The following is a 55096-nucleotide window of genomic DNA, read 5'->3' on the forward strand; positions in this document are numbered from 1 at the left end:
GTGATGCCGACGGTCGCGATGTCTCCGTCGAGGGCGATCCACTCGTGCTCGGACGTGTAGCTGAGGGCGGTGAGGTCGGTCATGCGTTTCTCCGATAGAAGGGAAGGGCGGTGACGGTCGCGGGGATGCGGGTTCCGCGCACGTCGATGGTCAGTGCGGTTCCGTGAGCGGATGCCGCGGGCTCGACGAACGCCATCGCGACGGGGTGGCCGAGGGTGGGGCTGAGGACGCCGCTGGTGATCTCGCCGACGACGTCGTCACCCTGGAGCACCGAATACCCGGCGCGTCCGGCGCGGCGTCCCTCCGAGACGAGGCCCACGAGGACGGGGGCGTCGGCGGGTCCGGACAGCAGGCCGTCCTTTCCGACGAACGCGTCCTTGTCGACCGCGACGACACGGCCGAGACCGGCCTGCGCGGGAACGATGTCGCGCGAGAGCTCGTGGCCGTACAGGGGCATACCGGCTTCGAGTCGCAGGGTGTCGCGAGCGGCGAGTCCGCACGGAACGAGACCGCGGTCCGCACCCGCGGCGAGCGCGGCGTCCCAGAGCGCCCCGGCCTGCGCGGTGGGGATGAGCAGTTCGTAGCCGTCCTCGCCGGTGTATCCCGTGCGGGCGACGAACAGCGGCGCGCCGTCGAAGGTGCCGTCGGTCCAGGCGTAGTAGCCGAGGTCGTCGAGCGCGGTTCCGGTGATCTCGACCCCCGGGGTGGAGCTCAGGATGCCGCGGGCTTCGGGGCCCTGCAGGGCGATGAGGGCGAACCGGTCGGTGACGTCCTCGACGGTGAGGCCGGTCGAGCCGGCGACGAAGGCGAACGAGCGGGGCGCATCGGCGGTCGTCGACGAGGCTGCCGCCGCGTCCGACGCGGGAGCCCAGGTCGCTCGCGCGGTCTCGAACGCCGCGGCCACGGTATCCCGGTTGCCCGCGTTCGCGATGACGAGGAAGTGCTCGTCGCCCGTGCGGTACACGATCACGTCATCGACGATGCCGCCGCTCGCGGCGAGCACGAGCGAGTACTTCGCCTTGCCCACCTTCATCGCGGACAGCCGACCGGCGAGGACGTAGTCGAGGAACCCCGCGGCCCGCGGACCCGCGACGACGAACTCGGCCATGTGCGAGATGTCGAACAGACCCGCGGCCTCGCGCACGGCGCGGTGCTCGGCGAGATCGGAGGTGTAGCGCACGGGCATGTTCCAGCCGCCGAAGTCGGTGAACGAGGCGCCGAGGGCCTCGTGCCGGTCGTGCAGCGGCGAGGAGCGCGGTGGAGCGGGGGTTTCGGTCATGAGTTCTGCCGTTCGCGATGACGGACAGACGCCGGTCGGCGCCTGAAGAACTCCCCCTCTGTCATGGACCTGAGAGTTTCACCCGCACAGTCCCGTGAGGCGGGCGCGAGTTTTCACCGTCGGCGGGTTCGGGGACGTGGCATCCCGAACCTCTTTCCAGAGTGGCCCGATCGACGCGGTACGCGTACCTGAGAGATTGGCGGGGAGGCTTGCTCCTTCGGTGCCCGGCTGCGTTCGCCGGAGCTCTCCCGCATCGATCATGGGGCCGGTGTGGACTTGTGGGGTCAGCCTAGCGGAGCCCCCGCATCGGCACAGCCCTCTCGGGCGGGTCCGCGGACGGACGGTGACGGGTCACCCCCGGGTGCAGCTGCCGGATGCCACGGGCGCCGACAGCGAGCCGAGCTGCGCCATCACCGGCTCGAGCTCCGCGGGCGTCATGGCGTAGCCGACGTCGTCGTCGGTGTCGGAGCGGGCGAAGACGATCCCCGCGACCTCTCCCGCGGTGGTCAGCAGGGGCCCGCCGGAGTTGCCGGGGCGCACGACGGCCGCGAGCGCGTAGATGTCGCGCGGGACGGAGGACGTGTCGTAGATGTCGGGGACGGGCACGGTCCCCTGCGACAGCACCTGGGCGCTGCCGGAGGTGAAGGGCCCGCCGCCCGGGTAGCCCTGCACGACGGCGGGCGAGCCGACGCCGAGGGTGGACACGACCGGCAGGGCCGCGGCATCCAGGTCGTCCACCGAGACCACCGCGATGTCATCGATGGGGTCGAAGTAGACCACGCGGCCCTCGCGAGCGGGCTGGCCGGGCAGTTCGACGACCGGGGTGTCCACACCGGCGACGACGTGCGCGTTGGTCACGACGCGGTCGTCGGCGACGACGAAGCCCGAACCGCTCGAGGTGACGCCGCACGCGTAGGCCGTCCCCGACACGCGGGCGACCGACTGCGCGGCCTGCGTGAGCGCGGGGTCGTCCAGCGCGATCTCGGGCGCGCTCGGGACGGGTCCGATCTGGATGAGCTGGCCCAGGCGTGGGATGCCCTCGGCGAAGACCGACCCGCGCAATTCGGCCAGCGCGCCCCGGACCGGGGCCGGAGTGAGGTCGTCGATGGTGCGCACGACGGTGGAGGACCCCAGCGCGGCCGACACCACGGGAACCCCGGCCGGGGTGAGCGATCCGGCGGCGAACGAGATCGCGAGGGCCGCGGCGGCGACGTTGACGACACCGCCGAGCAGTCGCTCGGGGACGCGGAGCTTGATGCGGTCGGCGCCGCGGCGGAAGAACCCACCCACGGCGCTGCCGAGACCGCTGCCGATCAGCAGCAGCAGGGCCCCGGTCAGGATCATGAGCGGCCCGCGCCACGCGGGGGCCGTGACCCACTGCCCCACGAACGGGGTGGCCCAATACGCGGCGACGGCACCGAGGGCGAGGCCGGCGAAGAAGCCGATCGTGGCGAGGAACCCTCGCGAGAGGCCCACGATGAGCGCGATCGCCAGAAGGGCGATCAGAACGATGTCGATGATCGGCATCCGACCTCCTGAGTCCGTTCCGAGGCTAGAGCGCGCGTCTGGGAGAACCCTTTCGACGCGCGGCGACTCGCCCGGTCGCACAACTCTCCGTCGCGTCGATAAACGCCGATCCTGTCGAGACACGCGGTGCGTCGCCGTGTCTCGGCACAACCGGCGTTTATCGACGCAAGGGCAGCGCTTCGGGTCGGGATGACACTAAGATCGGTCAGGGAGATATGGTCACCATGACACGAACTCAGAGCCCCGAACCCGCCGACGTGCGCGTCGCCGTGTCGACGGTGATCTTCAGCGTGCGCCGCGACGCGCACGACGAGCCCGTGCTCACCCTGCCCCTGGTGCGCCGCACCCGCGACCCGTTCGACGGCAGGTGGGCGCTGCCCGGCGGATGGCTGGATGCCGCCGAGGGCCTGGACGCCGCGGCATCCCGCACCCTGGCCGAGACGACCGGCCTCACCCCCAGCTACCTCGAGCAGCTCTACGCCTTCGGGGCCGTGGACCGCTCCCCCACCCGCGTGGTGTCGATCGTGTACTGGGCGCTGCTGCGCTCGGACGAGGTCGACGCCCAGGTCGCCGCGCACGCCCGCCAGGGCGACGCCCCCGAGAACGTCGAGTGGTTCGACGCGACCGACCTGCCGACCCTCGCCTTCGACCACAACGACATCGTCGAGTACACGCTGTGGCGCCTGCGCAACAAGGTGGGCTACAGCCGCATCGCGCACGGACTGCTGCCGGACGAGTTCACCCTCGCCGACCTGCGCGAGGTGACCGAGTCGATCCTGGGCAAGCGCCTGGACCCGGCCAACTTCCGCCGCCAGATCGACACGAGCGACACGCTCATCCCCACCGACCGCTTCCGCACCGGAAGCCACCGACCCGCCCGCCTCTACCGCTACAACCGCGACGTGGAGCTCGCCGACCGCGGCCCGCTCCCGTCCCGTCACTGATCGGAAACGCCCATGTCCGCCACCCCCCTCACCCTGCAGCCGCGCCCCGCGATCGACCCCAGCGTCGACCACGCGATCCAGGCGATCGTCTCGGGCGCGTCCACCGACGCGACCTGCACCACCGACCTCGCCGTGGGCCCCTGGGACTTCGACACGCGCCCCGGATACGGGCCGGGCTCGTCGATGGGCGACGTCATCCCCACGGGGGCTCCGCGCCAGGGCGAACTCCCGCGGGACTACCGCGACGCCACCGACGACGAGCTCGACGCCCGCATCCGCGCGGCGAAGCAGACCCTCGGCGACCGCGTCGTGGTGCTCGGGCACTTCTACCAGCGCGAAGAGGTCGTGCGTCACGCCGACTACGTGGGCGACTCGTTCCAGCTCGCCAACGCGGCGAAGGAGCGTCCCGACGCCGAAGCGATCGTGTTCTGCGGGGTGCACTTCATGGCCGAGACCGCCGACCTGCTGTCGCGCCCCGACCAAGCAGTCATCCTGCCGAACCTCGCCGCGGGCTGTTCGATGGCCGACATGGCCGACATCGACCAGGTCGAGGAATGCTGGGAGCAGCTCGAAGAGGTGCTCGGAGACCTCGGGACCCCGGATGCCGAGGGCCTGGTCCCCGTCATCCCGGTGACGTACATGAACTCCAGCGCCGCCATCAAGGGCTTCGTCGGCCGGCACGGCGGGATCGTGTGCACCTCCTCCAACGCGCGGACGGTGCTGGAGTGGGCCTTCGCCCGCGGACGCCGCGTGCTGTTCTTCCCCGATCAGCACCTCGGCCGCAACACCGCCAAGGCCATGGGCGTCCCCCTCGAGCGGATGCCGATGTGGAACCCGCGCAAGGCCCTCGGCGGCTCCGACGCGCAGACGATCCGCGACAGCCGCGTGATCCTGTGGCACGGTTTCTGCTCGGTCCACCGCCGCTTCAGCGTCGACCAGATCGACAAGGCCCGCGCCGAGCACCCGGGCGTACGCGTGATCGTGCACCCCGAGTGCCCGATGGAGGTCGTGGACGCCGCCGACGAGGCGGGGTCGACCGACATCATCCGCACGGCCATCGCCGCGGCGACCGAACCTACGACTTTCGCGATCGGCACCGAGATCAACCTCGTCCAGCGCCTGGCCGCGCAGTACCCGCAGCACGAGATCTTCTGCCTCGACCCCGTCGTCTGCCCCTGCTCGACGATGTACCGCATCCACCCGGGCTATCTCGCGTGGGTGCTGGAGTCGCTCGTCGCGGGCGAGGTCGTCAACCGCATCACCGTGCCGTCCGACGTCGCCGAGCCCGCGACGGTCGCCCTGGAGCGCATGCTCGCGGCCAAGCCGAACGGTGCCGTGAAATGACGACCGTCGTCGTGGTGGGCAGCGGTATCGCCGGTCTCACGGCGGCGCTGCACGCGTTCGAAGCCGGATGCCGCGTCACCGTCGTGACGAAGGGCGCCCTTCCCGACACCAACACACGCTGGGCGCAGGGCGGCATCGCCGCCGTGACCGACCCGTCCGACACGGTCGCCTCGCACGCCGCCGACACCGTCACCGCCGGCGCGGGCTTGAACGACCCCGGCGCGGTGGACGTGCTCGTCGGCGAGGGACCGGCGCGTATCGCGGAGCTTATGGCGCGGGGTGTCGCCTTCGACCGCACCCCCGACGGGGATCTCTCGCGCGGACTCGAAGCCGCCCATGCGGTGGCGCGCGTGCTGCACGCCGGGGGCGACGCCACCGGATCAGCCATCCAGACCGCCCTGGGCGAGGCGGTGCGTCGCACCGGCATCACCGTCCGCGCGCACGCCCTGCTCCGCGATCTCGTCATGCTCGACGGACGGGTCGCCGGCGTCGAACTCTCCGACGGCGAGCGCCTCGCGGCCGACGCGGTCATCCTCGCCACGGGCGGAGCCGGCCAGCTCTACGCGCACACCACCAACCCGCTCGGCGCGACCGGTGACGGCATCGCCGCCGCGATCCGCGCGGGCGCCGCCGTGGCGGACCTCGAGTTCGTGCAGTTCCACCCCACCGCCCTCGCGGTCGGCTCCGCGTTCCTGGTGTCCGAGGCCGTGCGCGGCGAGGGGGCGACCCTCATCGACGACAGCGGTCGCCGGTTCGCCTTCGACGTCCACCCCGACGGCGAGCTCGCCCCGCGCGACGTCGTGGCCCGGGCGAACGCGCGCGCCATGGCCGCGCAGCACGGACACCCTGTCCGTCTGGATGCCACCGCCCTCGGCGCCGCGTTCCTGGCCCGGCGCTTCCCCACGATCGACGCCGCCGTGCGCGCGCGCGGGCTCGACTGGGCGCGCGAGCCGATCCCCGTGACCCCCGCGGCGCACTACCTGATGGGCGGCGTGGTCACCGACCTCGACGGACGCACCACGGTGCCCGGCCTGTTCGCGGTGGGCGAGACCGCCCGCACCGGCGTGCACGGCGCCAACCGCCTGGCATCCAATTCGCTCCTCGAGGGCGCCGTGTTCGGCGCTCGCGCGGGCGACGCGGTGGGGCGCGGCGCGGCAGTGGCAGCGCAGGCGGACGCGGCGGCACCTCTCGCCGACGCCCCCGGAGCCGATGCCCCCGGAGCCGTCGCTCCTCCGTTCACGCGCGCGGCGCTGCAGCACCTGATGTGGGCCGACGCGGGGCTCATCCGCGACGCCGCCGGTCTGGACCGCGCCGCCGGCGTCCTCGCCGCGTGGCGCGCAACGGTGGACCCGCTCGGCATCGAAGACGCCAATCTGCTGCTGGTCGCCTCGTACGTCGTCGACGCGGCGCGTCGGCGCACGGCCTCGGTGGGCGCGCATTTCCGCTCCGACGCGGCGGCCCCCGTCTCACCCGACGCCGCTCCCGCGGCATCCCTCGCATCCCCGGAGGCCCTCGCATGCTGACCCGCGCCGCCATCGACCGTGTCGTCGCCGCCGCCCTCGACGAGGACGCCCCGTGGGGCGACCTCACCAGCGAGACGCTGATCCCCGAGAACGCCACGGCCCGCGCCGAGCTCGTCGCGCGCACGGACGGCGTCTTCAGCGGGGCGGCGGTGTTCGCCGCCGCCTTCACCCTCACCGACCCGTCGATCGTCGTCGAGCAGCTCGTCGCCGACGGCGGCCGCTTCACCCCGGGTGAGACCCTCGCCGTGGTCACCGGCCCCGCGCGCGCGGTGCTGACGGCCGAGCGGATCGGTCTCAACTTCGTGCAGCGCATGTCGGGGATCGCGACGCTGACGAGCCGCTACGTCGCCGAGGTCGCCCACACCGGCGCGCGCATCGTGGACACGCGCAAGACCACGCCGGGCCTGCGGGCGATCGAGCGCCAGGCGGTGCGCGACGGCGGCGGCCACAACCACCGCTTCTCGTTGTCGGACGCCGTGATGGCCAAAGACAACCACCTCGCCGTCCTCACCGCCAACGGGCACTCGATCACGCAGGCGCTCGAGAGCGCCATCGCGCGGCTCCCCCACACGACGCACGTCGAGGTCGAAGTCGACCGCCTCGAACAGATCGACGCGGTCCTCGCCGCGGGCGTGGGCACGATCATGCTCGACAACTTCTCGCTCGACGACCTGCGTCACGGTGTCGCCCGCATCGCCGGAGCCGCGCAGGTCGAGGCCTCGGGCGGCGTCACCCTGGACACCGTCCGTGCGATCGCCGAGACCGGCGTCGACGTCATCTCGGTCGGGGCGCTGACGCACTCGGCATCCGCCCTCGACCTCGGGCTCGACATCCGCATCGAGACGGCGTGAGCCTCTACCTCGACAACGCCGCGACGACCCCCGTGCGCCCCGAGGTGCTCGAGGCGATGGCGCCGTACCTGACGCGCGTGTTCGGCAACCCCTCCAGCCACCACGAAGTGGGCGAGGCCGCGGCATCCGCCCTCGACGACGCCCGCGCGCGCATCGCCTCGCTTCTCGGCATGCGCGTGGGCGACGTGATCTTCACCTCGGGGGGCACCGAGTCCAACAACGCCGCGATCAAGGGGATCGTGCTCGGAGGGCGCGCGCGACACCTCGTCACCACCGCGATCGAGCACGAGTCGGTGCTGGCCTCGGCCGACTACCTCGAACGCCTGCACGGGGTCGCGGTCACGCACGCGCCCGTCGACGCGACGGGGACGCTGACGCCGGATGCACTCGCGGCCTGTCTGCGCGAAGACACCGCGCTCGTGTCGATCGGCTACGCCAACAACGAGATCGGCACGATCCAGGATGCCGCGGCCCTCGCCAACGTCGCCCACGGCCGCGGCGTGCCCCTGCACCTCGACGCGGTGCAGGCCGCCGGGTGGCTGCCCCTGTCGGGGACGGGAGCGGATGCCGTGACCATCGCCGGACACAAGGTCGGCGCCCCCAAGGGCACCGGCATCCTCGCCGTGCGCGGACGCCTGCCGTTCGAGCCGCTGCTGCACGGCGGCGGGCAGGAGCGCGGCCGCCGCTCGGGCACCCCCGACGTCGCCGGGGCGGTCGCGATCGCCACGGCCCTGACCCTCGCCGAAGCCGAGCGCGCCGAGGCCGCCGCGCGGGTGGGGGCGCTGTCGGCCGCCTTCGTCGCCCGGGTGCTCGCACGCGTGCCGGGCGCGCGCCTGACCGGTCATCCCGACCGCCGGCTCCCCGGGACGGCGAGCTTCGTCTTCCCCGGCACGAACGGCGAGACCGTGCTGCTCGAGCTGGAGCGGCGCGGGGTGGTCTCATCGAGCGGATCGGCGTGCGCGGCGGGCAGCGACGAGGCCTCGCACGTCCTGCTCGCGGTCGGGATGAATCCCGACGAGGCGCGCACCGCGGTGCGTTTCACCCTGCCGAGGACGTGCACGGCATCCCTCGATCCGGTGGCGGATGCCGTCGTCGACGCCGTGACCGCCGTAGGATCGCGCGGGTGAGCACCGCAGACGTCACCGTCATCGTCCCCGGTTTCGACGTCGCCGCGTACGCCGCCGAGGCACTCGACTCGCTCCGCCGGCAGACGCACCGCCGGTGGACGGCCGTGCTCGTCGACGATGCGTCCACCGACGACACCGCCCGCCTGTTCGCCGCGGCCGAAGCGGACGACCCGCGCTTCCGCCTGGTGCGCCACGACACGCGGCGCGGCCTCGGCGCTGCGCGCAACACCGGCCTCGCCCTCGTCGACACGCCCTACACGGCGTTCCTCGACGCCGACGACGTCCTGCGCCCCGACGCCCTCTCGCGCTTGGCCGACACGCTCGACCGCACCGGCAGCGCCTTCGTCGTGGGCGCCTACGTCCGACTGCGACCGGATGCCGACGGCCCCGGGTACACCGCCGGCGACGTGCAGCCATGGGTCGCCGCCGCCACCGATCCCGCCCGCGAGGCGACCACGCTCGCGGCGCACCCCGCGGCATCCGGGAACATCGTCGCGTGGTCGAAGATGAGCCGGACGGACTTCTGGCGGGACCACGCGCTGCGCTTTCCCGAGGGCCGCTACTACGAGGACCAGGTCGTCGCGCAGCGCATGTACACCCTCGCCCGGCACTTCGACGTGATCCCCGACGTGCTCGTCGAGTGGCGTCAGCGCCGCGACGGCGGCTCGATCACGCAGCGCCTCGCCGAGGTCGACGTGCTGCGCGACTATCTCGACGCGCTCGGCGAGGGCATCGCGCTGCTGCGCGAGGCCGGGGCGGATGCCGCCGTGGCCGCACGCGGGCGGCTGATCCGGACGCTCGACCTGCCGCCGCTGCGGCGGATCGCCGAGACGCACCCCGATCCGGCATACCGCATCGCCCTGGAAGCGTTCGTGGCGACGCTCCCCGCCTGAGCGAGCGGGCGCGGGGCGTCGAGCGCGGTGCGGGGGCGTCGGGGGCGCCCCGGGCCCGTGCCCCACGCCCCGCGCCCCGTGCACGAGGGCAGGTCCGCGCCCCGACACGCCGCGCCACACCCCCGATCCCACGGCGTGTCACGCACATTCCCCGCTGTCGTGCACACAAGACCCCAACGGACGGCAGGTCTGGTGGCCCACGCCCTACCCCGGCGCCGCACGCCGCTGCCGCACGCCGCACTCCCGCTCTCCTCGGCGCACGCCCGTGCCGCACGGCGGGCGCCGTGCCGCGCCGCGAGCACAACGGCAGGCCCCCGCCCCGACACGCCGCCCCATACCCCCGACCGCGCGGCGTGTCACTGAAGACCCCCGCCGTTGTGCACGCGGGCCCCGGGCGCGGCCAACCCGGCGAAGCCAAACCCGGCGAAGCCAAACCCAGCGAAGTCAAACCGAGCGAAGCCAAACCGAGCGCGGCCAAACCCGGCGAGGCGAAACCCAGCGCGACGCCCGCGGCGCGGCCGGGGACCGGCACGAGCACGGCAGAGCCGGGGTTTACGCGGGCGCCTCGTCGGCGCGCCGTGCGGGCAGGGCCTCGGGGCGCAGACCGGCGCGATCGAGCTGCTCGTCGGCCAGCACGAACGACGCGGCCAGCTGCTCGGCGGCGAGGCTGGAGTAGAGCCCGCCGCGCGCGAGCAGTTCGCTGTGCGTGCCCGACTCGACGATCCGGCCGGCGTCGACCACGTGGATCCGGTCAGCGCCGATCACGGTCGACAGGCGGTGCGCGATCGACAGGGTGGTCCGTCCGTGAGAGGCGGTCTCGAGGGCCTCTTGGACGATCCGCTCCGACACGGTGTCCAGCGCGCTCGTCGCCTCGTCGAGAAGAAGGACCGGCGGATCCTTCAGCAGCACCCGCGCGATGGCGATCCGCTGCTTCTCACCGCCGGACAGACGGTAACCGCGTTCGCCGACGACCGTGTCGTACCCGTTCTCGAACCCGGCGATGACGTGGTGGATGTTCGCCGCGCGGCATGCGGCCTCGATCTCGGCGTCGGTCGCGTCCGGGCGGGCGTACCGCAGGTTCTCGCGCACGGTGGCGTGGAAGAGATAGGTCTCCTGCGACACGATGCCGATCTCGTCGACGATCGACGCCCGGTCGAGGGCGCGCACATCGACGCCCGAGAACATCACCGCCCCGCCGGTCGCCTCGTACATGCGCGGCGTCAGGTAGAGGATCGTCGTCTTGCCCGCACCCGACGGTCCGACGAAGGCCACATGCTGCCCCGGCTCGACGGTGAAGGAGACTCCGTCGAGGGTCGGCCGCGCCTGCTCGGGGGCGTCGGGGTAGCGGAAGCGCACATCGCGGAACTCGATCCGCCCGAGCGGCCCGGGCGCTGCGGCGACGGGGAGCGCGTCGGGAGCATCGACGATCGCGGGGCGCAGATCGAGGTACTCGAAGATGCGGGCGAACAGCGCCGACGACGTCTGCACGTCGAGGGCCACGCGCATGAGTCCCATCAGCGGCATGAGCAGTCGCGCCTGCACGGTGGTGAACGCCACGATCGTCCCCGCCGTGATGGCCCCCGCGCCCCCGCCGATGAGGTAGCCCGAGACGAGATAGATGACCGCCGGGACGCTCGACATGATCACCTGCACCACCGCGAAGAAGCCCTGGCCGCTCATGGCCCGTCGCACCTGGAGCCGCACCTGGTTGTCGTTCTCGGCGTCGAAGCGGGCGGACTCGGTGCGCTGGCGGTTGAAGGACTTCGAGAGCAGGATGCCGGACACGCTCAGCGTCTCTTGCGTGATCGCCGACAGCTCCGACAGCGACTCCTGCGTCTCGCCCGCGATGCGGGCGCGCACCTGCCCCACGCGTCGCTGCACGAAGATCAGGAACGGCATGAGGGCGACGGCGATGAGGGTCAACCGCCAGTCGATGAGGACCATCGCCACCAGCGACGCGACCACCGTCACCGCGTTTCCGAGGATGCTGGTGACCGTGTTGGTCAGCACCCCCGACACTCCGCCGACGTCGTTCTGCAGCCGAGACTGGATGACGCCCGTCTTGGTGCGCGTGAAGAAACCGAGCTCCATCGCCTGCAGGTGATCGAAGAGCCGGGTGCGCAGATCACCCGTGACGCGGTTCCCGACCGTGGCCGTCAGCCACGTCTGCCCGACATTGAGACCGGCCGACACCAGGAACAGGCCGATCATGACGCTCACGAGCATCGCCAGCAGCTCGAGGTCGGGGCTCGAGCCGTCGGTGGGGAAGAGCGCGTCGTCGAAGATGCGCTGCACGAGGAGCGGTGGAATGACGGCGACTGCCGCCCCGATGACCACCAGCAGGGCTGTGAAGGCGATCCGCCAGCGATAGGGCCGGAACAGCTCGGCGACCCGATGCCAGAGGTCGGGCACACGCGGCGCTTGCGCGTTGCGTCGTCGCTGCATGTCGGCATCCACACCGCGGAACAGACTCCCGCCACCACCGTGCATGCTCATGCGGGTCAGCCTACGTCCGCCCACCGACACCGGCGTCGACCCGGCGATGTCGCAGGCCCCCGCTACGCTCGGACCGGCTCGGAGTTTCTCATCTCGATGATGGAATACCCCGGGAATGCGCACCGTTGTCTCCCTCGCAGTCGCCTCCGCGGCACCACCGAAGCCCCCCGCACGATAAGGACCTCGTCATGGCCGCCACCGGCACCATCCCCGTCGCTCGACCGAGCACCCCGTCCGCTCCCCCGGCGTCGTCGCACCGCCCCGGCCCCGTCATCGCGCTGCTCGTCGTGGCCGCGTTCGTCGTCATTTTGAACGAGACCACCATGTCGGTCGCCCTGCCGGCGATCATGGCGGACTTCGGAGTGACGGCCGCCACCGGTCAGTGGCTCACGTCGGCGTTCCTGCTGACGATGGCCGTCGTCATCCCCCTCACGGGCTTCCTGCTCGAGAGATTCCCCATCCGCGTCGTCTTCTTCGCCGCGATGGGCGTCTTCGCGGTGGGCACCCTCATCGCCGCGATCGCCCCGGCGTTCGGGGTCCTGCTCGCGGGCCGCATCATCCAGGCGATGGGCACCGGCGTGATGATGCCCCTGCTCTTCACGACCGTGCTCAACCTGGTCCCCGCCAACAAGCGCGGCCGCGTCATGGGTGTGGTCACCATCGTCATCGCCGTGGCGCCGGCCGTCGGCCCGACGGTGTCCGGACTCATCCTCTCGGTCCTCAGCTGGCACGCGATCTTCTGGCTCATCCTGCCGATCGCGCTCGTGTCCATCGCTCTCGGCGCGCGCTGGGTCCGCAACGTCACCGAGACCCGCCCCGACGCACGCTTCGACAAGCTGTCCGTGGTGCTGTCGGCGCTCGGGTTCGGCGGCCTCGTGTTCGGTCTCAGCGCGATCGGCGAGTCGGCCTCGGGCCACGCGTCGGTGCCGGTGTGGATCCCCCTCGCCGTCGGCGCCGTGTTCGTCACCGCGTTCGTGCTCCGTCAGGTGCGCCTGCAGCGCGCGGACTCCGCCCTGCTCGACCTGCGCGTGTTCCGCAGCACGTCGTTCCGCCTCGCGGTCCCCCTGGTCGCGATCGTGATGGCGGCGCTCTTCGGCTCGTTGATCCTGCTGCCGATCTTCCTGCAGCAGGCGCTCGGCCTCAGCAGCCTCACCGTCGGCCTCATGCTGCTGCCGGGCGGTGTGCTGATGGGCGTGATGGCGCCGATCGTCGGGCGCCTGTTCGACCGCTTCGGGCCGACGCCCCTGGTCATCCCGGGCATGGTGATCGCCGCCGGCGTGCTGTGGACCATGGCGCTGACGTTCGGCCAGAGCACGCCCGTCTGGTGGATCGTGACGGTCTACCTCGCCCTCAACCTCGGGCTGGGCCTCGTCTTCACCCCGCTGATGACTTCGGCGCTCGGTTCGCTCCCCCGTCGGCTCTACTCGCACGGCAGCGCCGTGGTCGGCACCGCCCAGCAGGTCGCCGGCGCCGCGGGAACGGCGGGGTTCGTCGCCATCATGACGGTGTTCTCGAGTGCCGCCGCCAGCGGCGGCGCAGATCCGGCGGCCGCGATCGCCGAGGGTGTCCACGCTTCGTTCCTCGTCGGAGCCGTCATCGCGACGGCAGCGGTCGTCCTCGCGTGCTTCGTGCGCAAGCTCGAGGAGTCCGAAGAAGGCAGTGCGCCCGTCGCGGCGCACTGAGGTGCCGCGTGGGGTGAGCGCGAGGCCCGCGCTCATCCCACGCGAGGCCCGCGCCCGTCCCGGCGCGACGCCGGAGGATGCACGTGCCCCGCACCCTTCGTGCGGGCCCTATCGCACTTGCGCCGGGGGTCGACGCCCGGTCAGAGCGAACAGCTCCCGCCGCCGCAGCATTGCGACGCGGGGCGGCTGTCGTCGTCGGCGTCGACGGCGGGCGTGTTCAGCAGGGGGATGAGGGGCGTGGTGGCCGCCTCGGCGTCGGTCGTGGGGTGTCCGGACATGCGGACCATGCTACGCCCGCGGGCGCGGGCGGGGGCCGGAGAGCGCGCGGGCGGAAGCCGGAGCGGGCGCGGGCGGGGGCCGGAGAGCGCGCGGGCGGAAGCCGGAGCGGGCGCGGGCGGGGCCGGAGAGCGCGCGGCGTCGCGCCCCGGCGCCGCGCGGCCACGCCGCCGACACGCGATAACCCCGGGGCACGGCATCCGCAACCCCCGATCGTGACGAGGGCCGCGTTCCTAGCGTGGAGTGGACCCACCCCCAACGAAGAGAGGCGTACTCATGACCGATCTCAGCGGCAAGCGCATCGCGTTCCTGGCCACCGATGGTTTCGAAGACAGTGAACTCACCAGCCCGTGGGAAGCCGTGACCTCCGCCGGCGCCGAGGCCGTTCTGGTCTCGCCGTCCGAGGGCAGCATCACCGGCGAGAACGGGCACGAGCAGAAGGTCGACCTCGACGTGTCCGGCGCCTCGGCCGGTGACTTCGACGCTCTCGTGCTGCCCGGCGGCGTGCAGAACGCCGACGACATCCGCATCGTGAAGGATGCCGTGTCGTTCGCGCGCGACTTCTTCGACCAGCACAAGCCGGTCGCCGTCATCTGCCACGGAGGGTGGATCCTGACCGAGGCCGACGTGCTCAAGGGCCGCACCCTGACGAGCTACCCGACGTTGCAGACCGATCTGCGCAACGCCGGCGCCACCTGGGTCGACGAAGAGGTCCACGTCGACCAGGGTCTCGTCTCGAGCCGCAACCCCGACGACCTGCCCGCGTTCAACGCGAAGCTCGTCGAAGAGGTCTCCGAGGGCGCGCACTCCGGCCAGACCGCCTGAGCGTCCTCTCGAGAGGCCCCGGACCGCGGTCCGGGGCCTCTCGCGTGCGATCGGGCCGTCCTCACCGGCGTGTTGTGCACGACCTCGGCCGCGCCGTGGGCCGATCGACGGAGGATGTGCGCATCGTCGAACCTCGGCGCCGGATGTGCAGAACCGGCGCCTCAGCCGCCCTGGCACGACGGGCACCACTGCCCACCGCCCTTGGTGCCGGGAATGTCCTCGACCACCCCGCCGCATCCCGGGCATGGCTCGCCCGTTCGGCCGTGCACCCGCATCGCGGCGACCTTCGCCTCCTTCTGCTGGGCGATGGGCACGCCGCGGCGTGCGCGGACGGCGTCGCCCAGCACCTCGTGCAATGCGGTCCACAGCCGCGTGACCTCGTCTTCGGAGAGCGCGGCCGCGTGCGCGACGGGATTCAGCCGCGCGGCGAACAGGATCTCGTCCGAGTAGGCGTTGCCGATCCCGGCGAGGCTCTCCTGCTCCTGCAGCAGCGCCTTGAGCTGCTTGCGGCGCGTGCCGAGCGCCGCGGCCAGCATCTCGCGCGAGAACACCGGGTCGGCGGCATCCGGTCCCAGCTTGGCGACCGCGGCCACCTCGTCCGGTTCGTCGACCACGTGCAGCTGCACCGACAGCCAGTCGCCGGCATCCGTGATGCCCAGGACGCCGCGGTCGAACTCGATCCGAGCGATCACCGCCGCCGTCGCGGCCGCCGCCCCCTGGCCCGGGTCGCCGTCCTCGTCCCAGGTCGCCCATCCGGCCCGACCGAAGCCGACCGAGAGGTGCGCCCCGTCGAGGTCGAGGTCGAGGTGCTTGCCGAACCTGTGCACCGCCGTCAGCGCACGCCCGCGCACCGTATCGAGCGGACGCGCGCGGGTCTTCAGGGCGCGGCCCTCGACGAGTTCGACGCCGGTGACCCTCTGCCCGGTCAGGCGCTCGCGCAAGAAGTGCGCGAGCGCTTCGACCTCGGGTGCCTCGGGCATGGAACGGGTGTCAGGCGCCGGTCTCGGGCGATGGCGTCGACGATTCCGTGCCGCCCGCGGGCTCACGGCGTGCCGTCTCGGCGAACGCTTCGGCGACGGCGCGCCCCTGGATGATCTGCGTCAGGTCGACGCCGGTGGCCGCCTTGACGGCTTCGAAGGACGAGCGCAGACCCGTCGCGGACTCGGTCGCGAGGTGGCCGCTGGCGCCCTGTCCGCCCAGCACCGTGACATTGCCGACACGGTCGTACCCCTTGGCGAACTCGGCCATCATCGGCACGAGCGCCTCGAGCGCGCGCTGTGCGAGCAGCGCCTCCTGGTTCTGCGACAGCGCCTCGGCTTCGGCGCGGATCGCCTCGGCGCGGGCCTGACCCGCCAGGCGCACCGACTCCGCGTCGGCCTCGGCCCGCACGCGCACGGCCGATGCCTCTTGCTCGGCGATCTGGGCACGCGCCTGGGCGGCCTTGATCTGCGCGTACGAGTCGGCGTCGGCGTTCTTCTGACGCTGATACAGGTCGGCATCGGCGACGCGGTTGACCTCGGACTCCAGGCGCGCCTGGGTGTTCTGGGCCTCTTGCTCGAGCACCGCCTGCCGACGCTCGGCCCGGGCCAGGGCCTCGGCCTGCTCTGCCTCGGCGTTGGCCCGACCGACCTCGGCCTTGGCCGCGGCGCTGTTCTTGTCGAGCTTGGTCTGCTCGATGAGGTTGGCCTCGTCGGTGGCGATCTGGCGGGCGCGGATCTCGCGCACCGCGTTGATGCGGGCGACCTCGGCCTCGCGCTTGACGCGTTCGACCTCGGTGGCGCCGAGGGCGGCGATATAGCCGTTGCCGTCGGTGACGCCCTGGATCTGGAACGAATCGAGGATGAGGCCCTGCGACGACAGATCGAACTTGATGCCCTCGGCGATCTGGTCCGACAGGCGCTGCCGGTCGCGCATGAGCTCCTCGACCGTCAGCGTCGCCACCACGCCGCGCAGTGCGCCCTCGAGCTGCTCGGTGGTGAACTGCTCGATGGCTTTGTCCTGCGAGGCGAAGCGCTCCGCCGCACGGCGCACCGATTCGGGGTCGGATCCGATCTTGACCAGGGCCACTCCGCTGACGTTGACCGTGACGCCGTTGGACGACTGCGCGGTGGGCTCCATCTTGATCTGACGCGCCCGCAGCGAGATCATCTCGCCGCGCTGAGTGAGCGGGTTGACGATCGCGCCGCCGCCGGTGATGACCGTGATGCGCGAGGACTCTCCGTCCGCCCCCTTCTGCCGCTTACCGACGATCACCAGCGCTTCGTCCGCCTTGGCGACGCGATACCACCCGCGCACGACCAGCGCGAGGACCAGGATCACGACGACGGCGACGACCACGACGATGACGGCGATCAAGCCGACGGCTCCGAGAGCGGCGAGTTCCATGCTTCTCCTTCGACGGGTGCCGCTCGCGCGGCACGGGGAATTCCTCCCAACCTATCCGGCGCCCCGCGGGCGGTGTCCAGCCGTTCCACGCACGATCACCGGTCCCGCCGGGGTGGGGAGGAGCGTACCGTTGAGGGTGAGGCGGCCCGAACCGCCGAAGAAGGGTCCCCCATGAAGATCGTCTCGTCGCAGGATTGGCGCGACGCCATCCGCTTCGACGCCCCTGTGCTCGTCGCCGACGTCGTGCCCGGCGAGGCCACGCGCTGCGTGGCCTGCGGTGCCGACGGCCCGCTGTACGAGCGCACCGAACTGTGGGCGGTGAAGCACCGCCACCCCAAGCACCACGGCGGCTTCGTCCGCTTCTACTGCGAGCTGCACAAGCCGGCCGCTCCCCCGCCCCCGCCGGCCCCGACCATCGAGCAGCGTCGAGCGCGTGCCGTCACCCCCAAACCCGAACGCCGCAGCACGAGCCCCAAACCGACGCCGATCACCGATCGCCCGACGCGGGCGATGTGCCCCGACTGCTTCGTCGAGGTCTCGGCAGGCGGGGACTGCGGCATGTGCGGCGCACAGGTCGTCTGAGGTCGCCCGAGAGACGAACCGCCCCGGATGCGTCCGGGGCGGTTCGTCGTCTCACCGGGCCGTGATCGTCCAGCCGGCCTGGTGCGAGGCCCCCGGGTCCAGAGAGACCACGCCGGTGTCGAAGTCGTAGGCGTCGTCGTTGAAGGCGTCGGGGGCGCAGGTCATCGGCTCCACCGCGAGTCCGGCGCGATGTCCGGGCGTCCCGGGGCCGGCGGGCAGGTCGGCCGTGTGGATCTGCACCCATGCGCACTCCGCACCCCAGCTCATGGCCACCCCCGTCCCGGCGGGGTCGGTGACGGTCACGGTCGCACGGGCGTCGGCATCCCGGACCAGGCCCGTGTACGCGTGATCGATCTCGACCTCGCCGAGCACGCGCTGATCGCGGAAGTCGAAGCGCTCGGCGTCGGAGGCGACGGATGCCAGCCCCACCGGCGACAGACGGTCGGGCGTCACCTCGAGCACCGTCTCGGCGGGCAGCGTCAGGCTCCACTCGTCGAGCGCGCCGGGGCCGGCGACCAGGTACGGGTGCGGGCCGGTCCCCCACGGCGCGGGCGTGTCGGACAGGTTGGTCGCCCGGACCGTCTGCGTGAGGCCGTCGGCATCCAGTCGGAACGTGGTCGAGACGACGAGCCACCACGGGTACCCGGCCTGCGCCGTCACGGTCGCGACCAGGGTGACCTCGTCGTCCGAGACCTCGCCGACGTTCCAGTCGATCCACGACAGCAGCCCGTGCAAGGCGTGCCCGCGCTCCGGTTCGGTGAGGGCGAGCCGGTGTTCGATCCCGTCGAAGCGGTGGATGCCGTCGACGATGCGGTTGGGCCACGGGGCGAGCGTCGTGCCGCGGTACGCCGGCCGCAGCTCGTCCGCGGCGAAGGGGACGACGAGGTCCCGGCCCTCGAAGGTCAGGGAGCGCAGAGAGGCGCCGACGCTCGCGATGGCGGCTTCGTAGCCGTGGGCGCGGAGGACGACGGGGGTGCCCGAGACGAGCGTGGGGGTCTCGGTGGGAACGGCAGCGGTCATGTCGTCATTATCGCGGGTGCCGGCGCACCGCTTCGGCCGTGTCGGCAAGCAGAACGACGAATGCCCCGACCCTGGGGATCGGGGCATTCGGGGAGGGCGACTTACTTGAAGGCGTCCTTGACGTTCTCGCCAGCCTGCTTGGTGTGGGCCTTGGTCTGATCGGCCTGTCCCTCTGCTTCGAGGCGCTCGTTGTTCGTCGCCTTGCCCGCAGCTTCCTTCGCCTTGCCAGCGATGTTCTCAGCGGCGTTCTTGATCTTGTCGTCGAGTCCCATGGTCGGCTCCTCCCGTGTGGTCTTCGGGTATCTCCCGATTGGCGACCACGTTAGGTCGGGAGCTTCAGGATGCCGGGGGGCTTGAAATTGCGCTCGTGGTGAGGCACCCGCAGGGGTTAGGTTCGAATCATGCGCGGGGGGAACGCTGTGATGTGCCATGCCGGGGCGACGCCGTGACGGCCCCGGACACGCTCGGCGATTTTGCGGATCTGCTCAACGACGCCCCCGGGGCACCCCGCTCGGACGGCCGGGCGGGACGCATCGCCCTGCTGGTGTTCCTCGGCGTCGTGCTGGCGACGCTGGCCGCCGCCGGCGGATACGTGTGGTGGGCGTCGGCCGCGTCGCTTCCGGCTCCGACCGTCGTGGCGCAGGCGCCGGGCGTCGCTCCCGGACCGGCCGCGGCGGTGTCGATGCCCGGCACGGGCCAATCCGTCCTCGCCGTCTCGGGCGGCGAGGGGTTCTTGAACACCGACGGCAACGGCGTGCTCGCCGCAAGCGGCGACGGATCGGCCCTGCCCATGGCGAGCATCACGAAGCTCATCACGGCTCTCGTCGTCCTCGACGCCCACCCGCTCGACAGCGCCACCGACCCCGGTCCGACGATCGCGTTCACCGAGGCCGACACCGACCTCTACGACCAGTTCTACGTGCGCGGGGCGGTCATCTCGCGCATGCCGGACGGGCTGCGGCTGTCGTTGCACGACTCCCTCGCGACGATGCTCTTGCCGTCGTCGGCGAACTACGCCGTCGCGGTCGCCCGGTGGGGCTTCGGATCCGAGGACGCGTTCGTGCGGGCCGCGCGCTCGTGGTTGAGCGCGAACGGACTCGAGAACACCCGCATCGTGGATGCCACGGGCATCGACGACCGCAACACCAGCACCGCCGGCGATCTGTTGACGCTCGGCCGCTTGGCCGCCGCGAACCCGACGATCGCGGCCCTGGCCGACACGCGCTCGGTCCGCGTCGACGGGGCGGGAACCGTGACGAACACGAACGGTCTGCTCGGAACGCTCGGGATCTCGGGCCTGAAGACCGGCAACCTCGGCGACGGCACCTTCAACCTGCTGTTCACCTCGACGCTCGACGTCGGTATCGGCTCCCCCCTGCAGATCGTGGGTGTGCGCCTGGGCGGTGAGACCCACGACAGCACGGATGCCGACGTCGTCCGCATGCTGCAGACGCTGAAGGACGGGTTCCACGATCTCCCCGTCGGCACCGTCGGCGACGAGATCGGAGAGATCACGACCGCGTGGGGCTCGCAGGCCGCACTGGTGCTGAGCCGGGGCGCGACGTTGCGGACGTGGTCGGACACGCCCGTGTCGGTCGTGCTCGACACCTCGCCGCCGCAGACGTACACCGAGGGCGAGGTCGTGGGGCGCCTGACGTGGACCGCCGGCGAGCGGTCGGCCACCTCCGACGTGAAGATCTCGGGCGCAATCGACGAGCCGAGCCTGTGGTGGCGGCTGACCCACCCGGGCGAGCTGGGCTGACCCCGATCGCCCGCACCGGTCACACGGCCGGCAGATCGGCGTGGGCGACGACGGATCGCTGCGTGTCGCGCAGCTCGAGGCGGACGGTCTCGGAGCGCGGCACCGCCGCGTTCATCCGGCAGACGATCGGCACCTCCGACCCCAGAACCTCGCCCGCCGGGAACTCGGTGCCGTCGACGCCCACGAAGACGAGCTCGTAGGTCGCGCCCACGTTCAAGCCCGTCGCTTCGAGGTAGGCCTCGGTCCCCCAGGTGTGTGCGACGAGCTGCGCGTCCACGTCGATCCCGGCATCGTCGTCCGTGACCGCGAGGGGCTCGAGAGCCCCCAGGGTGCCGGGAGGCCCCACGGGAGCCGAGGGCTGCACGAGGGCGGGGCCGTTCACGCCGATCACCAGTCCCCCGACGAGGCACGCCGCGGCCACGGTCGGCAGGAGCCACCGCCGTCTTCTCGGGCGCGCCGCCGGCTCGATCGCACGGGGGACCCCCGTGGCCGCCTCCGAGTCGGCACGGGCGATGGATGCCGCGATCCTCGCCTCGAGGTCGGAGTCGTCGCGCGGCGGGGTCCAGGCCAGATCCCCCTGGCGCAGCCGCGCGGTGATCCCGCGCAGACCCTCGTACTCCTCGGCGCGACGGGGGTCGCGCCGGAGCTCATCGAACTCGGCGGTCTCTGCGGGCGAGAGCTCTCCGGCGAGGGCTGCGGCGCAGAGCTCGGCCCAGCGGTCATCGGGAGTTCGCATCGGGCTCCTCCATTTCTTCGAGGTGCGTACGGAGGGCGCGCAGCGCGTGGAACGTGCGGGTGCGCCAGGTCGAGACGGGGATGCCCGTGGCATCCGAGAGGTCCTGGTAGGAACGACCGTGCAGATGCACCGAGACGACCGCCGTGCGGTGGGCTTCGCTCAGGTGCGACAGCGCCTCGAGCATCTGCAGACGCTCGAGCGGATCGATCGCGTCGGAGGTGCGACTGTGCAGTTCGGCGTCGTCGCCGATGAGCGGGAGCCGGGCGCGAGCGCGCAGCGCGTCGACGATGACATTGCGGGCGATGGCGAACAGCCACGTGCGCTCGGACGCGTGCCCGGGGTCGAACCGCTCGCGCGAGCGCCACGCGCGCAGGAACGTCTCCTGGACGCAGTCCTCGGCGAGCGGGCGGTCGCGCAAGGCGTTGACGGTGTAGCCGAGCAATGCGCTGCCGTGGTCGCGGAAGGCGCGGTGCACGTCGAACTCCGGCGGACGTCGAGACGACACGGGCATACGCGTCTCCTCGCGGTCTGCGGCGATCCGGTTCATCGATGCCGTCCTCTCCGAGGCTAACGCGCATCGTCTGCGCCGCCTCAGGAGGGGATACGACCGCCCCCGCCGGATCGTTCATCGACATTCTCGCGATCCGATGAACGCGGGAGGGCGCGTCGACGTACACCCCCGCAACCGGACCACGACGGTCCCGATCGAAAGGCATGACGATGACGAAGACGTACACCCGCCCACTGACGATCGGCGCCGTGGCGGGCGTCGCCCTGCTGGCCTTCGCGGCACCCGCTCACGCCGAGACCGAGGTCGCCGAACCGAGCGAGTTCACGAGCGCGTTCACGGTCATGGCGACCCCCGACCAGGTGATCAACAACGACGGCGTCGCCACCCCCGGCCAGAGCGGCGCGACGGGCACGTTCACCTTCCGCATCAACTCGGAGCAGGAGATCATCTGCTACGACATCCGCCTCGAGGGCGTATCGGGCGACTACCAGAGCCCGGCCAAGACGGCGACGCACATCCACGAGGCCGCGGTCGGCAAGCCCGGCCCGCCGCGCATCGCGTTCCCGAACCCCGCCCCGGTGGGTGACGGACCGCGCACGTCCTCCGGCTGCCTGCAGGGGCCCTTCACCACGGGGGTCCAGGCCAACGGTGCCGACACCGGCGACGGGTTCTCGCTCGCGCAGATCGAGGCCAACCCCGCCGGGTTCACCGGTGACTCCCACACCACCACCTCGCCCGCGGGCGTCGTGCGCGGCCAGCTCTCCGCCATCCCGGTGGGTGGCGTCGACACCGGCGCCGGCGGCTCGGCCGATGCCGGCGTCCACCCCGGTGCCGTCGCGGCGGCGATCGGCGGTATCGGTGCGCTGGCCGCGGGGGCGGTCCTGCTCCGCCGCCGTCAGTCGGTCGACGCCCGATGACGACCGGCGCGCGGCGCGCTCTCGGCGGCGGGGGTGCGTCGCGCGCCGCGGGCGGTCTCGCGCTCGCGGCGGTGTTGGTGTGCGGCGGCTGCGCGAGCGCACCCGTCGCGGCGCCGCCCGCGGTGAGCGCGAGTCCGTCGGCATCCACTCCTCCCCCTCCGTCCCTGCCGTCACCGCCCGCCGCGACGGTGACCACTCCCACCCGTGTCGTCATCCCGGCCATGGATCTCGACGAACCGCTGATCGACCTGGGGCTGGCTGCGGACGGATCGATGGAGGTCCCCGAGGACTACGCCGAGGTGGGGTGGTTCACCGGGGGCGGGCGCCCTGGGGGGACGGGGCCCACGGTGATCGCCGCGCACGTGGACTCGCCCACGGGCCCCGCCGTCTTCCAGCGCCTGCGGGAGGTGCAGGCGGGTGATGTCGTGGAGGTGCACGGTGCGGACGGCTCGGTGCACACCTACCGGGTCGTCGAGACCGCGGATTATCCGAAGGCGCAGTTCCCCACCGCCCGGGTGTTCGGGGCGACGGCGCGCGACGAACTGCGCGTCATCACCTGCGGCGGGGTGTTCGACCGCGATGCGGGGTCGTACCTCGACAATCGGGTGGTCTTCGCGGAACGCGTGTGACCGCGGGGCCGGACTCGCGTCCCTTCGGGCAGCGAGGGCCCTCCCCCGCGCTCCGAGCGACGCGAGCGTGCGAAGGTACGGCGTCGACCGGTGCGGCGGGCGTCCCGTGACGCTCAGCCCTCGGTGGCGGTGACGTTCGCGAGGCGCAGGCTCGTCAGTTGTTGAAGCGGAACTCCACCACGTCGCCGTCCTGCATGACGTATTCCTTGCCCTCGAGGCGGGCCTTGCCCTTCGCACGGGCCTCGGCCACCGAGCCGAGCTCGATCAGATCGGCGAACGAGATGACCTCGGCCTTGATGAAGCCCTTCTCGAAGTCGGTGTGGATGACACCGGCGGCCTGCGGCGCCTTCGCGCCCTGCGGAATCGTCCACGCGCGCGCCTCCTTGGGCCCCGCGGTGAGGTAGGTCTGCAGACCCAGCGTGTCGAAGCCGATGCGTGCGAGTTGGTCGAGGCCCGACTCGTCCTGACCGGTGGATGCCAGCAGCTCGGCGGCATCTTTGGGATCGAGGTCGATCAGCTCGGACTCGATCTTGGCATCCAAGAAGACGGCCTTCGCGGGAGCCACCAGGGCCGCGAGCTCGTCCTTCTTGGCCTGGTCGGTGAGGACGGCCTCGTCGACGTTGAAGACGAAGATGAAGGGCTTGGCGGTCAGCAGGCCGAGTTCGCGGATCGGCGTGAGGTCCAGACCGGAGCCCGACAGCAGCACGCCGCGCTGCAGGGCATCCTGCGCGGCCGTGGCCGCATCGAGCACCGAGGGGTCGAGCTTCTTGCCCTTGACCTCTTTCTCGTACCGCGTGATCGCCTTCTCGAGCGTCTGCAGGTCGGCGAGCTGCAGTTCGGCGTTGATGGTCTCCATGTCGCTGGCCGGATTCACCTGGCCGTCGACGTGGACCACGTCGTCGTCGGCGAAACCGCGGACGACCTGGGCGATGGCATCCGCCTCTCGGATGTTCGCGAGGAACTGGTTGCCCAGGCCCTCTCCCTCGCTCGCGCCGCGCACGATGCCGGCGATGTCGACGAAGGACACCGCCGCGGGCACCAGACGCTCGCTCTGGAAGACGTCGGCGAGCTGCTGCAGCCGGGCATCGGGAAGGTTCACGACCCCGACGTTGGGCTCGATCGTGGCGAACGGGTAGTTCGCGGCGAGCACCGAGTTCTTGGTCAGGGCGTTGAAGAGGGTGGACTTTCCCACGTTGGGAAGGCCGACGATTCCGATGGTAAGAGCCACGGGAGTCCAGGTTACCCGGCTGACGAGTCGCGAACGGCGTCAGGGGCGCCGCGCCCGGAACGCATGGGTGATGTACGGGAGCGCGACGGGGTCTCCGTCGGCCAATCCGGGGACGGATGCCACGACCCCGTCCACCGCGGCGTCGATACGGGCACGCTCCTCGGCGCTCGCCGTGATGACGTCGCTGCGCGAGAACACCAGGTCGCGCAACTGGGGCAGCGTGATCGAGCGCTCCCACCGCCAGGCGCGGTGTTCCAGGGCGTCGAAGGGGGCGGCCACCCGGGGCCCGGTGGTGTGCAGCAGCACCTCGGCGTTCGAGCCGCCCATGGCCGCGGTCAGGCGACGCACCCAGTCCACCTCGTCGTCGCGGATGTTCCACACCAGCCCCAGGGCGCCGCCGCTGCGCAGCGTCCGGGCCACCTCGAGGGAAGCCGCCTCCACGTCGACCCAGTGCCACGCCTGCCCCATCACGACGGCGTCCAGCCCGGCGTCCGGCAGCGGCAGCGCCTCGGCCCGGCCGACGAACGTGGGCACGCCCCGCACCGTTGCCCGCAGGGCGGCGAGCATGTCGGCATCCGGATCCACGGCCACGACGTCGGCGCCGAGCTCGACGACCGTGCGGGTGAGCTTGCCCGTTCCGGCCCCTACGTCGGCCACGCGCAGCGCGCGCCCCTGCTCGCGCACGGGCTCGAGCAGCCACGACACCGCCTCGGCCGGATACCCGGGACGCCCGGATTCGTAGGCCGCGGCGGCCTGCCCGAACGACGTCGACTTGTGCCCATCGGTCATGCCCCCGACCCTACGCCGCCCCTCCGACACGCTCCTCGCCGTCCCCGCTCCCCCGCACCTTTCCGCCGCTCCGCCCCACCCCACCGACACATCCCCGCGGGCGAGCACCCCACCACCGCCCGACCACCCCGCACCTTTCCGCCGCTCCGCCCCACCCCACCGACACATCCCCGCGGGCGAGCACCCCACCACCGCCCGACCACCCCGCACCTTCACGTCGCCCCGCCCCACCCCACCGGCACATCCCCGCGGGCGAACGACCCACAGCCGACGGATGCCACCACCTCGGCGCGCCTCGCGACGACACGCCGAGCGAGAGGTGAGGGTGAAGACGTGGCCCTGGACTTCACCGCGATCGATTTCGAAACGGCGAACTCCAGTGGTGCGTCCGCCTGCGCCGTCGGCCTCGCCCGGGTTCGCGACGGCCGAGTGGTCGCGACCGCGTCGTGGCTCATCAAACCCCCGCCGGGTCATGACCACTTCGCGCCGATCAACGTCGGCATCCACGGCATCCAGCCGCATCACGTCGTCGACGCGCCGTCCTGGAGCGTCCAGCTCGACCGGCTCACCGCCTTCGCGGGATCCGACGTGCTGGTGGCGCACAACGCGGGATTCGACATGTCGGTCCTGCGGCGCGCGTGCGCGGCCACCGGCGACGAGTGCCCCCCGTACCGCTACCTCTGCAGCGTGCAGATGTCGCGCAAGACCTACGCCCTCGCGTCCTACCGCCTGCCGCTCGTGGCCGCCGAAGCAGGATGCTCGCCGTTCGCCCACCACGACGCCCTCGCCGACGCGGTCGCCTGCGCCGAGATCACCATCGACTGCGCCCGCCGTGCCGGCGTCGACGACGTGCAGGCCCTCGCGGCGCACCTGGGCGTGCGCATCTCTCAGATCGCCGCAGAGACGACAGAGCGCGCCGTCGCCTGAGCTCTCCGGCCCGTCTTTCCGGCGATGTCGGAGGTCTAGGGAAAGCTGATGCCATGGATGCCGTCACCCTCGTCCTCGTGATCCTCGCCCTGGCGCTCGGCGTCGCCGGCGGGTGGTTCGTCGCGACTGCTCGGGTCGCCGCCCGCGCGGCGATCGACCAGCAGGCCCTCGGGGCCCGGGCGGCGGCGGCCGAGACGGCGCGCGCGGGGCTCGAGGCCCAGCTCGCGCACCAGGCGACGCTCTACCGCGAGCTCGTCGGGCAGTCGCGCGCCGATCAGGCGGCGCGCGAGGAGCGCGAGCGTCGCGAGCAGACGGTGCTGCGCGCCCTCGACCCGGTGCGCGAGACGCTCGACGCCATGCAGCGCAAGGTCGACGGACTCGAGCGCGACCGCGTCGAGCAGTACTCCGCCCTCGGTGAGCAGTTGCGCCTGTCGCGCGAGGCCGACGACGCTCTGCGCGCGACGACCGAATCCCTCGCGTCGGCGATGCGATCCGGCGCCACGCGGGGTGTCTGGGGAGAGACCCAGTTGCGCCGGGTGGTCGAGGCCGCGGGCCTCACGCGCCACGTCGATTTCGACCTGCAGACCGCGATCTCGAGCGACGCCGGCGCCGGTCGCCCCGACATGGTGGTGCGCCTTCCCGGGGGCAAGGCTCTGGCGGTGGATGCCAAGGTCCCCCTCGACGCGTACCTCCAGGCCAGTGCGATCGCGGTGACCGCGCACGGCGACGAGGGCTCCCGTCGTGCCGCGCTGATGACGAAGCACGCGCGCGCCGTACGCGCCCACGTCGACGCCCTGGCGAAGAAGGCGTACTGGGCCGGCCTCACGACCAGTCCCGAGTTCGTCGTGTGCTTCCTGCCCAGTGAGTCGCTTCTGGCCTCCGCACTCGATGAAGATCCCTCGCTGCTCGACTACGCGTTCACCCGCCGGGTCGCGCTGGCCTCCCCCGTCAACCTCTGGGCCGTGCTGAAGACGGTGGCCTTCACCTGGACCCAGCAGGACGTCTCCGACGAGGCACGAACGCTCTTCACGCTCGGCACCGAACTGTACGAACGTGTCGGTGTGCTGGCCGGCCACGCCAACGAGCTGCGGCGAGCGATCGAGAAGACCGTCGACAGCTACAACCGGTTCGCCGGTTCGCTCGAGACGCGGGTGCTCGTCACGGCGCGGAAGTTCCCGGGCATCGATGAGACCAAATTGGATGCCGTCGCCGCCCCGCCCCCGATCGAGGCCTCGCCCCGCCGCTGGACGGCGTCCGAGATGATCGACCTCGACGCCGCGCCCGACCCCCTCCCGACCGTCGACGGCCCTTCCCGCCCGATCGCCGCTCGCGCGGATCTCGATCCGGTCCGAGAACGCCTCGGCATCGCCGAGCCAGACTGAGCCCCACCCGCACCGCGCAACGCCTCGGCATCATCGAGCACGACTGAACGGAGCCCACCCGCACCGCGCAGCGCTTCGGACCTCCGTCAACGGATCGCCCGAGGCCGGACGACACAACTCGTAAGCCCGTTTCGGGGCATCCGGCTCAGCGTCGTCGGAACTCAGGCCCCGCCGGGAACCCAGCTCAGAAGGCTGACCACGGCTGCCGAGACGCCGACGAAGGCACCCACCATCCACCAGGCGCTGACTTCGTGACCCTCGTCCCGCCGGACGCGCAGCAGCACGTCGGGGCGGCGCGCTGGGTCGACGGCGCTGGCGATGACCGCCTGAGCACCTGTCTGAGGTGCGGTCTGATTCGTCGGAGCTGTAGCCATGGACGATCCCCCTTCGGGTCTCGGAAGAACACAGCGTCGCCGTTGACACTTCTGACGATTCTGCCAGACGGTGTCGGCCGACCCGGTCACGCTTGCGTCACGACACGCCCGGCAGGACCTCCACGCCCGCGTGTGGCGCGCCCGGTTTCCTCCACGAGACTGCATCTGGCTGACAAGTCGGCGACATCCTGCAACCGAGATGTCAGCCACGTGCAGTCTCACCGGGCCTTCGCACGCCCACGCGCACGCGCACGCCCACGCCCACGCCCACGCGCACGCCCACGCCCACGCGCACGCCCACGCCCACGCCCACGCGAACGCCCACGCGCACGCCCACGCGCACAGCGCACGCCGCGCATCGCGCACGCCGCCCCCCGCGCCGTCCCCCGCCCCGACCGGCGCTCAGCCGGCGCGACCCGTCACAGCCACTTCGACGTCAGGTGCTCCGACGAGATCCGGCGCAGCGTGCCGGAGGCACCGCGCAGCACCACGCTCTCGGTGTAGATGAAGTCGCCGTCGCGACGGACGCCCTGGACCAGCTGCCCGTCGGTCACGCCCGTGGCGACGAAGATCGTGTTCTTGCCCGTGACCAGGTCGTCGGCTTCGTACACCGTGCCGTCGACGAGGAGTCCGGCATCCAGACCCTTCTGCTTCTCGTCGTCGGTGCGGGGCGCCAGCACGCCCTGGATGTGACCGCCCAGCGCCTTGATGGCGCAGGCCGTCACGATGCCCTCGGGGCTGCCGCCGATGCCGACGCACATGTCGGTGCGGGCGTTGTGACGCGCGGCGTTGATGCCACCGGCGACGTCGCCGTCGCTCATCAAGCGCGTGCCGGCTCCGGCTTCGCGGATGTCGGCGATGAGCTGCTCGTGGCGCGGGCGGTTCAGCACCGACACGACGATCTCGTCCACGGGCTTGCCGAGCGCCTTGGCGAGCAGGCGGATGTTCTCGCCGATCGGGAGCCGGATGTCGACGACCCCCACCCCCGCGGGCCCTGTGACGAGCTTGTCCATGTAGAACACCGAGGACGCGTCGAGCATGGTGCCGTGGTCCGAGACGGCGATGACCGAGAGGGCGTTCTGACGACCGGCGGCGGTCAACGAGGTGCCGTCGATGGGATCGACCGCGACATCGCATCGGGGCCCGCGACCGCTTCCGACGCGCTCCCCGTTGTAGAGCATGGGGGCGTTGTCCTTCTCGCCCTCGCCGATGACGATCGTGCCGTCGAAGTCGACGGTGCTGAAGAACGCGCGCATCGCGTCGACGGCCGCTCCGTCGGCGGCCTCTTTGTCACCTCGGCCGATGAAGGGCACGGCACGGATGGATGCCGCTTCCGTCGCCCTCACCAACTCCAGAGCCAGGTTGCGGTCGGGGTGCAAAGGGCTCATGTCGGCAGTCAGGCTCACCATGGGGCCACTGTATCCAGCGGCACGGCGACAATCGCGGGTTTTGAGCGCATGTGCAACGAAGGAATGCGCGTTCTTAACGCCACAGCAGAACGACCCGGTTCCTGTCGGGCCCGCGCCGTCACGATCCGGCGGCTTCGCTAGAGTGACGGTTGTCCCGACACCGACCAAGGAGCAGCTCCATGCCCGTCGCCACCCCTGAGCAGTACGCCGAGATGCTGGACCGCGCCAAGGCCGGCAGCTTCGCGTACCCCGCCATCAACGTCTCGAGCTCGCAGACCATCAACTCGGTGCTCCAGGGCCTCACCGAGGCCGGTTCCGACGGCATCCTGCAGGTCACCACCGGAGGTGCCGACTACTTCGCGGGCCACACCGTCAAGGCCCGGGCGACCGGTGCCCTCGCGTTCGCGAAGTACGTCACCGAGGTCGCCAAGAACTACCCGGTCACCGTCGCCCTGCACACCGACCACTGCCCGAAGGACGCGCTGCCCGATTTCGTGATCCCCCTGCTCGAGGCCTCCGAAGAAGAGGTCAAGGCGGGCCGCAACCCGATCTTCCAGTCGCACATGTGGGACGGCTCGGCCGTGCCGCTCGACGAGAACATCGACATCGCCGCAGAGCTGCTCCCCCGCCTGAACAACATCCACGCCATCCTCGAGATCGAGGTCGGCGTGGTCGGCGGCGAAGAGGACGGCGTCCAGCACGAGGGCTCGAACGAGGCCCTGTACACCACCGTCGCCGACGTGACCAAGGCCGTCGAGCGCCTCGGCCTGGGCGAGAACGGCCGCTACATCTCGGCCCTCACCTTCGGCAACGTCCACGGGGTCTACAAGCCCGGCGGCGTCAAGCTCCGACCCGAGCTCCTCGGCGAGATCCAGGAGGGCATCGCGGCGAAGTTCGGCACCGGTCCCAAGCCCCTCGACCTCGTCTTCCACGGCGGCAGCGGCTCGACCGACGAAGAGATCGCCCTCGCCGTCTCGAACGGTATCGTCAAGATGAACATCGACACCGACACCCAGTACGCCTTCACGCGCTCGATCGCGGGCTACATGTTCTCGAACTACGAGGGCGTGCTCAAGCTCGACGGCGAGGTCGGCAACAAGAAGCAGTACGACCCCCGCGCCTGGGGCAAGGTCGCCGAGTCGGCCATGGCCGTGCGCGTCGTCGAGGCCACCAAGCAGCTCGGCTCGTACGGTCAGTCGCAGAGCTGACGACCCGTATCATCCGCGAACGCCCCGGCCCGCGCCGGGGCGTTCGTGTTCCCGGATGCCACGGGCCCGCCACTCAGCTGCGGTACATCTCCACGACCGTCTGCGCCCCGGCGGGTGACGAGAGCACCTCGACGGCGTCCCCGGCCCGCACGTCCCCCGCGCGACGGACGCGCAGGTAGGCCCCCAGGCGTCCCTCGTCCGAGAAGCGCTTCACCCAGCCGCGCGCAGCGGCACCGCCCACCCACCGCGCGAACGTCGCGCACGGCGTCCGTGGCATCGTGACCTCGACCTCGACGGTGTCGCCGATGCGCCACACCTCGCCGATGCGGGCGGCATTGACGTCGAGGCCCTCGACGCGCAGGTTCTCTCCGAACCACCCCGGCGGGAGCTCTCGGCCGAGCTGCTGCTCCCAGAACGCGGCGTCCTCGGCGGCGTAGGCGTAGACGGCCTTGTCGCGACCGCCGTGGTGCTTCCGGCTCGCCTGCACGTCGGCGCGCACACCCAACTGCCCGATGCGGACGAGACCGTCCACCGGACGCTTGTCGATCGCGGTCACGCCGACGGAACCGGCATCCGGGTGAAGGGTGTGGACGGCGCAGACGGCGACGAGACGGGGCATCCGACGATGCTACGGTGTCGCGGCGAGCGCCGTCACGGCGTGTCGAAGGATCGACGCATCACCACGCGGTCCCCCTCGAGCGTGCGGATCTCGACGGCGCCGATGTCGGCCGCGGCGAGGTCGGTTCCGGCGCTGAGCTCGGTCGTCGATCCGGGGCCGGCCCGCCACGTCGACAACACGCTGGTGGATCCGGCGTCGTCGGTCACCGCCAGGGCGTACGGCCAGCCGCCGGGAGGGGCGTCCAGCACCTCTCCCGTGTACTGGCAGACCAGGTCGATGCGGGTTCCCCAGGGCACCGAGGTGAGCTTGACCGACGCTTCGAGCGGGGCTCCCGCGACGTCGTCCAGGGCGTACACCGCCGAGGGCGTCTGCACGGCGTTCGTCACGGCGATGGCCCCGGGGACGGCGATGGCCACGAGAGCGACCGACGCCGCGAGCACCCAGATGGTTCGTCGTCGCGCGCGCCGACGCCGACCGGCGGCCACGACCCGCTCGCGCAGAGCCCTGTCGGGCGCGGGCGGCTCGGCGGGGGCGGTCGGCTCACCGACCGTACGCGCGCGTTCCGCGGACAGGCGCGACAGCAACCCGGCGGTGGGCGCCAGCTCGGCGACGTCCGACCGGCACGCGTCGCAGTCGGCGAGGTGCCGCTCGAACTCCGCGCGATCGGCGGCCGAGAGCGCCCCGAGGACGTAGGCGCCGTCCCAGCTCGACAGTCGTCCGTGATCGTCGTTCACCGGGTCACCCCTCTCTCCTGCAGCGCGAGCCGCAGCGCCCGCACCGCGTAGTGCAGTCGCGACTTGACGGTCCCGGACGGGATGCCGAGCTCCTCCGCGGTCTGCGCCACGCTCCGGCCGCCGTAGTAGGCGCTGACGATCACCGCGCGGTGGTCGACGGTGAGCGTGGCGAGTGCCTCTTCGACGAGCAGGGCGTCGAACAGGGCGTCGGTGTCGTCGCGGACGCGTTCGGGGAGTTCGTCGACGGGGAGCTCGTGGCGGCGCCGTGCGCTGCGCGCCTCGTCGATGACGATGTTGCGCGCGACGGTGTACATCCACGACCGCAGCGACGCCGGGTCGTCGCTCATCACGCGCGGGGTCCGCCACGCGCGCAGCAGCGTCTCCTGCACCACGTCGTCGGCGCCGGCGTGGTCGCCGGTCAGACTCACGACGTAGCGCCAGACGGGGGTCGCGTGGGCGTCGTAGAGCGCCGTCAGCTGCGCGTGTTCGTCTCGCACCGCGGCATCCCCTCTCCCTCGTTCACAGGGGACACGGGATGCCGGGCCCCGCGGTTCAGTTCGGGACGACCGCGAGCAGCCCCGACATGAACTGCGGGTCTGCTGTCAGGGCGATGGTGACGCACACGGCGGCGATGGCCGCCGTCGCGGCGAAGCCGACGAGCGGGACCCAGAACGCCACCCGTCCGCGGCCGAGCCGTCGCCAGGTGAGCAGGGCCGTCACGAGCCACCCGACGCCGTAGGCCAGCGCCGCTGCCGCGCCCCACACGTAACCGGCGGACAGGTTGGTGTACGAGGCCTCGGAGCCCAGGATGCGCGCGGCGGATTCGGCGTAGTTCGGGAAGTCGAGCAGCTGCACGATGGTCGACACGGACGACACGAGGCCGTAGACCAGCAGACCGAACGTGAGGATGCGGTCCCACCGCGGTCCGCGCACACGGGCAGAGGCCGTGCCGGCCGCCGGAGCCGGCGTCGGCTCGACGGACGGCTGGGGGGCGACCCCGGCGTCCAGCGCCTCGGTCACCTCGGGTCGCTGGATGCGGGCCCGCTGCTCCTCGGGCGAGGCGTACTCGCCGTACTGCGGGCGCGGGCGGCCGACGGGCGTCGCGTCGTCGCTCATGCGCGACCCCGTCCGCCGAGGGCGCGGCTGTCGCGCTTGCCCGCGGCATCCTGGCGCAGTTCTTTGGGGAGCGAGAAGATGAGGTCCTCTTCGGCGGTGCGCACCTCTTCGACGTCGCGGTAGCCCGCGCCGGCGAGTTCTTCGAGCACCTCGGTCACGAGCACCTCGGGCACCGAGGCGCCGCTGGTCACGCCGACCGTCTCGACACCCTCGAGCCACTCCTGCTTGACCTCGTCGACGTAGTCCACCCGGTAGGCGGCCTTGGCGCCGTGCTCGAGCGCCACCTCGACCAGGCGCACGCTGTTGGAGGAGTTCGCCGAGCCGACGACGATCACGAGGTCGGCGCCGACGGCGACCTTCTTGATCGCGACCTGACGGTTCTGGGTGGCGTAGCAGATGTCGTCGGAGGGCGGGTCCTGCAGCTCGGGGAAGCGCTCGCGCAGACGGCGGACGGTCTCCATCGTCTCGTCGACCGAGAGGGTGGTCTGCGACAGCCACACGACCTTCGACGGATCGCGCACCTCGATGGTGTCGGCGTGCTCGGGGGAATTGACCACCGTGACGTGCTCGGGAGCCTCGCCGGCGGTGCCCTCGACCTCTTCGTGGCCCTCGTGGCCGATCAGCAGGATCTCGAAGTCGTCGCGCGCGAAGCGCACCGCCTCACGGTGCACCTTGGTCACCAGCGGGCAGGTCGCGTCGATCGCCTGCAGGCCCCGGTCGGAGGCCGCGGACACCACGGCGGGAGACACCCCGTGCGCGCTGAAGACGACGTGAGCCCCGGGCGGGACCTCGTCGACCTCTTCGACGAAGATCGCGCCCTTCTTCTCGAGCTCGGTCACGACGTGGATGTTGTGCACGATCTGCTTGCGTACGTAGACGGGCGCACCGTAACGCTCCAACGCCTTCTCCACGGCGATGACCGCTCGGTCCACTCCCGCGCAGTAACCGCGCGGGGCGGCCAGCAGCACCTTCTTGCGGCCATCGACGGGGATATCCTGGAGCCGTCCGCGACGACCCGGGATGCGGGGAACGGGCAGGTGGACGGCAGGTGAGCTCACTCCTCGATTCTACCGGGGCGGCCCTGGACACCGGCCGAACCCCCGCCGCGCTCCCCCGACTCCCCTTCGCCCACCCCGACCCCTCCGCGCGACACTCGCGTGCACCCGAACGAGAGACATGACCTCCTTCCAGCCCGAGACCATCCCCGGTCAGGCGCCGCCCGCCGACTCGGTGCACCCTCGCGATTCGCGCACCGACGCCCCGACTTCGGTCTCGCGCCTGAACGACACGATCCGCGGCTTCATCGAGAGATGGGGCTCGGTGTGGGTCGAGGGCGAGATCACCTCGTTCAACAGGCGCGGCGGCAACGTCTTCGGCCGGTTGAAGGACCTCGGCACCGAATCCACGGTGGCCTTCCGCATCTGGTCGAGCACGCTGGCGCGCCTTCCGAAAGACCTGAAAGTCGGCGATCACGTCGTCGCCTGCGTCAAGGCCGACTACTTCCCCCGCACGGGCGACTTCTCGTTCGCGATCTCGGCGATGCGCCACGTGGGACTGGGCGAGCAGCTCGAGCGACTCGAGCGGCTGCGCGTGCAGTTGCGGTCGGAGGGGCTCTTCGACCCCGTCCGCAAGAAGAAGCTGCCCTTCCTCCCCCACTGCATCGGTCTCATCACGGGCGAGAACTCCGACGCCGAGAAGGACGTGCACCGCAACGCCGAGCTGCGCTGGCCGCGGGTGCGCTTCCGCACGCAGCACGCGGCCGTGCAGGGCGACCGGTGCGTCCCCGAGACCATCGCCGCGCTGAAGATCCTGGATGCCGACCCCGACGTCGACGTCATCGTCGTCGCGCGCGGCGGCGGCGACCCGCAGACGCTTCTCGGGTTCAGCGACGAGCGGCTGCTGCGGGCGGTGGCAGCGGCGTCCACCCCGATCGTCAGCGCGATCGGGCACGAGAACGACCGCCCTCTGCTCGACGAGGTGGCCGATGTGCGCGCCTCCACCCCCACCGACGCCGCGAAACGCGTCGTGCCCGACGTGAGCGAGCAGCGGGCGCTGGTGTCCCAACTGCGGGCGCGGCTGACCGGGCGGCTCACCCAGCGCGTCGTGCACGACATCGCGCAGCTCGAGCAGCTCCGTTCCCGCCCGGCGTTGCGCACTCCCCACAGCATGCTGACCGCACGCGCGCAGGAGCTGTGGATGCTGTCGAACCGGGGCCGCGACATCGTCGACCGCCGCCTCGAGAGCGAACGGCGTCGCACGCGCGAGCTCGGCGCCGGGCTGCGCGCCCTGTCGCCGCTGGCCACCCTCGCCCGCGGGTACGCGATCGTCCAGTCCGACGAGGGAGCGGTGCTGCGCGACGCCGCGGATGCCCCCGCGGGCTCGGCGCTCCGGGTCACGCTCGAGCAGGGCACCCTCGCCGCCACCTCCGAGGGGGCGATCACCGACGTCGTCCCGCACGGTCGCACGCCTTCTCCCCCGCCCGGTCCGCTCGATGACGAGGCAACGGGCGGCGGCGCGCCCACCGACGCCGCCTAGAATGGATGCCATGACCGCGACGACCCCCGGCCCTGCCGTCGACGTCGCCTCCCTGTCGTTCGAGCAGGCCCGCGACGAGCTCGTCCGCGTCGTCGCCGAGCTCGAACAGGGCGCACCGACGCTCGAAGAGTCGCTCGCCCTGTGGGAGCGCGGCGAGAAGCTCTACGCCCGCTGCGAAGAATGGCTCCTCGGCGCCAAGCGCCGCCTGGATGCCGCCCGCGGCGATGGAGACGACGTCTGATGGCCCGCGTCGTCGCCCACCTCGGGCGCCCCGAGACCCCGCAAGAGACCGCCGACCGCAAGGCCGAGGCATCCAAGCGGTACCGGTCGAGCAAGACCTTCCGCAACCTCATCGCCGCCCTGCTCGCGACGGTCGGCGTGGTGCTCGTCGTGATCGCCGCCGTTCCGCGCGGCGAGCCGGTCCCCCAGCCGCAGCCCGACGTCCCCGCCCTGGCCGCAGAACTCGGCCAGGACCGCGGCCGTCCGGTGCTGGCCCCGGCGCTCGGCGAGGGATGGCGCGTCAATCAGGCGAGCACCGAGGGTGTCGGCGGCGTCGAGGCCTGGACCATGGTCTACGTGCGGTCGGGCGAGCCCGGGTTCCTGCGGGTCGCGCAGGGCTTCGACACCGACGAGGCATGGGTCGCTCAGGTGCTGGACGGCACCCGCAGCACCGAGACGACCGAGATCGACGGCATCACCTGGAACGTGTACCGCCCGTCCAACCCCTCGGGCACGGGGAACATCGACTACGCCCTCGCCACCCCGGCAGGCCCCGACCACGTCCTCGTCTACGGCGACGCGGCCCCCGAGACCGCGGCCCTGGCGGCCGCGTCCGTCACCTCGCAGATCGAGCAACTGAGAGAGGTCCCGTGAGCGAGCGCATGACCCCCCGTCAGGTGTGGCAGCAGATGGTCGAGGGCAACCGGCGCTTCATCGCCGGAGAGCCCGCGCACCCCCGTCAGGACGTCGAGCGTCGCGCCGAACTCGCCAGCTCCCAGCACCCCACCGCCGCGCTGTTCGGCTGCTCCGATTCGCGCCTGGCCGCCGAGATCATCTTCGACGAGGGCCTCGGCGATCTCTTCGTCGTGCGCAACGCCGGCCAGGTCGTGTCCGATTCGGTGCTGGGCAGCCTCGAATACGCCGTGGGCGTGCTCGAGGTGCCGCTCATCGTCGTCCTCGCCCACGACGCGTGCGGCGCGGTCGGCGCCGCGATCGACAGCACCGGCCCCGACGCCCCGAACCTCCCCGCCTACATCTGGCGTCAGATCGCGCCCATCGTGCCGGCGGTGCGCCGTGTGCAGCGCGAGAACGCGGTCGACGGCCACTCGCCCGCACGAGTCGACCCCGAACTCGTGGGTCGCGAGCACCTGCGGCACACCGTCGGCGAGCTGCTGCGCGCGTCCGAGCTCATCAGCGAAGCCGTGGCCGAGGGACGCACCGCCGTCGTGGGCGCCAACTACCGTCTCGACGAGGGAGAAGCCTTCCCCGTCGTCATCGTGGGCGACGTGGACGATCCGCGCGTCTCGCACAACGGAACGAAACAACCTGGAGGAACGACGACGTGACCGACATCGAGTACCGCATCGAACACGACACCATGGGTGAGGTGCGGGTGCCCAAGGACGCCCTCTACGCGGCGCAGACCCAGCGCGCGGTCGAGAACTTCCCGATCTCGGGCACCGGGCTGGAGTCGACGCAGATCGCCGCCCTCGCGCGCATCAAGAAGGCCGCCGCCCTGGCCAACAAAGAGCTCGGCACGCTCGACGGCGCGATCGCCGACGCCATCGCGCAGGCCGCCGACGAGGTCGTCACCGGCACCCACGACGCGCACTTCCCCGTCGACACCTACCAGACCGGTAGCGGCACCTCGTCGAACATGAACATGAACGAGGTGCTGGCGACGCTGGCCACCGGCATCCTCGGCTCGACGGTCCACCCCAACGATCACGTCAACGCCTCGCAGTCGTCGAACGACGTCTTCCCCACCTCGGTGCACATCGCGGTGACCCAGGCCCTCATCACCGACCTCATCCCCGCGCTCGAGCACCTCTCGGTGGCGCTCGAGGCCAAGGCGGACGCCTGGAAGGGCATCGTGAAGTCGGGTCGCACCCACCTCATGGATGCCACCCCCGTCACCCTCGGTCAGGAATTCGGCGGCTACGCCCGCCAGATGCGCCTCGGCATCGAGCGCGTGCAGGCCGTCCTTCCCCGCGTGGGCGAGGTCCCTCTCGGCGGCACCGCCGTGGGCACGGGCATCAACACCCCGCTCGGCTTCCCGCAGAAGGTCATCGAGCTGCTCGCCGCCGAGACCGAGCTGCCCATCACCGAGGCGAAGGACCACTTCGAGGCCCAGGCCAACCGCGACGGTCTCGTCGAGGCATCCGGAGCCCTCCGCACCATCGCGGTGTCGCTGACGAAGATCAACAACGACATCCGCTGGATGGGTTCGGGACCCAACACGGGCCTCGGCGAACTGCACATCCCCGACCTGCAGCCCGGCTCCTCGATCATGCCGGGCAAGGTGAATCCGGTCGTCCCCGAGGCGGCGCTGATGGTGTGCGCCCGCGTCATCGGCAACGACGCCACCGTCGCGTGGGCCGGCGCGTCGGGGTCGTTCGAGCTCAACGTCGCGATCCCCGTCATGGGAACGGCGCTGCTGGAGTCGATCCGCCTGCTGTCCAACGCGATGCGCGTCCTCGCCGACAAGACGATCGACGGGCTCGAGGCCAATGTCGCCCGCGCCGAGGCGTTCGCGGGGATGTCGCCCTCGATCGTCACGCCCCTCAACAAGGTCATCGGCTACGAGGCCGCGGCCAAGATCGCCAAGCACTCCGTCGCCAAGGGCATCACCGTGCGCGAAGCCGTCATCGATCTCGGCTACGTCGAGCGCGGTGAGATCACCGAAGAGGTGCTCGACGCCAAGCTCGACCTGCTGTCGATGACGCACGCGGGCTGACACCCCCTGGCCGGACACGATGCCGAGGCGCGCCATAATCGGAGCATGAGCCGCACGCCGAGACCCGTCTCGACGCGCGTGCGACTGCTCGGCGCGATCCTCGGCGTCGTGCTTCTCGGCATGATCCTGGCCGGGGGCGTGACCTTCCTCGTGCAGAGCGACCGCGTGATCGCCAACGCCGAGCGTCAACTCGACGGCTTCGTCTCGACCGTGTCCGAGAGCGATGAGAATGCCGTCGAGCTCGTCGACGCGGCCGTGCCCGGTCGTACCGACGGCACCCTCGCCCTCGACGGCGCGCGGGTGCTCGCGGTGACGCCGTCGCCGCCCGGTCTCGATCTCGCGGACGACGCCCGCCTCGTCGACGCCCTGGCCGCCGTCATCGGCGAGGGCCGGTCCAGCGGGCGCCTCGACAGCGTCCACGGCCCCCTCCTGTTCGCCGCGGTCCCGGCCCCCGGTGGGACGGTCGTCCAGATGATCTCGATCGATCAGCGGATGGAGCTGGTCCGCCTGTCGACGGTGACCTACGCCGCGACCGCGCTGGGCGTGCTCGTGCTGGTGGGGGTGGCGGGCTGGTTCGTGACGGGCCGCCTGTTCTCCCCGCTGCGCCGCCTGCGCGACACCACCGACGCCATCACCATCGACGACCTCGGCGCGCGCCTGCGCGCGCACGGCAACGACGAGATCTCCGACCTCACCACCTCGGTGAACTCGATGCTCGACCGTCTCGCGATGTCGGTGGACGCGCAGCGGCAATTGCTCGACGACGTGCGTCACGAGTTGAAGACCCCCATCACGATCGTCCGCGGACACCTCGAGATGATGAACCCCGCCGATCCGCAGGATGTGGCCGACACCCGCGAGCTGGGCATCGCCGAGCTCGACCGTCTCTCGCGCCTCGTCGAGGACATCGACGCCCTCGCCGACGTCGAGACGGGCGCCCTCTCCGCCGCGGTCATCGACGTGGGCTCGCTCACCGATCGCGTGGTGGAGCTCGCGGGCGCCATCCCCGGACACACGTGGAGCGTCGAGAGCCGGGCGCGCGTGCGCATCCGCGGCGACGCCGACCGCCTCGTGCAGGCGTGGCTGCAGCTGGCCGACAATGCAGCCAAGTACACCCCCGACGGCAGCCCGATCGAGATCGGCAGTACGTCCGACGACACGACCGCCCATCTGTGGGTACGCGACCACGGTCCCGGCATCCCCCCGGCCGCACGGCACCGCGTGTTCCGGCGTTTCGACCGCCTGTCCACACGCCGCGGGGTCGAGGGGTCGGGACTGGGCCTGTCGATCGTGGATGCCATCGCCAAGGCGCACGACGGTCACTGCTCCGTGGGTGAGACACCCGGCGGTGGGGCCACGGTCACGCTGCACCTTCCCGTCACCGGCGCTGCGTCCGCCGGGGACCTCCCGACACCGGTGCGCGCCGGGGACGTCGTCATGCAGAGAGAGGCCACCGGATGACCCGCATCCTCATCGCCGAAGACGAGGACCGCATCTCGTCCTTCGTCGCGAAGGGCCTCGAGTCCGCCGGCTACCAGACCCTGGTGATCGACGACGGCGCCGAGGCGCTGGATCGCGCCCTCTCGGGCGATGTCGACCTGCTCCTGCTCGACGTCGGGCTGCCCTCTCTCGACGGCTTCGAGGTGCTGCGGAGTCTGCGCGGTCAGGGCTCGACACTGCCGGTCATCATGCTGACGGCCCGGACCAGCACGCGCGACACGGTGGACGGCCTCGACGCCGGGGCGAACGATTACGTCGCCAAGCCCTTCAAGTTCGACGAACTGCTCGCGCGCGTGCGCTCGCGGCTGCGCGAACCGGTCGCCATGAACTCGCGGACGATCGCCCACGCCGACGTCTCGCTCGACATCCTCGCGCGTCGCGCGACGGTCGGCAGTCGCGAGGTCGATCTGAGCGCGCGGGAGTTCGCCCTGGCCGAGGAGTTCATCCGGCATGCGGGGCAAGTCCTCAGCCGCGAGCAGTTGCTGAGCCGGGTCTGGGGAATGGACTTCGACCCCTCGTCCAACGTGGTCGACGTGTACGTGCGGTACTTGCGTGCGAAGCTCGGCCCCGCTCATATCGCCACCGTGCGCGGCGCCGGGTACCGCTGGGAATAGGGCGCAGACCCCGAAAACCCCCGGCGGGGGAACCGGGGGTCTGGGGAGAGGCGTCCGGTGGTCTTCCGACTCACCCGAAGAGCGGTGACCTGCGCGTGACGTTCTCGTTGTGTTTCCTTGGGGGAACCGCCGAGGCGGTGGCGAGGTCTCCCTCGCCGACAGGACGATTCTGGCAACCCTTCGTGAGACCCCGGGGAGCCGAAGATGAGAAAGCTCTCACCTGAGTCCCACCTGCGACGGGACCCGGTCTCACCATGGACCACGACAGGGCCGGGATGCCACGGCATCCCGGCCCTGTCGTGTCTGCGTCAGGAGAGCTCGCCGGCCTCCAGAAGGTCGGTGACGAGGGCGGCGATGGCGGAGCGCTCCGAACGCGTCAGGGTGACGTGCCCGAACAGGCCGTGACCCTTCAGCGTCTCGATGACCGAGGCGACGCCGTCGTGTCGCCCGACGCGCAGGTTGTCCCGCTGCCCGACATCGTGAGTGAGCACGACACGCGAGTTCTGTCCGATGCGGCTCAGCACCGTCAGCAGGACGTTGCGTTCCAGGGACTGCGCCTCGTCGACGATGACGAACGCGTCGTGCAGCGAGCGCCCGCGGATGTGCGTGAGCGGCAGCACCTCGAGCAGCCCCCGCGCGAGCACCTCCTCGAGGACGTTGCCCGACACGACCGAACCGAGGGTGTCGAACACCGCCTGGCCCCACGGCCCCATCTTCTCGGCCTGGTCGCCCGGCAGGTAGCCGAGCTCCTGCCCGCCGACGGCGAACAGCGGCCGGAAGACGATGATCTTCTTCTGCTGCTGCCGCTCGAGCACCGCCTCCAGCGCCGCGCACAGCGCCAGCGCCGACTTGCCGGTCCCGGCGCGCCCACCGAGCGAGACGATGCCCACCTCGGGGTCGAGCAGCAGATCCAGGGCGATGCGCTGTTCGGCCGACCGGCCGTGCAGCCCGAAGGCGTCGCGGTCTCCGCGCACCAACCGGTACTCGCCCTTGCCCGTGACGCGTCCCAGCGCCGAACCTCGCTCGGAATGGATGACGAGCCCGGTGTTGATCGGCAGGCCCCGGACGGCCTCGCTGACGCCCACCTCGGTCTCGTAGAGGTCGGAGATCTCGTCGCCCGAGAGGTCGATCGAGGCGATACCGGTCCAGCCGGAGTCCATCGCCTGCTCGGCGAGGTACTCCTCGGTGGCCAGCCCCAGCGATGCCGCCTTGACGCGCATGGGCAGATCCTTCGACACCACGGTGACCTCGGCGCCGTCGCGGGCGATGTTCATCGCGACCGCGAGGATGCGGCTGTCGTTTCCGCCGGTGCGCATGCCCGAGGGCAGCACCTGGGGGTCGGTGTTGTTCAGCTCGACGCGGAGCGTGCCGTCGTCGCCGACCGGAACGGGGAAGTCGAGGCGGCCGTGCTCGATACGGAGTTCATCGAGGTGACGGAGGGCCTGGCGGGCGAAGTACCCGATCTCGGGGTCGTGCCGTTTGCCCTCGAGCTCCATGATCACCACGACGGGGATCACCACGGAGTTCTCCGCGAAACGGAAGAACGCCCGCGGATCGCTCAACAGGACGGAGGTGTCCAGGACATATGTGCGCAGGGCCTGCTCGGCGTCTGCTGCGGACTCGGTGCTTTCGACGACGTGACGCTGGTCGTACGGTGCTCGTGCAGTCACAACCCACTCCCGATCCGGGTGGAACACCCGGTTGTCACGAGTCGACCTGTGGGTCACGAGTCGCGATCCGAAGGTCGACTCGACCGGACTCCGTGTCCGATGTGATCACCGTACGACGCCGCGGGGACCAGTCGGGTCGTTAACACGCCGCGAATGTGACGAGTTGGTGAACACCGGTTTGACGCGGTTCTGCCGCCGGAGATCGTTTAGTCCCGGATGCCGTCCCCCCGGCGCTACTGCCCGAAGCGCCGGTCGCGCGTGGCGAAGTCGCGGATCGCGCGGAGGAAGTCCACCTCGCGCAGGTCCGGACCGAGCGCCTCCACGAAGTAGAACTCGGAGTGGGCGGACTGCCACAGCAGGAAGTCGCTCAGGCGTTGCTCCCCCGAGGTGCGGATCACGAGATCGGGGTCGGCCTGGCCACCGGTGTACAGGTGCTCGCCGATCTGCTCGGGGGTGAGACTCGCGGCGAGTTCTTCCAGGGACCCGCCCGATTCGTCGTGCTGGGCGATGATCGAGCGAACGGCATCCACGATCTCGCTGCGCCCGCCGTACCCGACGGCGAGGTTGACGTGCAGGCCTTTGTGTCCGCGGGTGCGCTCGGTGGCCTCGTGCAGGACGTCGGCGAGCTCGGGGGGGAGACCCTCGACGCGGCCGACGTGCTTGACCCGCCAGTCGGGCTCGCGCGAGAGTTCTCCGGCGAGCTCGGCGATGATCTCGAGCAGATCCTGCAGCTCCTGACTGTCGCGCTTGCGCAGGTTGTCGTGCGACAGCAGGTAGAGCGACACGACCTCGATCCCCAGATCGTCGCACCAGCGCAGGAACTCGTGCATCTTCGCCGCACCCGCACGGTGGCCGTGGGCGGCGCTGTCGAAGCCGAGCTGACGAGCCCAGCGGCGGTTGCCGTCGATCATCATCGCGACGTGGTGCGGGACGTTCGCGGGGATCTGGCGCCGCAGTCGCGAGATGTAGAGACGGTAGAGCGGTCCACGCCCCTCGTTCTTCCACATCCGCGCCACCCGCCTACGCTACCGCGTCGCGCCCCGCACGACACGGCGGGAAGGGGCGATCCTTGCTGGGGGAAGGGTGAGCGTCGCCGCATGTTCCGCCCGGAGCATGGGTGCGGACGTAGGGTCGGAACCGTGACCCCCACCGCGCCGGCCGACGGCCCCGAGATGCCGCAGCTCCCCCTGCTCGAGGCGGGCGCCGTGGGCGCGCAGGCCGAGCTCAAGCCCACGTGGCGGGGATGGATCCACGCCGGCACGTTCCCCGTCGCGATCGCCGCGGGCATCGTCCTGATCGCCCTGGCCCAGGGAGCACCCGCCAAGTGGGCGGGAGCGGTGTTCATGGCCACCTCGATGCTGCTGTTCGGCAACTCGGCGCTGTATCACCGGTTCCACTGGAAGCCCAAGACCCTCGCGGTGCTCAAGCGCATCGACCACGCGAACATCCTGCTGCTGATCGCCGGTACCTACACGCCCCTCGCGGTCCTCGCGCTGCCCACGCCCCAGACCGTGCTGCTGCTGTCGATCGTGTGGGGCGGTGCGCTGCTCGGCATCCTGTTCCGCGTCTTCTGGATCAACGCCCCGCGCTGGCTCTACGTCGCGCTGTACCTCGCCCTGGGGTGGGCGGCGGTGATGTACCTCGGCGACCTGCTCGCGGCGAACGTCGCGATGATGGTGCTCGTGGTCATCGGCGGTCTGCTCTACACCGCGGGGGCGATCGTCTACGCGATCAAGAAGCCCAACCCGTGGCCGGGGCACTTCGGCTTCCACGAGATCTTCCACGTGTGCACGGTGCTGGCGTTCCTCTGCCACTGGACCGCGTGCCTGCTCATCTCCCTCGCGCCGGCGTACCACGGCGGCTGACCGGGCGCCACGTCACGCGCGAGCCGCCAGGAGTCGTCGCTTCCGCGCCGCCTGAGGCGACGTTCGCTGGCGATTCGTGCGGGGGAAGAACCTCGGATGCCGGCGCCGCTCAGCGGCGCGGAGCGACCGGGTCGGCGTCCCCGTCGTCGCGCCGCGCCGCGATGGCCCGCTCCTCGGCATCCAGCTCCGCGTTGACCTCTTCGCGATAGCGTCCCCGCCGGATGCGACGGAGCATGTCCCACACGAGCAGGAACACCGCCAGGGCGATGAAGGCGATCGCGGCGAAGCCGAGAGGGCCGGGGGTGACGATCGATTCGTCGGGGGTGACGACCGGGGAGGGTGTGGTCGCGAGCGCGACGATCACGGGGAGCATGGAGTCCTTCTTCCGGGCGGAAGCGCGTAGCCTGGAAGTCCAGCCTAAAGCCCGGAGACACCATGACGACCCACGCCCAGCTCGACGACCGCTACGGGCGGACACGCTCCCCGCGGCGCCGCATCGCGGGGTGGACGGTCGTCGCGGTCCTCGCCCTCGGCGCGATCGGCTTCCTGGCGTGGACGACGGTGTCGAGCACCCTCAACGCCGTGACGGCGACCGACACGGGCTTCACCGTGATCGACGACCGCAGCGTGTCGACGACGTTCCAGATCACCGCGCCGGTCGGGCAGCCCGTCGCCTGCGCGATCGAAGCGCGCGATGAGGAGCACGGCACCGTCGGCTGGAGGGTCGTGCAGTACCCTGCATCCGAGGAGCACACCCGCGCCTTCACCGAGCAGATCCCGACGCTGTCGCTGGCGACGACCGGTTTTGTCAACGCTTGCTGGGTCCCGTAGACTCCCAGGTCACGACGCGCCCCGGCTCGATGCCGGGGCGTTCGACATATCCCCCGCCGACGGCCTCGCACCGCACCGCCGTCAGCGCCTCGACGAAGGAGTAACCGTGTCCAACGACGCTCAGGTGACGTTCCTCACGCAAGACGCCTACGACCGCCTGGCAAACGAGCTCGAGCACCTCTCGACCACCGGTCGAGAAGAGATCGCCAAGCGCATCGAGGCTGCGCGCGAAGAGGGCGACCTCAAAGAGAACGGCGGCTACCACGCGGCGAAGGATGAGCAGGGCAAGCAGGAGGCCCGCATCCGCACGCTCCAGCAGCTGCTGAAGGACGCCAAGGTGGGCGAGGCCCCCGAGAGCCACGGCGTGGTCGAGTCGGGCACCGTCGTCACCGCGATCGTGGCCGGCGGAGAAGAGAGGTTCCTCCTGGGCAACCGCGAGATCGCGGCCAACTCCGAGCTCGACGTCTACAGCGAGGCATCCCCTCTCGGTGCCGCCATCATGGGCCTGAAAGAGGGCGACAAGGGCTCGTACACGGCCCCCAACGGCAAGGACATCTCGGTCGAGATCGTGAAGGTCGAGACCTACTCGGGCCAGTAAGCGCCCCGCGTCCGCGAGCCGCTCCCCCGCGACGGGGTGGGCGGCTCGCGGCGTTTCCGGCGGCCGACGCCGTCGCAACCTCCGCGATGTGCACATCCTCCGCTCGATTGCCCGCGGTCCCACGGAGGTTGCGCGCATCGCGGAGGTTCTGCACGCGGCGGAACGTCAGTCCGGAACCACCGTCGCCACGAAGCCCGCGTCCTCGAGCGTCGCGATGACCAGGGCGCGATGCTCCGCACCCCGGGTCTCGACGCTCAACTGCAGGATGACCTCGCTGATCTGCAGGCCCTGCCCGTGCCGGGTGTGCAGCACCTCGATGACGTTCGCGCCCACCTGGGCCAGCAGTTCCGAGACGCGCGCGAGCTGGCCGGGGCGATCGGGCAGCGGGATCCGCAGCGACATGTAGCGACCGGATGCCGACAGCCCGTGCGCCACGACGCGCTGGAGCAGCAGGGGGTCGATGTTGCCGCCCGAGAGGATCGTCACGGTCGGTCCGCTGGCCTTCACCTTGCCGGCGAGGATGGCGGCGACGCCGACGGCACCCGCGGGCTCGACGACCTGCTTCGCGCGCTCGAGGAGTACGAGGAGGGCGCGGGCGATGTCGTCCTCGGTCACGGTGACGACCTCGTCGACGTACTGACGGATCAGCTCGAAGGGCAGGTCACCGGGCCGCGCGACGGCGATGCCGTCCGCGATGGTCGGCGTGGTCTCGACCTGCAGGGGGTATCCCGCGGCCAGCGATGACGGGTACGCCGCCGAATTGTGCGCCTGCACGCCGATGACGCGCACCCGCCGCCCCTCTGCGGCCGCGCGGGCCTTGACGGCGGCCGCGACCCCCGCGGCCAGTCCTCCCCCGCCGATGCCGACGATGACGGTCTCGAGGTCGGGCATGTCCTCGACGAGCTCGAGGCCCAGGGTGCCCTGCCCCACGACGATGTCGCGGTGGTCGAACGGGTGGATCAGCACCGCGCCGGTGCGCTCGGCGAACTCCGCGGCCAGTCGCAGCGGGGTCTCGACGGTGGCGCCCTCGAGGATGACGTCCGCACCGTATCCGCGCGTGGCGAGCAGTTTGGGCACGGGCACGCCCAGCGGCATGAAGATCGTGGCCGACATGCCCAGCTGCTGGGCGGCGAGGGCGACGCCCTGCGCGTGGTTGCCGGCGGACGCTGCCACCACGCCGCGCGCACGCTCCTCGGCGGTCAGCCGCGAGAGGCGGTACGTCGCCCCGCGGATCTTGAACGAGCCGGTGCGCTGCAGGTTCTCGAGCTTGAGGTTGACCGGCACCCCGAGCAGGTCGGTCAGGTGCAGCGACTCGTCGAGGGGCGTGCGCGTGATGATGCCGCGCAGAGCCTGCGCGGCATCCTCGAACTCGGCCAGAGTGGGTGTGTCGTTCATGATCCCCTTCCGCGCTCGCGCGGGACGGTCTGCCAGATGAGATCTCGGGATGCCAGGACCTCGCCCTCGTGCTGCCACGCCTTCGAGCTGAGGTACACGGCGACGACGTTGACGAAGGCGGCCAACGGGACGGCGAACAACGCGCCGGCGATCCCCCCGACCATCGCCCCTCCCGCGACGACCAGGACGACCGCGAGCGGGTGCACCTTGACCGCCGAACCCATGAGGATGGGCTGCAGCACGTGGCTCTCGATCTGCTGCACCGCGAGCACCACGATCAGCATGAACAGGGCGATCAGGGGGCCGTTGTAGACCAGGGCGATGAAGACCGCGAGGGCGCCGGTGGCGACGGCGCCGACGAACGGGATGAACGCACCGAGGAACACCAGGACCCCGATCGGGATCGACAACGGTACGCCGAGCAGGAACGCACCGAGACCGATGCCGACCGCGTCGATCGTGGCGACCAGCAATTGGGTGCGCGCGTAGCTCTTGACGGTGCGCCACCCGGCGCGTCCGGCCCCGTCGACGGCCGGCCGGGCCACCCGGGGGAACAGACGGGTCGTCCAGCGCCAGATGCCGCCGCCGTCGGCGAGCAGGCACAGCAGGATGAACAGGGTCAGCAGCACGCCGGTGGCGACGTGTCCGATGGTGGTGCCGATCGCGAGCGCCCCGGTCCACAGCACCTCCGCCTGCTGCTGCAGGAATGCGCCCGCCTGACGCAGGCCGTCGTCGATCTGCTGCGCACTGAGGTGAAGGGGGCCGCTGATGAGGTAGTCCCGCAACTGCGACACGGCATCCACGGTCCGCTCGCGAACGGAGCCGAACTCTCGTGTGATCTGCCACACCGCCAGCCAGACGAGACCCGAGATCACCGTGATCGTCGTGAGGACGGTGATCACGATCGCGAGCCACTTGGGCCAGCGGTGGCGGACGAGGAATGAGAAGCCGGGCCACACCAGCGCGGTCACGAGGATGGCGACGAGAAGCGGGATGACCAGCAGCTTCAGCTGGATGACGAGGAACACCACGACCGCGAGAGCCGCAGCGATCACCAGCAGGCGCCATGCGTAGGCCGTTGCCTGCCGCAGAGCCGGGGGGACGGGCGGCTGCAGATCGCTCGAGACGGTGCGCCGTTTCAGGGCGTCGAGGAACGATCCGCGAGGTTCGGGATCGGGACCGCTCATCCCGTCAGCCTACCGTCGCGGTCCCCCCGGTTTCGCCGGGCGTGTCGGTGGTCGCCGCTAGCGTGGCATCCATGACCCTGACGCTTCGTCGCGCCGATGCGCGACGCATCGCCCTCGCCGCGCAGGGCTTCGCCCGATCGCGCCCCACCCGCGTGGGAACGCGGCAGATCACGTCGTCCCTGCAGCGCATGCGCCTCCTCCAGATCGACTCGGTCAACGTCTTCGCCCGCTCGCATTACATGCCGCTGTTCGCGCGGCTCGGTGCGTACGACACCGCGCTGCTGGATGCGCTCGCGTTCGCGCCGCGTCCCCGCTGGGTGGAGTCGTGGGCGCACGTGGCCTCGCTCATCTGCGTCGAGGACTGGCCGTTGCTGCAGTTCCGCCGCGACGAGCTGCGCGCGAAGTACGGGCGCGACGCGTGGGCCGAGGCGAACCAGCCACTCCTGCAGTGGCTCCGCGATGAGCTCGCGGATCGTGGGCCCCTGCGCCCGGCCGAGATCGATCACGACGCGCGCAGCGGGTCTCGCGGGTCGTGGTGGGGCTGGGACGACGTCAAGAACGGCCTGGAGCGTCTCTGGCTGTACGGCGACGTCGCGATCGCCGGGCGCCGGGGATTCGAGCGGCGTTACGCCCTGGCATCCGATGTCCTGCCCTCGTCGGCGCTCGAGACCACCGTGCCCCGAGAGCAGGCGATCGCGGAGCTCGTCCGCAGGGCGGCGCTCGCCTACGGCATCGCCACCGCCGCCGACCTCGCCGACTACTGGCGCATCCGCGATCGCCGCGCGGTTCTGGCCGCCATCGACGGCTTGGTCGATGAGGGCGAACTGATCCCGGCCCAGGTAGAGGGCTGGCTCGTCGCCGGCCGCCCCGCTCGCGCGTGGCTGCACCGCGACGCCGCGCGTCCGCGACGGGTCGATGCCACGGCGCTTCTGACCCCGTTCGACCCCGTCGTGTGGTTCCGCGACCGTGCCGAGCGGTTGTTCGACTTCGACTATCGGATCGAGATCTACACGCCGGCGGCGAAGCGTCGGTTCGGCTACTACTCGCTGCCCGTCCTCGTCGGCGACGACGTGGTCGGGCGCGTGGATCTGAAGAGCGACCGCGCCGCCGGTGCGCTGCGGGTCCAGTCCGCCTGGTGGGAGCCCGGGGCCCCGGCGGATGCCGCTGAGCGCATCGGCGACGAACTACGCGCCGCCGCGACCTGGCAGGGTCTCGATCGCGTGAGCGTATCGCGGTGGGGCGACGCGGCCGACGCGATCGCCGGGGCCCTGCGCGCCGAGCGCCATGAACACCCGGACGGCCGCTCGAACTGACCCGTGGGTTCCGGCATCCCGAAGACGGCGGCGCCCCTCCGCCGAAGCGAAGGGGCGCCGCCAGGTGTCAGAACTGCACGCGTGGGGGTTCCGAGATCGCCGCCCCGTCGACGACCTCGAAGAACTCGCGCTCGTGGAAGCCGAGTCGACGTGCGAACAGGTTGTTGGGGAACACCTTGATCTTCGTGTTCAGCTCTCGCACGCCACCGTTGTAGAAGCGGCGCGACGCCTGGATCTTGTCCTCGGTGTCGACGATCGACGACTGCAGCTGCAGGAAGTTCTGGCTCGCCTGCAGCTGGGGATAGGCCTCAGCGACGGCGAACAGCGACTTCAACGCCTGTTGCATGTGCCCCTCGGCGATGCCGGCTTCGGCGGGGCTCTGCGCCGACAGCGTCTCGGCGCGAGCGCGGGTGACGTTCTCGAACACGGCCTTCTCGTGGGCCGCGTACCCCTTGACCGTCTCGATCAGGTTGGGCAGCAGGTCGGCTCGCCGCTTGAGCTGGACGGTGATGTCGCTCCACGCCTCGTCGACGCGCACGTTCAGGGCGACGAGGGCGTTGTAGGTGGCCCAGAGGTAGATGCCGGCGATCACCAGGACGCCGACGATCACGATGACCGGTACGAGCCACTCCCACATAAGTCCCCACACTTTCGCTCGAGAGGTTGCCCCTCAGTCTAACGGTGGGGTGCCCGGGGGTTTCCGAGGCTGGTCTCGACTCTCAGCGGATGCGGATTCGTCGGCCGACGCGCACGGTGGGCGATGTACCCCCGGTGGGACTCGAACCCACACTGAAGCGATTTTAAGTCGCCTGCCTCTGCCATTGGGCTACGGGGGCCCGTGATCCACCGTATCGCGGGGCGGGGGGCGGGTTCCTTCCGCCCGCGGCTGAGCAGCGCGAAACGGGGATGCCGCACCCGGGCACTTCGACACGACGAGACCCCCGCGCCCGGGGGCGCGGGGGTCTCGCAACGCGACGGATTACTTCGCGGCGACGGGCTCGGCCTTCTTCTCGGCCGGCGCCTCGGCCGCGGGTGCAGCGGGACGGGGACGAGCGGCGAACTCCTCGAACGCGGCGCGCGGCTGCTGCACGGCCTCGAGCGACACGACCTCGCGGCCGTGGACGAAGTTCTGCACCCAGTCGCCGACGACGCGGAACTTGCGCTCCCACGTCGGCATGGCCAGGCCATGGTAGCCGCGGTGGGCGAACCACGCGATGAGGCCGGTCAGCGCGATGTTCCCCGACTGGAACGCCCCGTTGTACAGGCCCAGGCCCGCGACGGCTCCGAGGTTCTTGTGGTTGTACTGCTTCGGCTCCTCGCCGCGCAGGACGGCGACGAGGTTCTTGGCCATGAGCTTGCCCTGGCGCACCGCGTGCTGGGCGTTGGGCACGCAGAAGCCGCCGACTCCCCCACCGGACAGGTCGGGCACGGCCGAAACGTCGCCGGCGGCCCAGGCGCCTTCGACCACCTCTTCGTCGGTGCCGACGCGCAGGTCGGGACGGGTGCGGATGCGACCGCGCTCCTCGACGGGCAGGTCGCTGCCGCGGACCACCGTCGGGTTCGCCATCACGCCGGCGGTCCAGATGATGAGGTCGGTGGGCAGCTGCTCACCGGTCGAGAGCTCGATGACGCCGTCGACGGCGCCCTTGACCTGCGTGTCGAGGTGCACGAACGCACCCTTCTTGGCAAGGTCGGCGAGCACCCATTCGCTGGTCTTCTGCGACACCTCGGGCATGATGCGCCCCATGGCCTCGATGAGGTGGAAGTGGGTGTCGTCGAACGACAGCGTCGGATACTGCTTCAGCAGCGAGGACGCGTAGGCGCGCAGCTCGGCGAAGACCTCGATGCCGGCGAACCCGCCACCGACGACGACGACGGTCAGCAGGCGGTCGCGCTCGGGACCGGCGGGCAGCACCGATGCCTTGTCGAAGTTCGACGTGAGGCGATCGCGGATGGCCACGGCCTCTTCGATCGTCTTGAGGCCGATCGCGTTGTCGGCGATGCCGGGGATCGGGAAGGTGCGAGAGACGGCGCCCGCCGTCACCACGATCTGGTCGTAGCCCTGCTCGACGGTCTGATCGCCGGCGATGGGCGTGATCGTCGCCGTCTTGGTCGCGTGCGAGATGGCCGTGACCTTGCCCGCGATGACGGTGGTGCGCTTGAGGTGGCGGCGCAGGCCGACCACGACGTGGCGGGGCTCGATCTCGCCCGCCGCGACCTCGGGCAGGAAGGGCTGGTACGTCATGTACGGCAGCGGGTCGACGAGCGTGACTTCGGCTTCGCCCCGCCCGAGGAGCTTCTCGAGCTTCCATGCGGTGTAGAAGCCTGCATAGCCCCCACCGACGATGAGGATTCTGGGCACGGTAGTGGTCACGATGGGAGGGACTCCTCGTTTGTGGTGCGGCTCGGCTCGCGGGAGGTGCGCGCCTGTCGGATTCGCCGGGCAGCAGCACTGACGCCGAGCGCAATCATTATAGCGGCCAGCGTTGCGCCCCCGAGCGGCAGCGATCCGTAGAGCACGCTATCGCGCGAGGGCAGCAATGGCGACCCCGGCGCCGGGGCGGCGTCGACCGGCGGGAGCGGCGGGACGACCACCGGGGTGGCGGTGGGTTCGGGCGTCGGCTGCGCGTCCGCCCGGCGATAGAGGCGGATCCACTCGTCGAGGCTGCCCAGCGGGTTCTCGCTGACCACCGGCACCTGCGCCGAGACCGCGCGGGCGGCATCCACCAGTCCGTAGCCGTAGAGCGGGTCGGGGGTCGCGGTCGCCCCGGCGGCGGGCGTGGCCGTGGTGATCAGGCGGTTGAGCACGTTGTCGGCGTCGAGCTCGGGATGCGCGGCCCGCACGAGGGCCGCGATGCCGGCGACGATGGGCGCGGCGCCGCTCGTGCCGTTCCACTGCACGAGTGTGCCGTCGGACGAGACCCCGATGAGCCGCTCGCTCGGCGCCGAGAGCCCGATCGTGATGCCCTGGGTCGAGGCGTCGTTGCTGGCGCGTCCGCTCGGGTCGACACCGCCCACGGCCAGGACGCCGGGGATGGTGGCCGGAGCCCCGACGCGGTCGGTCCCGCTGCCGCGGTTGCCGGCGGCCACCACGACGACGACGTCGCGATCGAAGGCGTACTCGAACGCCGAGTCCCAGCTGGGATCCCAGTCGAGCGTGTTCGTGGTGAGCGACAGGTTGATGACGGTCGCACCGTTGTCGACGGCCCACCTCATCGCCTCGGCGATCTGCTCGGTGAACGGCTTGGACGTCGTCGCGCCGAACCCGACCGAGATCGACAGCAGCTGCGCCTCGGGGGCGACGCCGATCATGCCGCGTCCGTTGCCCGTCCCGCGGGCGGCGGCGAGCGAGGCGACCCAACTGCCGTGGTTCGCGTCGACCGCGCCGACCGGGGTCCGTCCGTCCGGCGCGCCGACGCCCGAGACGTCGATGCCGCCCGCGACCGCTCCGCTGAACTCGGCCGGGCCGCGACCGATGCCCGTGTCGATGACGGCGATCGTCTGGCCGGCGCCGCGCGTGGTCTTCCACGCCTCGCGCACGCCGTACTGGTCGAGCCAGTACTCCCCCGCCCGGATCGAGTCGGTCGGGTCCTCGGGCACGGGGTCGGCGGGAGTCTGGGGAGCAGCCGTCGCGCCGCTCAGCACCGCCATGAGGATGACGGATGCCACGGCTGCGACGACACGCTTCATCCGCCCGCCCCGGGGCTCTCGCAGGCGCAGCGCTGCGGCGACCAGGTGGCACGCTCGAGAGCGCGGTCGCCGATCGGGTTCACGCCCGGGCCGGCGGCGAGCGCGTGCCCCGCCAGCGCGTGCAGGCATTTGACCCGCGTGGGCATGCCGCCGGCCGAGATGCCCGCGATCTCTTCGGGCTCGCCGTACGCGGCGCGATCACGCAGGTAGGCCTCGTGCGCACGCCGATAGGCGGCCTGCAGCTCGTCGTCCGCGGCGAGCTCGTCCGAGAACTCCTTCATGACGTGCCCGGCCTCGAGTACCGACATGGCGGCGGTGGCCGCGGGGTGCGTCAGATAGTAGAAGGTGGGGAACGGGCTGCCGTCGTCGAGCCGCGGCGAGGTCGCCACGACCGTCGGATTGCCGCAGACGCAGCGCGCGGCGATCCCGATCACACCGCGCGGGACGCGGCCGAGCTGCGCCTGGAGTACGGCGAGATCGGCATCGGATGCGGGAGGGAGCGTTGCGGTAGTCATCGTGACCAGGGTACCCGTGACGTCCGACACCGTGCCGAGCACCGTCGGGCGGCTCAGCCGGCGGGCGACGGGTCGCCGGGCGCCGGATCGGGGACACCGATCGTGGGCGTCTCGTGCACCGCGACCTGCGCCGCGCCCGAGGCGGCGACCGAACGCACGAGCTGCGCCATCCAGTCGGTGCGGGTCTGGCCGACATCATCGCTGACGTCTTCCTGCTCCTGGGGAGTCGCCGACGCAGGAAGGTCGTTGTCGATCAAGTAGACGATCTCGCCCGGGAACGTATAGCCGAGCCGCTCACGGGCCTGCGTGCGGATGTACGTCGGATCCGACCAGCGGTCGCGCTGCATCTGCAGGTCGGCCACCTCGGACTGGCTGAGCTCGACGGCGCTGCGCAGCGCCTGGATCTGCTGACGCTGGTCCATGTACGTCCCGACCGTCGGCACGAGCACGAACGTGCCGAGCACGACGAGACCCAGCATGATGACCACGAACCCCGAGATGCGCACGCGGCCGAGCCACTCGCGCACGTCGACCCCGCGGGGTGCGGGGCCGCGGCCGCCCGCCGGCCTCCCGGACGATCGAGCGGGAGGGGAACGGCGCGGCGTCTTCGCGCCGGTGGGGCCGGCGGATGCCGTCGGCCGGCGGGGAGGAAGCGTCGGTCTGTCCACGTCCATCCCCTTTCGTCCAGCCGACGCCGGGCGCCGGACCGGTGGTGAGTCTACGTCGCGGCGCCTGAGGAGACGGCGGGCACGCCGAGGGGTCGACGTCCCCGTCGTCCCGCGACCGCCCGACAGGATGCCCCCGCCCGCACGACGGAGGAGGGGGAGCCTTGCCGGCTCCCCCTCCTCGTCATCGGTCGCTCAGCCCTTGAAGCGGGGGAACGCCGAGCGGCCGGCGAAGACCGCGGCGGTGCCGAGGTCTTCCTCGATGCGCAGCAGCTGGTTGTACTTGGCGACGCGCTCGCTGCGCGCCGGCGCACCGGTCTTGATCTGGCCGGCGTTCACCGCGACGGCGAGGTCGGCGATGGTGGTGTCCTCGGTCTCACCCGAGCGGTGCGACAGCATCGAGGTGTAGCCCGAGCGCGTCGCGAGCGAGATCGCATCGAGGGTCTCGGACAGCGTGCCGATCTGGTTCACCTTCACCAGGAGCGAGTTCGCCACGCCCCGGTCGATGCCCTGCTGCAGGCGCTTCGGGTTGGTGACGAACAGGTCGTCGCCGACGAGCTGCACCTGGGAGCCGATGGCATCCGTCAGCTTCTTCCAGCCGTCCCAGTCGTCCTCGGCGAGGGCGTCCTCGATCGTGACGATGGGGAAGTTGGCGACGAGATCGGCG

Annotated in this window: 57 protein-coding genes, 1 tRNA gene and 1 riboswitch (2 of these 59 cut by a window edge); of the genes, 26 read left to right on the forward strand and 32 right to left on the reverse strand. The window is 71.3% G+C overall.

Going from position 1 to position 55096, the window contains the following annotated elements; genetic code table 11:
* From gcvH to ACIPVB_RS14430, 3 genes are all read right to left on the reverse strand, one after another.
* On the reverse strand, nt 1-83 hold the 5' end (the start) of the coding sequence (gene gcvH / locus ACIPVB_RS14420) for a glycine cleavage system protein GcvH (protein ID WP_400369774.1). It extends 292 nt beyond the left edge of the window; only the first 83 of its 375 coding nucleotides appear in the window; its start codon is at nt 81-83; its stop codon lies beyond the left edge, outside the window.
* On the reverse strand, nt 80-1279 hold the full coding sequence (locus ACIPVB_RS14425; protein WP_400369776.1) for a glycine cleavage system aminomethyltransferase GcvT: 1200 nt from the start codon (nt 1277-1279) through the stop codon (nt 80-82). Before ACIPVB_RS14425 ends, gcvH begins: the two co-directional genes overlap by 4 nt.
* A 166-nt stretch (nt 1280-1445) precedes the next feature.
* A riboswitch (glycine riboswitch) is annotated at nt 1446-1540 on the reverse strand.
* Nucleotides 1541-1630: 90 nt separating this feature from the next.
* Entirely contained in the window at nt 1631-2806 is a 1176-nt protein-coding gene (locus ACIPVB_RS14430) for a MarP family serine protease (protein ID WP_400369778.1), read from the reverse strand.
* A 224-nt stretch (nt 2807-3030) separates the two neighbouring features.
* Here ACIPVB_RS14430 and ACIPVB_RS14435 point away from each other — a divergent pair, with 224 nt between their 5' ends.
* Genes ACIPVB_RS14435 through ACIPVB_RS14460 form a run of 6 tightly spaced genes read left to right on the forward strand, consistent with a single transcriptional unit; the run spans nt 3031 to nt 9488 of the window.
* Complete coding sequence (locus ACIPVB_RS14435; protein ID WP_400369779.1) at nt 3031-3750, forward strand: NUDIX hydrolase; 720 nt, start codon at nt 3031-3033, stop codon at nt 3748-3750.
* A 12-nt stretch (nt 3751-3762) separates the two neighbouring features.
* Nucleotides 3763-5094 (forward strand): quinolinate synthase NadA, encoded by a 1332-nt coding sequence (nadA, locus tag ACIPVB_RS14440; protein WP_400369780.1) that lies wholly within the window; start codon nt 3763-3765, stop codon nt 5092-5094.
* On the forward strand, nt 5091-6617 hold the full coding sequence (gene nadB / locus ACIPVB_RS14445; RefSeq protein WP_400369781.1) for an L-aspartate oxidase: 1527 nt from the start codon (nt 5091-5093) through the stop codon (nt 6615-6617). The genes nadA and nadB overlap by 4 nt, the downstream gene beginning before the upstream one ends.
* Nucleotides 6611-7468 carry a carboxylating nicotinate-nucleotide diphosphorylase gene (gene nadC / locus ACIPVB_RS14450; RefSeq protein WP_400369783.1) on the forward strand — a complete coding sequence of 286 codons (858 nt, stop codon included), beginning with the start codon at nt 6611-6613 and terminating at the stop codon, nt 7466-7468. The genes nadB and nadC overlap by 7 nt, the downstream gene beginning before the upstream one ends.
* Before the next feature lie 56 nt (nt 7469-7524).
* On the forward strand, nt 7525-8595 hold the full coding sequence (locus ACIPVB_RS14455; protein WP_400369876.1) for a cysteine desulfurase family protein: 1071 nt from the start codon (nt 7525-7527) through the stop codon (nt 8593-8595).
* Nucleotides 8592-9488: a glycosyltransferase family 2 protein gene (locus tag ACIPVB_RS14460; RefSeq protein WP_400369784.1), complete on the forward strand. Its 897-nt coding sequence runs from the start codon at nt 8592-8594 to the stop codon at nt 9486-9488. The genes ACIPVB_RS14455 and ACIPVB_RS14460 overlap by 4 nt, the downstream gene beginning before the upstream one ends.
* A 552-nt stretch (nt 9489-10040) precedes the next feature.
* Here the strand turns inward: ACIPVB_RS14460 and ACIPVB_RS14465 are convergent.
* The gene (locus tag ACIPVB_RS14465; protein WP_400369786.1) at nt 10041-11984 is read right to left on the reverse strand and encodes an ABC transporter ATP-binding protein; all 1944 of its coding nucleotides are present in this window, start codon (nt 11982-11984) and stop codon (nt 10041-10043) included.
* 188 nt (nt 11985-12172) lie between these two features.
* Between ACIPVB_RS14465 and ACIPVB_RS14470 the strand changes: the two genes are divergently transcribed.
* The gene (locus ACIPVB_RS14470) at nt 12173-13666 is read left to right on the forward strand and encodes an MDR family MFS transporter (RefSeq protein ID WP_400369787.1); all 1494 of its coding nucleotides are present in this window, start codon (nt 12173-12175) and stop codon (nt 13664-13666) included.
* 140 nt (nt 13667-13806) lie between these two features.
* Here ACIPVB_RS14470 and ACIPVB_RS14475 read toward each other — a convergent pair whose 3' ends face one another.
* The gene (locus ACIPVB_RS14475; protein WP_400369789.1) at nt 13807-13944 is read right to left on the reverse strand and encodes a hypothetical protein; all 138 of its coding nucleotides are present in this window, start codon (nt 13942-13944) and stop codon (nt 13807-13809) included.
* A gap of 274 nt (nt 13945-14218) precedes the next feature.
* On the opposite strand from ACIPVB_RS14475, the gene ACIPVB_RS14480 reads away from it, so the two are divergent.
* A complete protein-coding gene (locus ACIPVB_RS14480) occupies nt 14219-14767 on the forward strand; it encodes a type 1 glutamine amidotransferase domain-containing protein (RefSeq protein WP_400369790.1) in 549 nt (182 codons plus the stop codon).
* Nucleotides 14768-14928: 161 nt separating this feature from the next.
* Here ACIPVB_RS14480 and ACIPVB_RS14485 read toward each other — a convergent pair whose 3' ends face one another.
* The gene (locus tag ACIPVB_RS14485) at nt 14929-15747 is read right to left on the reverse strand and encodes a DNA-formamidopyrimidine glycosylase family protein (protein ID WP_400369792.1); all 819 of its coding nucleotides are present in this window, start codon (nt 15745-15747) and stop codon (nt 14929-14931) included.
* A gap of 10 nt (nt 15748-15757) precedes the next feature.
* Nucleotides 15758-17152 carry an SPFH domain-containing protein gene (locus ACIPVB_RS14490; RefSeq protein ID WP_400369793.1) on the reverse strand — a complete coding sequence of 465 codons (1395 nt, stop codon included), beginning with the start codon at nt 17150-17152 and terminating at the stop codon, nt 15758-15760.
* 171 nt (nt 17153-17323) lie between these two features.
* Here ACIPVB_RS14490 and ACIPVB_RS14495 point away from each other — a divergent pair, with 171 nt between their 5' ends.
* A complete protein-coding gene (locus tag ACIPVB_RS14495; protein ID WP_400369795.1) occupies nt 17324-17734 on the forward strand; it encodes a glucose-6-phosphate dehydrogenase in 411 nt (136 codons plus the stop codon).
* 51 nt (nt 17735-17785) lie between these two features.
* Here ACIPVB_RS14495 and ACIPVB_RS14500 read toward each other — a convergent pair whose 3' ends face one another.
* Nucleotides 17786-18754, reverse strand: coding sequence for an aldose 1-epimerase family protein (locus ACIPVB_RS14500; RefSeq protein WP_400369797.1), 969 nt, complete (start codon nt 18752-18754; stop codon nt 17786-17788).
* 101 nt (nt 18755-18855) lie between these two features.
* On the reverse strand, nt 18856-19026 hold the full coding sequence (locus ACIPVB_RS14505) for a CsbD family protein (RefSeq protein ID WP_116538591.1): 171 nt from the start codon (nt 19024-19026) through the stop codon (nt 18856-18858).
* Between the two features lie 173 nt (nt 19027-19199).
* Between ACIPVB_RS14505 and ACIPVB_RS14510 the strand changes: the two genes are divergently transcribed.
* Nucleotides 19200-20516 carry a D-alanyl-D-alanine carboxypeptidase gene (locus tag ACIPVB_RS14510; protein WP_400369799.1) on the forward strand — a complete coding sequence of 439 codons (1317 nt, stop codon included), beginning with the start codon at nt 19200-19202 and terminating at the stop codon, nt 20514-20516.
* Nucleotides 20517-20535: 19 nt separating this feature from the next.
* Here the strand turns inward: ACIPVB_RS14510 and ACIPVB_RS14515 are convergent, their stop codons facing one another.
* Nucleotides 20536-21252, reverse strand: a complete 717-nt coding sequence (locus ACIPVB_RS14515; RefSeq protein ID WP_400369801.1) for a hypothetical protein — start codon at nt 21250-21252, stop codon at nt 20536-20538.
* Nucleotides 21236-21763, reverse strand: coding sequence for a sigma-70 family RNA polymerase sigma factor (locus tag ACIPVB_RS14520; protein ID WP_400369802.1), 528 nt, complete (start codon nt 21761-21763; stop codon nt 21236-21238). Before ACIPVB_RS14520 ends, ACIPVB_RS14515 begins: the two co-directional genes overlap by 17 nt.
* Nucleotides 21764-21972: 209 nt before the next feature.
* Here ACIPVB_RS14520 and ACIPVB_RS14525 point away from each other — a divergent pair, with 209 nt between their 5' ends.
* Together ACIPVB_RS14525 and ACIPVB_RS14530 are read left to right on the forward strand one after the other, a co-directional pair.
* Nucleotides 21973-22680, forward strand: a complete 708-nt coding sequence (locus ACIPVB_RS14525; protein ID WP_400369803.1) for a CHRD domain-containing protein — start codon at nt 21973-21975, stop codon at nt 22678-22680.
* A gap of 188 nt (nt 22681-22868) precedes the next feature.
* The gene (locus ACIPVB_RS14530; RefSeq protein WP_400369805.1) at nt 22869-23309 is read left to right on the forward strand and encodes a class F sortase; all 441 of its coding nucleotides are present in this window, start codon (nt 22869-22871) and stop codon (nt 23307-23309) included.
* Nucleotides 23310-23463: 154 nt separating this feature from the next.
* On the opposite strand, the gene ychF is transcribed toward ACIPVB_RS14530, so the two are convergent.
* Together ychF and ACIPVB_RS14540 are read right to left on the reverse strand one after the other, a co-directional pair.
* Nucleotides 23464-24537 (reverse strand): redox-regulated ATPase YchF, encoded by a 1074-nt coding sequence (gene ychF / locus ACIPVB_RS14535; RefSeq protein WP_400369806.1) that lies wholly within the window; start codon nt 24535-24537, stop codon nt 23464-23466.
* A 39-nt stretch (nt 24538-24576) separates the two neighbouring features.
* On the reverse strand, nt 24577-25326 hold the full coding sequence (locus ACIPVB_RS14540; RefSeq protein WP_400369808.1) for a class I SAM-dependent methyltransferase: 750 nt from the start codon (nt 25324-25326) through the stop codon (nt 24577-24579).
* Between the two features lie 333 nt (nt 25327-25659).
* On the opposite strand from ACIPVB_RS14540, the gene ACIPVB_RS14545 reads away from it, so the two are divergent.
* Nucleotides 25660-26253, forward strand: a complete 594-nt coding sequence (locus ACIPVB_RS14545; protein WP_400369810.1) for a 3'-5' exonuclease — start codon at nt 25660-25662, stop codon at nt 26251-26253.
* Between the two features lie 53 nt (nt 26254-26306).
* Complete coding sequence (locus tag ACIPVB_RS14550) at nt 26307-27635, forward strand: DNA recombination protein RmuC (protein ID WP_400369811.1); 1329 nt, start codon at nt 26307-26309, stop codon at nt 27633-27635.
* A 161-nt stretch (nt 27636-27796) separates the two neighbouring features.
* Here ACIPVB_RS14550 and ACIPVB_RS14555 read toward each other — a convergent pair whose 3' ends face one another.
* Both ACIPVB_RS14555 and glpX read right to left on the reverse strand, forming a co-directional pair.
* The gene (locus tag ACIPVB_RS14555) at nt 27797-28009 is read right to left on the reverse strand and encodes a UDP-N-acetylmuramyl pentapeptide phosphotransferase (protein WP_400369812.1); all 213 of its coding nucleotides are present in this window, start codon (nt 28007-28009) and stop codon (nt 27797-27799) included.
* Between the two features lie 419 nt (nt 28010-28428).
* Nucleotides 28429-29418, reverse strand: a complete 990-nt coding sequence (gene glpX, locus ACIPVB_RS14560; RefSeq protein ID WP_400369814.1) for a class II fructose-bisphosphatase — start codon at nt 29416-29418, stop codon at nt 28429-28431.
* Nucleotides 29419-29597: 179 nt separating this feature from the next.
* Here glpX and fbaA point away from each other — a divergent pair, with 179 nt between their 5' ends.
* Nucleotides 29598-30626, forward strand: a complete 1029-nt coding sequence (gene fbaA, locus ACIPVB_RS14565) for a class II fructose-bisphosphate aldolase (protein ID WP_400369816.1) — start codon at nt 29598-29600, stop codon at nt 30624-30626.
* A gap of 73 nt (nt 30627-30699) precedes the next feature.
* Here the strand turns inward: fbaA and ACIPVB_RS14570 are convergent, their stop codons facing one another.
* The 5 genes from ACIPVB_RS14570 to ACIPVB_RS14590 are packed head-to-tail and all read right to left on the reverse strand — an operon-like array spanning nt 30700 to nt 34153.
* A complete protein-coding gene (locus ACIPVB_RS14570) occupies nt 30700-31245 on the reverse strand; it encodes an MOSC domain-containing protein (protein ID WP_400369818.1) in 546 nt (181 codons plus the stop codon).
* A 32-nt stretch (nt 31246-31277) separates the two neighbouring features.
* Entirely contained in the window at nt 31278-31979 is a 702-nt protein-coding gene (locus ACIPVB_RS14575; RefSeq protein WP_400369820.1) for an anti-sigma factor family protein, read from the reverse strand.
* Nucleotides 31976-32476, reverse strand: a complete 501-nt coding sequence (locus tag ACIPVB_RS14580) for a sigma-70 family RNA polymerase sigma factor (protein ID WP_400369822.1) — start codon at nt 32474-32476, stop codon at nt 31976-31978. The genes ACIPVB_RS14575 and ACIPVB_RS14580 overlap by 4 nt, the downstream gene beginning before the upstream one ends.
* A 55-nt stretch (nt 32477-32531) precedes the next feature.
* Nucleotides 32532-33095 carry a DUF6264 family protein gene (locus tag ACIPVB_RS14585; protein ID WP_400369823.1) on the reverse strand — a complete coding sequence of 188 codons (564 nt, stop codon included), beginning with the start codon at nt 33093-33095 and terminating at the stop codon, nt 32532-32534.
* On the reverse strand, nt 33092-34153 hold the full coding sequence (locus ACIPVB_RS14590; RefSeq protein WP_400369824.1) for a 4-hydroxy-3-methylbut-2-enyl diphosphate reductase: 1062 nt from the start codon (nt 34151-34153) through the stop codon (nt 33092-33094). Before ACIPVB_RS14590 ends, ACIPVB_RS14585 begins: the two co-directional genes overlap by 4 nt.
* Nucleotides 34154-34271: 118 nt before the next feature.
* On the opposite strand from ACIPVB_RS14590, the gene xseA reads away from it, so the two are divergent.
* From xseA to ACIPVB_RS14625, 7 genes are read left to right on the forward strand one after another with little or no spacing between them, the layout of a single operon-like run.
* Nucleotides 34272-35630, forward strand: coding sequence for an exodeoxyribonuclease VII large subunit (xseA, locus tag ACIPVB_RS14595; RefSeq protein WP_400369825.1), 1359 nt, complete (start codon nt 34272-34274; stop codon nt 35628-35630).
* 10 nt (nt 35631-35640) lie between these two features.
* On the forward strand, nt 35641-35871 hold the full coding sequence (locus tag ACIPVB_RS14600) for an exodeoxyribonuclease VII small subunit (protein WP_400369827.1): 231 nt from the start codon (nt 35641-35643) through the stop codon (nt 35869-35871).
* Nucleotides 35871-36503 (forward strand): DUF4245 family protein, encoded by a 633-nt coding sequence (locus ACIPVB_RS14605; RefSeq protein ID WP_400369829.1) that lies wholly within the window; start codon nt 35871-35873, stop codon nt 36501-36503. The genes ACIPVB_RS14600 and ACIPVB_RS14605 overlap by 1 nt, the downstream gene beginning before the upstream one ends.
* Complete coding sequence (locus ACIPVB_RS14610; protein ID WP_400369831.1) at nt 36500-37195, forward strand: carbonic anhydrase; 696 nt, start codon at nt 36500-36502, stop codon at nt 37193-37195. The genes ACIPVB_RS14605 and ACIPVB_RS14610 overlap by 4 nt, the downstream gene beginning before the upstream one ends.
* A complete protein-coding gene (locus tag ACIPVB_RS14615; RefSeq protein ID WP_400369832.1) occupies nt 37192-38586 on the forward strand; it encodes a class II fumarate hydratase in 1395 nt (464 codons plus the stop codon). The genes ACIPVB_RS14610 and ACIPVB_RS14615 overlap by 4 nt, the downstream gene beginning before the upstream one ends.
* A gap of 45 nt (nt 38587-38631) precedes the next feature.
* Nucleotides 38632-40047 (forward strand): ATP-binding protein, encoded by a 1416-nt coding sequence (locus tag ACIPVB_RS14620; protein ID WP_400369834.1) that lies wholly within the window; start codon nt 38632-38634, stop codon nt 40045-40047.
* Nucleotides 40044-40700 (forward strand): response regulator transcription factor, encoded by a 657-nt coding sequence (locus ACIPVB_RS14625; protein WP_400369836.1) that lies wholly within the window; start codon nt 40044-40046, stop codon nt 40698-40700. The genes ACIPVB_RS14620 and ACIPVB_RS14625 overlap by 4 nt, the downstream gene beginning before the upstream one ends.
* A 308-nt stretch (nt 40701-41008) precedes the next feature.
* Here the strand turns inward: ACIPVB_RS14625 and ACIPVB_RS14630 are convergent, their stop codons facing one another.
* Both ACIPVB_RS14630 and ACIPVB_RS14635 read right to left on the reverse strand, forming a co-directional pair.
* Complete coding sequence (locus ACIPVB_RS14630) at nt 41009-42370, reverse strand: PhoH family protein (protein WP_400369837.1); 1362 nt, start codon at nt 42368-42370, stop codon at nt 41009-41011.
* 233 nt (nt 42371-42603) lie between these two features.
* Nucleotides 42604-43377, reverse strand: coding sequence for an isoprenyl transferase (locus ACIPVB_RS14635; RefSeq protein WP_400369878.1), 774 nt, complete (start codon nt 43375-43377; stop codon nt 42604-42606).
* Nucleotides 43378-43542: 165 nt separating this feature from the next.
* Between ACIPVB_RS14635 and ACIPVB_RS14640 the strand changes: the two genes are divergently transcribed.
* Nucleotides 43543-44235, forward strand: coding sequence for a hemolysin III family protein (locus tag ACIPVB_RS14640; protein ID WP_400369880.1), 693 nt, complete (start codon nt 43543-43545; stop codon nt 44233-44235).
* A 109-nt stretch (nt 44236-44344) separates the two neighbouring features.
* On the opposite strand, the gene ACIPVB_RS14645 is transcribed toward ACIPVB_RS14640, so the two are convergent.
* Entirely contained in the window at nt 44345-44608 is a 264-nt protein-coding gene (locus ACIPVB_RS14645; protein ID WP_400369839.1) for a hypothetical protein, read from the reverse strand.
* 62 nt (nt 44609-44670) lie between these two features.
* On the opposite strand from ACIPVB_RS14645, the gene ACIPVB_RS14650 reads away from it, so the two are divergent.
* Together ACIPVB_RS14650 and greA are read left to right on the forward strand one after the other, a co-directional pair.
* On the forward strand, nt 44671-45066 hold the full coding sequence (locus tag ACIPVB_RS14650; RefSeq protein WP_400369840.1) for a DUF4307 domain-containing protein: 396 nt from the start codon (nt 44671-44673) through the stop codon (nt 45064-45066).
* Nucleotides 45067-45172: 106 nt separating this feature from the next.
* The gene (gene greA, locus ACIPVB_RS14655; RefSeq protein WP_400369842.1) at nt 45173-45664 is read left to right on the forward strand and encodes a transcription elongation factor GreA; all 492 of its coding nucleotides are present in this window, start codon (nt 45173-45175) and stop codon (nt 45662-45664) included.
* A 165-nt stretch (nt 45665-45829) separates the two neighbouring features.
* On the opposite strand, the gene ilvA is transcribed toward greA, so the two are convergent.
* Both ilvA and ACIPVB_RS14665 read right to left on the reverse strand, forming a co-directional pair.
* A complete protein-coding gene (gene ilvA / locus ACIPVB_RS14660; protein ID WP_400369844.1) occupies nt 45830-47059 on the reverse strand; it encodes a threonine ammonia-lyase in 1230 nt (409 codons plus the stop codon).
* Nucleotides 47056-48246: an AI-2E family transporter gene (locus tag ACIPVB_RS14665; RefSeq protein ID WP_400369845.1), complete on the reverse strand. Its 1191-nt coding sequence runs from the start codon at nt 48244-48246 to the stop codon at nt 47056-47058. Before ACIPVB_RS14665 ends, ilvA begins: the two co-directional genes overlap by 4 nt.
* A 71-nt stretch (nt 48247-48317) precedes the next feature.
* On the opposite strand from ACIPVB_RS14665, the gene ACIPVB_RS14670 reads away from it, so the two are divergent.
* Nucleotides 48318-49559 carry a winged helix-turn-helix domain-containing protein gene (locus tag ACIPVB_RS14670; RefSeq protein WP_400369846.1) on the forward strand — a complete coding sequence of 414 codons (1242 nt, stop codon included), beginning with the start codon at nt 48318-48320 and terminating at the stop codon, nt 49557-49559.
* A gap of 67 nt (nt 49560-49626) precedes the next feature.
* Here ACIPVB_RS14670 and ACIPVB_RS14675 read toward each other — a convergent pair whose 3' ends face one another.
* The 7 genes from ACIPVB_RS14675 to eno form a co-directional block, all read right to left on the reverse strand.
* Complete coding sequence (locus tag ACIPVB_RS14675; RefSeq protein ID WP_400369848.1) at nt 49627-50196, reverse strand: LemA family protein; 570 nt, start codon at nt 50194-50196, stop codon at nt 49627-49629.
* A gap of 126 nt (nt 50197-50322) precedes the next feature.
* Nucleotides 50323-50395: transfer RNA gene (locus ACIPVB_RS14680), tRNA-Leu, on the reverse strand.
* A 143-nt stretch (nt 50396-50538) separates the two neighbouring features.
* Nucleotides 50539-51933: an NAD(P)/FAD-dependent oxidoreductase gene (locus tag ACIPVB_RS14685; RefSeq protein WP_400369849.1), complete on the reverse strand. Its 1395-nt coding sequence runs from the start codon at nt 51931-51933 to the stop codon at nt 50539-50541.
* Nucleotides 51930-53249 carry a S8 family serine peptidase gene (locus ACIPVB_RS14690; protein ID WP_400369850.1) on the reverse strand — a complete coding sequence of 440 codons (1320 nt, stop codon included), beginning with the start codon at nt 53247-53249 and terminating at the stop codon, nt 51930-51932. The genes ACIPVB_RS14685 and ACIPVB_RS14690 overlap by 4 nt, the downstream gene beginning before the upstream one ends.
* Nucleotides 53246-53764 carry a DUF501 domain-containing protein gene (locus ACIPVB_RS14695; RefSeq protein WP_400369851.1) on the reverse strand — a complete coding sequence of 173 codons (519 nt, stop codon included), beginning with the start codon at nt 53762-53764 and terminating at the stop codon, nt 53246-53248. Before ACIPVB_RS14695 ends, ACIPVB_RS14690 begins: the two co-directional genes overlap by 4 nt.
* Nucleotides 53765-53817: 53 nt before the next feature.
* Nucleotides 53818-54291, reverse strand: a complete 474-nt coding sequence (locus ACIPVB_RS14700; protein ID WP_400369852.1) for a septum formation initiator family protein — start codon at nt 54289-54291, stop codon at nt 53818-53820.
* A 333-nt stretch (nt 54292-54624) separates the two neighbouring features.
* On the reverse strand, nt 54625-55096 hold the 3' portion of the coding sequence (gene eno, locus ACIPVB_RS14705; RefSeq protein ID WP_400369853.1) for a phosphopyruvate hydratase. The gene runs 809 nt beyond the window's last position; the window shows 472 of its 1281 coding nt (coding positions 810-1281); its start codon lies off the right edge, out of view; its stop codon occupies nt 54625-54627.

Origin of the sequence: Microbacterium sp. NPDC090007, assembly GCF_044748345.1 — a bacterium.
Classification (GTDB): Bacteria; Actinomycetota; Actinomycetes; order Actinomycetales; family Microbacteriaceae; genus Microbacterium.

Coding starts and splice junctions, on each gene's coding strand:
- ACIPVB_RS14490 (WP_400369793.1), bottom strand. CDS start 17,152: ATGGAACTCGCCGCTCTCGGAGCCGTCGGCTTGATCGCCGTCATCGTC.
- ACIPVB_RS14520 (WP_400369802.1), bottom strand. CDS start 21,763: ATGCCCGTGTCGTCTCGACGTCCGCCGGAGTTCGACGTGCACCGCGCC.
- xseA (WP_400369825.1), top strand. CDS start 34,272: ATGACCTCCTTCCAGCCCGAGACCATCCCCGGTCAGGCGCCGCCCGCC.
- ACIPVB_RS14695 (WP_400369851.1), bottom strand. CDS start 53,764: ATGACTACCGCAACGCTCCCTCCCGCATCCGATGCCGATCTCGCCGTA.
- ACIPVB_RS14500 (WP_400369797.1), bottom strand. CDS start 18,754: ATGACCGCTGCCGTTCCCACCGAGACCCCCACGCTCGTCTCGGGCACC.
- ACIPVB_RS14465 (WP_400369786.1), bottom strand. CDS start 11,984: ATGAGCATGCACGGTGGTGGCGGGAGTCTGTTCCGCGGTGTGGATGCC.
- ACIPVB_RS14425 (WP_400369776.1), bottom strand. CDS start 1,279: ATGACCGAAACCCCCGCTCCACCGCGCTCCTCGCCGCTGCACGACCGG.
- ACIPVB_RS14625 (WP_400369836.1), top strand. CDS start 40,044: ATGACCCGCATCCTCATCGCCGAAGACGAGGACCGCATCTCGTCCTTC.
- ACIPVB_RS14475 (WP_400369789.1), bottom strand. CDS start 13,944: ATGTCCGGACACCCCACGACCGACGCCGAGGCGGCCACCACGCCCCTC.
- ACIPVB_RS14470 (WP_400369787.1), top strand. CDS start 12,173: ATGGCCGCCACCGGCACCATCCCCGTCGCTCGACCGAGCACCCCGTCC.
- ACIPVB_RS14605 (WP_400369829.1), top strand. CDS start 35,871: ATGGCCCGCGTCGTCGCCCACCTCGGGCGCCCCGAGACCCCGCAAGAG.
- ACIPVB_RS14555 (WP_400369812.1), bottom strand. CDS start 28,009: ATGGCTACAGCTCCGACGAATCAGACCGCACCTCAGACAGGTGCTCAG.
- ACIPVB_RS14540 (WP_400369808.1), bottom strand. CDS start 25,326: ATGACCGATGGGCACAAGTCGACGTCGTTCGGGCAGGCCGCCGCGGCC.
- ACIPVB_RS14515 (WP_400369801.1), bottom strand. CDS start 21,252: ATGCGAACTCCCGATGACCGCTGGGCCGAGCTCTGCGCCGCAGCCCTC.
- nadB (WP_400369781.1), top strand. CDS start 5,091: ATGACGACCGTCGTCGTGGTGGGCAGCGGTATCGCCGGTCTCACGGCG.
- ACIPVB_RS14600 (WP_400369827.1), top strand. CDS start 35,641: ATGACCGCGACGACCCCCGGCCCTGCCGTCGACGTCGCCTCCCTGTCG.
- ACIPVB_RS14635 (WP_400369878.1), bottom strand. CDS start 43,377: ATGTGGAAGAACGAGGGGCGTGGACCGCTCTACCGTCTCTACATCTCG.
- nadC (WP_400369783.1), top strand. CDS start 6,611: ATGCTGACCCGCGCCGCCATCGACCGTGTCGTCGCCGCCGCCCTCGAC.
- ACIPVB_RS14645 (WP_400369839.1), bottom strand. CDS start 44,608: ATGCTCCCCGTGATCGTCGCGCTCGCGACCACACCCTCCCCGGTCGTC.
- ACIPVB_RS14480 (WP_400369790.1), top strand. CDS start 14,219: ATGACCGATCTCAGCGGCAAGCGCATCGCGTTCCTGGCCACCGATGGT.
- ACIPVB_RS14640 (WP_400369880.1), top strand. CDS start 43,543: ATGCCGCAGCTCCCCCTGCTCGAGGCGGGCGCCGTGGGCGCGCAGGCC.
- ACIPVB_RS14665 (WP_400369845.1), bottom strand. CDS start 48,246: ATGAGCGGTCCCGATCCCGAACCTCGCGGATCGTTCCTCGACGCCCTG.
- ACIPVB_RS14620 (WP_400369834.1), top strand. CDS start 38,632: ATGAGCCGCACGCCGAGACCCGTCTCGACGCGCGTGCGACTGCTCGGC.
- ACIPVB_RS14455 (WP_400369876.1), top strand. CDS start 7,525: ATGGCGCCGTACCTGACGCGCGTGTTCGGCAACCCCTCCAGCCACCAC.
- glpX (WP_400369814.1), bottom strand. CDS start 29,418: ATGGTGAGCCTGACTGCCGACATGAGCCCTTTGCACCCCGACCGCAAC.
- ACIPVB_RS14505 (WP_116538591.1), bottom strand. CDS start 19,026: ATGGGACTCGACGACAAGATCAAGAACGCCGCTGAGAACATCGCTGGC.
- ACIPVB_RS14690 (WP_400369850.1), bottom strand. CDS start 53,249: ATGAAGCGTGTCGTCGCAGCCGTGGCATCCGTCATCCTCATGGCGGTG.
- ACIPVB_RS14650 (WP_400369840.1), top strand. CDS start 44,671: ATGACGACCCACGCCCAGCTCGACGACCGCTACGGGCGGACACGCTCC.
- ACIPVB_RS14495 (WP_400369795.1), top strand. CDS start 17,324: ATGAAGATCGTCTCGTCGCAGGATTGGCGCGACGCCATCCGCTTCGAC.
- ACIPVB_RS14675 (WP_400369848.1), bottom strand. CDS start 50,196: ATGTGGGAGTGGCTCGTACCGGTCATCGTGATCGTCGGCGTCCTGGTG.
- ACIPVB_RS14435 (WP_400369779.1), top strand. CDS start 3,031: ATGACACGAACTCAGAGCCCCGAACCCGCCGACGTGCGCGTCGCCGTG.
- nadA (WP_400369780.1), top strand. CDS start 3,763: ATGTCCGCCACCCCCCTCACCCTGCAGCCGCGCCCCGCGATCGACCCC.
- ACIPVB_RS14585 (WP_400369823.1), bottom strand. CDS start 33,095: ATGAGCGACGACGCGACGCCCGTCGGCCGCCCGCGCCCGCAGTACGGC.
- ACIPVB_RS14670 (WP_400369846.1), top strand. CDS start 48,318: ATGACCCTGACGCTTCGTCGCGCCGATGCGCGACGCATCGCCCTCGCC.
- ACIPVB_RS14430 (WP_400369778.1), bottom strand. CDS start 2,806: ATGCCGATCATCGACATCGTTCTGATCGCCCTTCTGGCGATCGCGCTC.
- ACIPVB_RS14570 (WP_400369818.1), bottom strand. CDS start 31,245: ATGCCCCGTCTCGTCGCCGTCTGCGCCGTCCACACCCTTCACCCGGAT.
- ACIPVB_RS14550 (WP_400369811.1), top strand. CDS start 26,307: ATGGATGCCGTCACCCTCGTCCTCGTGATCCTCGCCCTGGCGCTCGGC.
- ACIPVB_RS14485 (WP_400369792.1), bottom strand. CDS start 15,747: ATGCCCGAGGCACCCGAGGTCGAAGCGCTCGCGCACTTCTTGCGCGAG.
- fbaA (WP_400369816.1), top strand. CDS start 29,598: ATGCCCGTCGCCACCCCTGAGCAGTACGCCGAGATGCTGGACCGCGCC.
- ACIPVB_RS14525 (WP_400369803.1), top strand. CDS start 21,973: ATGACGAAGACGTACACCCGCCCACTGACGATCGGCGCCGTGGCGGGC.
- ilvA (WP_400369844.1), bottom strand. CDS start 47,059: ATGAACGACACACCCACTCTGGCCGAGTTCGAGGATGCCGCGCAGGCT.